The organism is uncultured Halopseudomonas sp., assembly GCF_963977355.1.
In the GTDB taxonomy this organism is placed as follows: Bacteria; Pseudomonadota; Gammaproteobacteria; order Pseudomonadales; family Pseudomonadaceae; genus Halopseudomonas.
On sequence record NZ_CAXBOV010000024.1, the window covers coordinates 1 to 57671 of the forward strand.

The window sequence follows — 57671 nt, forward strand, 5'->3', positions numbered from 1 at the left end:
CCGCAGACCTCCTGCATGCCATGCAGGCGCTCTCCCAGCTGAGCTATAGCCCCGTCTCTAGGACGGGGCGCATATTATGATTCGAGCCCCGGCCTGTCAACAGAATTTTACGCAAAACAGATACTTAAAGCTCGGAGCAGGCACCTTTAGCCTAGAGCCCCGCCAGCATCTTTTCCCACGCCTTGGCTTCCTTCTTGGACGTGCCACCCAGAAGCTCCAGGGCCTGACGCAGACGAAAACGTGTGAGATCCGGACCCAGGTGAGCCATTGCATCCAGAACCGACACTGAAGCAGCCTGTCCTGTGATGGCCGGGAACAGCAATGGCATCAGATCACGCAGCTTGAGTTGCAACAGCTCGGCAATCTGCTGAATGCTTGCGGTGATGTTTTCCTTGTCCCACTGGCGCGTGGCTTCCAGCTTCCAAAGCAAAAGCTGCAAAGCCTGTCGTACTTCATCGGCGGATAGCTTCTTGTGCTCAAACAGCACGGGATCGGGACTGACCTTTCCAGCCATGAAAAAGCCGGCCAGCGGTACCAGATCGCTGAAGGTCTCAACCCGACTTTGCACCAGCGGAATCATCGGCTTGAGATACTCAGGATTCAGTGCCCAGGTCTGCACTGCCTCGGCAAAAGCCTCAACTGATAGTTCACGTATCCACTGGCCATTGAGCCACGCAAGCTTTTCCACGTCGAAAATCGGCCCACCTAGGGACACTCGCTGAATATCAAAATGCGCGACCATCTCATCCAGGGAGAACTTCTCGCTCTCATCCGGCATCGACCAGCCCATACGGCCAAGATAGTTGAGCAGTGCCTGGGGCAAATAGCCCATCCGCTCATAGAAAGTGATACTGGTTGGGTTTTTGCGCTTGGACAACTTGCTCTTGTCCGGATTACGCAGCAGAGGCATGTGACACAACTGGGGCATATCCCAATCGAAATATTGATATAGCAACATGTGCTTGGGTGCCGAATTGATCCACTCTTCGCCACGCAGCACATGGGTGATACCCATAAGATGATCGTCGACCACGTTCGCCAGGTGATACGTAGGTAGGCCATCGGCCTTCATCAATACCTGCATGTCGACCTGTTCCCAGGGAATCTCGACCTCACCGCGCAACATATCCTGCACGGTGCAGATACCCGTATCCGGAACCTTCATGCGCACCACATGGGGCTCGCCGCTGGCCACACGCTCGTTCACTTCGGCCTCGGGAAGGTGCAGACAGTGGCCGTCGTAACCGGGCGTCTGCTTGTTGGCCGTCTGCTCGGCACGCAGGGCATCCAGGCGCTCACTGCTGCAGAAACAGCGGAACGCATGCCCTGCACTGATCAACTTCTCGCTATGCTCCACGTAGATGGCACTGCGCTCGCTCTGACGATACGGGCCATGCGGTCCACCGACGTCCGGACCCTCGTCCCATTCGAGCCCCAACCAACGTAAAGAATCAAGAATCTGCTGCTCCGATTCGGCGCTGGAGCGAACCTGATCCGTGTCCTCGATGCGCAAAATGAATTGGCCACCGTGCTGGCGTGCGAAGCACTGGTTGAACAGGGCTATGTAGGCAGTACCCACATGGGGATCACCGGTGGGGGAAGGCGCAATACGGGTACGGACAGTCATGAATTCTCTCGTAATATTGATTCGCGGGCGGCTCTATCGTCAGGGCCAGGCTGACCAGAATCAGGGTTGCAAGTCAGCCTGCTCGGCTGCGGATAATATCAGCGGCTCGGCCCCTGCCTCTACTTCCTGGCTAAGGTATTTCTCCAGACTGTCGATCATGAAGTCGATGAAAGCCTTGACCTTCATGGCCTGAAAGCGGCGCGACGGATAGAGGGCGTACAACTCGGTTGATGGTAAAACCACGTGTTCAAGTACGCGGCATAGCTGACCCTGCTCAACATAGGGCTCAGCGATGAAAGCGGGTACGTTGATGATACCCGCGCCGGCAATCGCCACTTCCCGGGCGAAGGTAATGTTATTCGCGGTCAGTACCGGCGTTATCTGAACACTCACATGGGGCTCGTTGAAATGCCATTTGCGTCCGCCATCCATCAAAGTGTTGATGCAGCGATGTTGAGAAAGTTCTTCAGGTCGCTTGGGCATCCCGTACTGGGCAATGTAATCGGGGCTGGCAAACAGCTGGCGAGGACTGGTCATCATCGGCCGGGCGACCAGACTCGAGTCCTGCAGCCGTCCGCGGTGGATCACCACGTCGATACCTTCCTCGACCGGGTCTATGGTGCGGGTAGTCAGCTCGACTTCCACCTGAATCGCAGGGTAGCAACGCATGAACTCACCCACCACGCGGCCCAGAAACAGTTGCCCGAACTCGATGGGCGAACTGACCCTCAACAGACCCGTCGGCTCGCTCTGCAGTTGCATGATCGCCTGTTCCGCCTCAGCGAACTCCTGCATGATCTGCCGGCAACGCTCGTAATAAGCCTGACCTACTTCGGTCAAGCGCAACTTGCGAGTAGTTCTATTGAGCAACCTTACACCCAGGCGCTCCTCTAGCTGGGCGATGCGACGGCTGACCGTCGACTTCTGCATATTCAGAGTCAACGCGGCGCTAGTGAAGCTATGGCATTCCACTACGCGAGTAAAAATAAGTGCGTCATCCAATCCCATCTTCAACTGTTCCTGTAGTGCAACAAAGTGTCCAGATTCTACCCCCTCTCTAGCCAGGTGCAACAGTGCTAGAGTGCAGGCCAAGAATAAAAATGAGGGAAAACCATGTCAGCCCGAGTGCGCACGCGTCTGTTGCTCTTCTTTCTAGTAGCGGGCCTTATTGGTGGCGCCTTCTTCGCTAACTGGTGGTTTGTCGGGCGGCATTACCAGAGTACCGACAATGCCTATATTCATGCCGAAATCGCCCGTGTCAGTAGCCAGTTGGATGCCCAGGTAACCGAAGTACTGGTTGGCGATAACCAACTGGTTGAAGCCGGTGAACTGCTGGTGCGGCTAGACCCGCGGGATTTCGAGATCGCGCTTGCCCATGCGCGAGCCAATCTCGCCACCCGTCAGGCAGAGCAGCGCGAAGCCCAGTCTAGACTGGCGCAGCAGGACAGCCTGATCGCCTCGGCACAGGCCGATATAGAAGCGCGCCAGGCAGAGCAGAAACGCATACAGCTGGATATCGACCGTATCACTCCCCTGCGCCAATCGGGCTTTGCTTCAGAAGAACAGCTGAGCAACTTCAGGGCACAACGCGATGTAGCCAGGGCACAGGTCCGCAGAGCGATCGCTGATGCGCAGACCCAGACCCTGACCAAGGACAGTCTTAACGCGGATATTGCCCGCCTGGACGCCATGGTGGCGGCCGCCGAAGCGGATATCGGTGGTGCAGAACTGGATCTGCAGCGCACCGAAATCCGTGCACCCATCGCAGGGCGCGTCGGCCAGCGTAGTGTGCGTGTGGGCCTCAATGCCCAGCGGGGCGCCCATCTACTTGCTCTGGTGCCACAACAGGCGTTATGGGTTCAGGCCAACTTCAAGGAAACCCAGATCGAAGGCATACGCGCCGGCCAGGAAGCCATACTGACATTCGATGCCTTTCCCGGCCAGGAAGTCCCCGGCCAGATAGACAGCCTGTTCCCGGCAACCGGCGCCCAGTTCAGTCTGTTGCCACCCGATAACGCCACCGGCAATTTCACCAAAGTAGTGCAGCGTATTCCGGTCAAGATTCTGATCGACGATGCGCACCCGCTCAGTGCCTATCTGCGACCTGGCATGTCCGCCGAGGTGAAGGTGTCACTGCGTGACTGAAGTCGCCACAGAGCGCGCTATACCACCACCCGGACGACGAGACTGGATCGCCATTCTCAGCGCTATTCTGGGCGCTTTCATGGCGATTCTGGACATCCAGATCATCAATTCCTCCCTGCGCGACATTCAGGGCGCCTTGTCGGCCACCATCGAGGAAGGATCATGGATCTCCACCTCCTATCTGGTGGCGGAAATCATCATCATTCCGCTGGCCGCCTGGCTGACCATGGTGATGTCCGCGCGGCGCTTTGCAGTGGTCATCTCTTCCTGCTTCGTCCTTGCATCCCTGCTGTGCTCACTGGCTTGGAGCCTGGAGAGCATGGTGGTGTTCCGGGTTCTGCAGGGCCTGGCTGGTGGCGCACTGATTCCCTTTGCATTCATGCTGGTTCTGACCAAATTGCCACCGCCCGACCGTCCCAAGGGCATGGCCATGTTCGCCGTTACTGCAACCTTCGCCCCTTCGATCGGACCCACGATTGGCGGCTGGCTGACCCAGAATTACGGCTGGGAATACATTTTCTATATCAATATTGTGCCTGGCCTGGTGATGATTGCAGGACTGCTTTACGGGCTGGAGAAGTCCGCCCCGCGCTGGGAGCTTCTCAAGCAAGGCGACTACCTGGGCATTCTGACTATGGCCCTGGGTCTGGGCTGCCTGCAGGTGTTTCTCGAGGAAGGTCATCGTAAGGACTGGCTCGAATCGAACCTGATGCTAACGTTGGCAATCATCGCCTTCATGAGCCTGGTCACCTTCGTGATTCTGCAGCTCTCGCGACCCAATCCGCTGATCAACCTGCGCCTATTCAAGGACCGTAACTTCCTGTTTGGCAGTCTCGCCAATATCGGCCTTGGGGTGGGTCTCTATGGCACGGTGTTCGTGTTACCCGTGTATCTGGCCCAGATCCAGGATTACAACGCACTGCAGATAGGTCAGGTCCTGATGTGGATGGGACTCCCGCAGCTGCTGATTATCCCGCTGGTGCCTATTCTGATGAAGCATGTCGACGCGCGCCTGATCTGCGCAACGGGCTTTTCTCTATTTGCCTTCGCCAGTTTTTTCAGTGGCTCTCTGAGTCTGGATTTTGCTGGTGAACAATTCATCGGCATCCAGATTTTCCGCGCTATCGGCCAACCCATGGTATTGGTGCCGATGTCCATTCTGGCTACGGCCATGATCCCTCCGTCCCAGGCTGGCTCAGCTTCCAGTCTGTACAACATTCTGCGAAACTTGGGTGGAGCCATAGGCATTGCGGCACTGGCGACCATTCTCGACAGCCGCGCCAAGTACTATTTCGACTTCCTGCGTGAGTCGATCGTGCCCGGCAATCCTGCTGTGCAGGAGCGACTGGATCTGCTGACCAACCAGTTGGGCGACCCGCAGGCAGCCTTTATGGTCCTCAACAATCAGGTGCATCAACAGGCGCAGATCATGGCCTATAACGATGCATTTCACCTGATCGGTATCATGCTGGCCTGTTCCATGGTCTTTGTGCTGATGGTGCGTCCCATACCCCAGGCCCCACAGAATCCCGACTGAGTATTGTAATTTTTTTTGATCGCCCTATGGCATTACCCCTATACAGGCGCTAGCATCTGACAACAGATGTAAAAAATATGCTACATAGCCTCGCAAAAAGGGTATTCCATGGCTCAGACGAACCATACCTCCTCGTATTACGCCGCTTCCGCCAATCCGACGCCGGAACGCCCACCCCTGCAGGGCAGCCACGAAACCGATGTCTGCATTATCGGAGCGGGATACACCGGCGTGTCGACGGCCCTTTTCCTGCTCGAGCACGGCTTCAAGGTGACCATACTGGAGGCAGCCCGTGTCGGTTTTGGAGCCTCCGGTCGCAATGGCGGCCAGATCGTCAACAGCTATAGCCGCGACATTGACGTCATCGAGCGCAGCGTCGGAGCCCAACAGGCCAGGCTACTGGGCGACATGGCCTTTGAAGGGGCCCGCATCATTCGTGAGCGGGTAGCCCGATACAATATTCAGTGCGACCTGAAAGATGGCGGCGTGTTCGCTGCCGTTACTGCAAAACAGATGCAGCACCTGGAAGCCCAGAAGGCTCTCTGGGAACGCTACGGTCATACGCAGCTGGAGATGATGGATACCCAGCGCATACGCGAGGTGGTCGATACTGAGGCCTATGTGGGCGGCATGCTCGACATGAGCGGCGGCCATATCCATCCGCTGAACCTGGTTCTCGGTGAAGCCGCGGCCGTCGAGTCACTTGGGGGTGTCATCCATGAGCAGTCCCAGGTAATCCGCGTCGACAAGGGCGCCAGAACCGTGGTGCATACAGAACAGGGACAGGTGACCGCCGACTTTGTGGTTGTCGCCGGCAATGCCTATCTAGGTGGACTGATTCCGCAACTGGAAGCCAAGTCCATGCCCTGCGGCACCCAGGTGATTACAACCGAGCCGCTTGGTGACGCCTTGGCTCAATCGCTGCTTCCCCAGGACTACTGCGTGGAAGACTGCAACTATCTGCTCGACTACTACCGGCTCTCCGCCGACAAGCGATTGATCTTCGGCGGCGGCGTCGTATACGGCGCGCGTGACCCAGCCAATGTAGAGGCCCTGGTGCGGCCGAACATGCTCAAAACCTTCCCGCAGCTCAAGGACGTCAAGATCGACTATGCCTGGACCGGCAATTTTCTGCTGACGCTCTCACGGCTGCCGCAGGTAGGGCGTCTGGATAACAACATCTACTACTCACAGGGCTGTAGCGGGCACGGCGTTACCTACACCCACCTTGCGGGCAAGATCCTGGCCGAGGCCATCCACGGTCAGTCTGAGCGTTTTGATGCCTTTGCCACCCTGCCCCACTACCCTTTCCCGGGTGGCAGACTGTTTCGTGTGCCCTTTACCGCGATGGGAGCCTTGTACTACAAGATGCGCGACCGGATGGGCTGGTAAGCGCAACAAGGCTAGGCAGCCACTGTCAGACAGGAACTCCATCACATTTCGCAGCCCACACGGGAACTTCAATCGAGTTGAGGGATCAATTCCACGTTGGCTGCTCAGATTAAAGAGTATGCTTCAATCGAGGACCGGCATTCGGTCCTTTCGGGCAACCGTTTCGCGCAAGCTAAAACGCAAGTCCAATGATAATAACGAGGATCAAGCTATGACTTTTACCGCATCTACCAGACGTTTCCTCTCGATCATGCTGACTGCATTGTTCCTGCTCACCACCGTGACCAGCGTGCACGCCAAGGGCTCCATGATTGGTACCCACGATGTCATCAATCAAGAGCAGGCAAGCGTTGACCGTGAAGCGCTCAAGGGCATGTTGTCCGATGAAGCCGTGCAGGAAAAAATCGCTTCCATGGGTGTTTCCCCCGAGCAGGTAGAGCAGCGCATTAACAGCCTCACCGCTGATGAACTGGCCTATTTCAACGCCCAGCTCGACGAAGGTCCAGCCGGCGCCGGCGGTGGTATCCTCGGCATAATCGTTCTATTCCTGGTTATCTTTATCATTACCGACATGCTGTGCGCTACTAACGTGTACAAGTTCGTCAACTGCATCAATCGCTGATCCAGTGTCCCGCTTCAGGCACTTGATCGTACTGCTCGGGCTGACAGCATTGCTGTCAGCCTGCGCAGGGCGACCCATTACCATACCCCCACCCGAAGCCTTCGCTGACGTCGCCGCGACACGCCAACTACAGCAAGTACCCTTTTATTCCCAGGATGCCTATCAGTGCGGTCCTGCGGCGCTCGCCATGGTGCTCAACCATCGCGGCAAACAGGCAACACCCGAAGCACTCAAGGACAGGGTTTACATACCCGAGCGCAAAGGCACCCTACAGGTCGAACTGGTTGCAGCCGCTCGCGAGCGCGACCTGCTGGTCTACCCCCTGGCCGGTAAACTTGAAGATCTGATAACCGAAATAGATGCGGGCAACCCGGTACTGGTCATGCAGAATCTGGCCTTTGACTGGCTGCCCCAATGGCACTACGCAGTAGTAATAGGCTACGACCTCAACAAGCGTGAAATGATCGTGCATAGCGGGCTCAACGAAGCGCAGCGTGAACCCTTCAAGGTATTCATGCGAACCTGGCAAAGAGCCGACCGCTGGGCGCTTGTGATGATGCCGCCAGGCCAGCTACCCGCGACCGCAGAACCCCTGCACTATCTGCTCGCTGCCAGCGACCTGGAACAAACCGGCAGGCTCGACAGCGCCGCCACGGCCTACCAGACCGCAATGCAGCGCTGGCCCGATCAAGCGACCGCACGTTTCGGTCTCGGCAACGTAGCCTGGGCCCAGGGTCGCAAGCAGGAAGCCGTTGAACATTTTCGTGTGCTGGTCACTGACTTTCCGGAGCTCGAGGCTGGCTGGAACAACCTCGCTTTCACTCTGGAAGCCACCGGTTGTGAAGCGGCGGCAGAGGCAGTCAGGGCCTGTTCCACCTCCGCCAGCAACGACGAATCAGAATCACCCACCTCAGCAAACGGCCAATGTCTTATACCCGCTTGTAATTGAATGGCAGGCTGCAAAAATGGCGCAAATAGATGCAGCCTTACCAATCTGCCAGTTACCCTCCTAATATAAGAAAGACCGTTTAAAATAAATTCAAGCAAACTCCTTTCATATCAATAAAGCTCGATATTTTTGGGCATTAAGTATTGACTCTAAACGTATCCGTCAAGGACGCTATTCGAGAAATGCGGATTGCTTCTCATATACAGCTCGACCTGCCAGCATAAATTGCCATTTTTTTGAGCTTCTTAATAAAGAAATAATATCAATACATATCAATGACTTATAAAAATTAAACATAACTCTTCTGAAGCACGAAAACCCTTCATCCCAATCATCGTACAAAAAAGCCAATTTTATGGCGCTGTTTTTTGTGCGTCATATTATTTGTCAATAAAGCAAAATAGTTCACACTTTATCGCCTTGCTACCCCTCTTTTGCAAGACTAGGATACACCCCGTTCAACACTCTCATGCGCAACTTATTGCACAGGGAAAGTGCGCAGAAAGTTGCGCAATACAGAATTGTACGGCAACTTTCTGCTCACTTTAATAGCCATTAAAATTTCTTAAAAACAGGTTATTTCTACCCGATACTCAGCCAAGGATTCGTGCTGTCAGGTAGAACGAAGAGTCAAGGAACGACGATCTCAGCATGCTGGCGAACCGATACATCGATCTGGCCAAGACGCCTATCACCACCACGGAATTCTGTGGCGAGGACGTGCGCTATTCCGCCGAGTTTGAAGTGCTCGAACTTGAACTTGCCAAAGCCGATTCCCTGCATGAAGCAGCAGGTCCCGACTGGGCCCTGATACGCGAGGGCAGCGAGAACCTGCTCAAACAGCATTCCAAGGATCTACGCGCCGCAGTATGGCTAACCTGGAGCCTGTTCCAGAGTGATTCTTACGGCGGACTACAAGCAGGGGTAAGCGCCCTGTTATACCTCTGCAAGCATCACTGGCAAACGCTCCATCCGCGCAAGCCTCGTACCCGTTTGGCAGCATTTGGATGGTTGATGCCACGGCTGGAACGAGCCGTAGAAAACAGCGCGGATACTCAGGAAAACATAGAACCTGCAACGATCAGCGCCTTTGCCAGCCAACTGAGAGAACTCAACCAGTGCCTCTTGGCACATATGGCATCCGAGGCACCTGATCTGTTGCCCCTATGCCGCCGGCTTGACGAACTCGCAACTCGGGATGCGAAGCCCAAACCCGCTTCAGCCCCAAACGCACAGAAAACTACTACTGCCACTGTAACGCCGATTCACACGCAGGCCAGTAACGTAAATATCTCACCAATAGACGTCAGCAATACCCGGGAAGCCAACAAGGTGCTGCGCACACTGCAGAACCAGGCTCGGCCCCTGTGCGACTGGTGGCTCAGCCAGTCCGCTACCGACCCACGCGCTATTCGCCTATCCCGAACCCTGCTCTGGTTACAAATTGACGCTCTACCCGAACACGACTTGCATCAGCAGACGCCATTACGCGGACTTCCATCCGATCGACTCGCCGCCTATGCCGAGCGGCTCGGCCAGAGCCTGAACCATGGGCAGCGCAGCGAATTACTGCGCGAACTGGAAACAAGCGTGGGCAAATCCCCCTTCTGGCTGGACGGCCAGCGCCTGGTATGGGAGTGCCTGGAAGCACTGGGCGCAAAAAGCGCGCAGCGCGAACTGGAAGCGCAGGTCAGCTCTCTTCTGTTACGACTGCCTGGCCTTGAGCAACTGCGCTTCCACGATGGATCCCCCTTTGCCGACGACCGAACGCAAGCCTGGCTGGCCGCGTCGAGCTCGACTATGGCTGACAGCCCCAGCAGTTCCGCGACTAGCGCTCCAGGGAATCAACAGGCTCCCTGGGAAGAAGCACTGAACCTCGCTTGCGACCTTATGCGCAAAGAGAACCTCAAAGCGGCAGTAGCTCTGCTCAAACAAGGCATGCAGACCGCCAGCAATGAGCGTGAACGCTTCCAATGGCAATTTTCTCAAGCTCGGTTATGTCACATCGGCAAGCATTTCGAACTGGCTGCGTATCAACTTGAGGCGCTGCATCAGAATTTGCACGACGCCCGACTGGACCGCTGGGAACCAGAGCTGGCTGTCAGCATTCTGCAACTGCTAGCCGACAGCTATCAACGACTGCCACGTACACAGGCCGCAACCGAGCGTCGGCAGGACATTTACCAGCGGCTTTGCCGCCTCGATCTCGAAGCAGCACTCGACCAGACCCACGGGTCTTAAACCTCAATGGAGAACACCATGGCCAAAGAAGGCTCAGTAGCCCCCAAGGAACGTGTAAACGTCACTTTCACCCCAACCCACGGGGGATCCCAGGAAGAGGTCGAGTTGCCACTGAAACTCATGGTTCTTGGTGACTTCACCCAACGTCCTGACGACCGCACTATTGAACAGCGCAAGCCTATCGCTATCGACAAAGGCAGTTTTGATGACGTTTTGGCCAAGCAGGAGCTGAGTCTCGGCTTCACCGTTCCCAGTCGGCTACAGGACGACACCAACAACGATGCGTCACTGAGCGTCGACCTGAAAATCAATTCCATGAAGGACTTCAGCCCCACCAGTCTGGTGGAACAGGTACCGGAGCTGCAGAAACTGATGGAGCTGCGCGACGCCCTCGTGGCGCTCAAGGGCCCACTTGGAAACGCTCCTGCCTTTCGCAAGGCAATCGAAAGCGTCCTCAGTGATGACGCTTCCCGCGACCTGGTTCTGGCTGAGCTGGACCTGACCGCCCAGCCCACGACTGACAACTGATCTTTCCGACAAGGACGTTCAAATGAATACTCAAGCAGCAGCTGAAGCCAGCCATCAAGCCGAAGACACCAGCATCCTCGACCGTATCATCGCGGAAACCCGCCTGACGCCCGATGATGAAGCTTATGGAATTGCCAGGCGCGGGGTTTCAGCATTTATTGCTGAACTACTCAAGCCGCAAAATGAGAAGGAGCCGGTCAAAAAGGCGATGGTTGACCGGATGATTGCCGAGATCGACGCCAAGCTCAGCAAGCAAATGGACGAAATTTTGCACCAACCGGAGTTCCAGGCCCTGGAATCAGCTTGGCGAGGTCTGCAAATACTGGTTGATCGCACCGATTTTCGCGAAAACATCAAACTCGAAATGATCAACGCTTCCAAACAGGATTTGCTTGAGGATTTCGAGGACAGCCCGGAAGTCGTTCAGTCGGGCCTGTACAAGCATGTCTACACTGCCGAATATGGCCAGTTCGGTGGTCAGCCGGTCGGCGCGCTGATTGCCAATTACTTTTTCGACCCCTCCTCCCAGGACATGAAAACCCTGCAACATGTGGCGAGCGTAGCAAGCATGTCCCACGCTCCGTTCATAGCAGCTGCCGGCCCCAAATTCTTCGGATTGGAAAGCTTCACCGGCCTGCCCGACATCAAGGATCTGAAGGATCACTTTGAAGGACCGCAATTTGCCAAATGGCAGGGCTTTCGTGAGCGCGAAGATGCCCGCTATGTGGGCCTGACTCTACCGCGTTTCCTCCTGCGTAACCCTTACGATCCCGAAGACAATCCAGTACGCAGCTTTGTCTACAAGGAAAACGTCGCCGGCAGCCATGAGCATTATCTGTGGGGCAACACCGCGTTCACCTTTGCGACGCGTTTGACCGATAGCTTCGCTCGCTTCCGATGGTGCCCAAACATCATTGGACCGCAAAGCGGCGGCGCGGTGGACGATCTGCCCCTGCACCATTTCGAGAGCATGGGCGAAATCGAAACCAAGATTCCAACCGAAGTGCTGGTCTCCGACCGCCGCGAGTACGAGCTGGCCGAGGAAGGCTTTATCGCGCTGACTATGCGCAAGGGCAGTGACAACGCCGCATTCTTCTCTGCCAACAGTACCCAGAAGGCCAAGTTTTTCGGAAACAGTGAAGAGGGCAAGGCAGCAGAACTGAATTTCCGCTTGGGGACACAGCTCCCCTACATGTTCATCGTCAACCGCCTGGCCCATTACCTTAAGGTGCTGCAGCGCGAGCAGATCGGCTCATGGAAGGAACGCACCGATCTGGAGCTGGAACTGAACAAGTGGATACGCCAGTACGTGGCTGACCAGGACAACCCCAACCCAGAGGTTCGTGGGCGCCGTCCACTGCGGGCAGCGCAGGTCAACGTTACCGACATTGAGGGCCAGCCGGGCATGTATAGAGTCAACCTCAGCGTGCGCCCACACTTCAAGTACATGGGGGCGGATTTCACCCTGTCGCTGGTCGGCAAGATGGAAAAGGAATAACCCATGAGCTACGGCAGCCTTTTCGAGCGCCTGGCCGGCGACACCACCCGGCGTAACGGTTGGAGCCATGACCAGGCTGTTGTGGCCTCGATCGCAGCGCACCTGGCCAAGATGCTGAGCACACGTGCGGGCAGTGTCCAGGCTCTACCGGACTATGGTCTACCCGACCTGAATGATATGCGTCTGTCACTGCACGATTCGCAGCAGCAGGCGCGTATCGCGATCGAAAATTTTATCGATCGATACGAACCCAGAATGAGCCAGGTACGGGTAGTCGCGCTACCCCGTGAACACGACCCGCTAAACCTATCATTTGCGCTTGAGGGTGTGGTCGACATGAACGGCCAGCGACACGCCGTCAGCTTCATCGCGCGGCTTAGCGGTAGTGGTCAAGTACAGGTTCGCTAGACGTTCTGGCGGGCTGACCAGACACCACCAGAAAACACATATATCAGATCGCCGTATCAAGGCGACACGCATTCGTGCACAGGGAAGAGCTGTAGATGTCCTTCAATCATTACTACCAGAGCGAACTTTCAGCGCTGCGTCAAATGGGCAAACGCTTTGCCGAACGCAGCCCCGCACTGGCCCCGTTTCTCGGACAAAGCGGTCGTGATCCAGACGTTGAACGGCTGCTGGAAGGCTTTGCGTTTCTTACCGGGCGATTGCGGCAGAAGCTCGATGATGAGTTACCTGAACTCACTCACTCGCTGATGTATCTGCTGTGGCCTAACTACATGCGGCCATTACCCGCATTCAGCATTCTGCAATTCGAATCATTGGACAATGCCGGTGCGGCTGTCGTCGTGCCGCGAGGCACACCGGTTGAGTCACGGCCGGTGAAGGGTGTGGCCTGTCGCTTCAGGACCACATCGAACATTGAGCTAACCGCGCTGAACATCCGTCAGGTTGACTATTCGGTCAAGGGCCACGGCGCGATGCTCAGTGTACAAGTGGGCATCAATGGCGGCGCACGTCTGGCTGACATCAAACTCGAACGACTACGTCTACACCTTGCGGGGGAGCGTTACATCAGTCAGGCACTGTACCTGAGCATGATGCGCCACCTGGAAGACATCCAGATAGTGCTGCTCGATACCCAGGGCAAACCACTCAAAGATAGTTTCGGTAAGGACGTCACGCCCCTGAAGATAAGCCCAGACCAGCTGCAACCAACCGGTTTTGCCGAAGATGAAGCGCTGGTCCCCTACCCGGTCAACACTTTCCGCGGATACCGCTATCTGCAGGAATACTTCGCCTTTCAAGAGAAATTCCTGTTTGTCGATCTACATGGCCTCAGCGTATTGCACGGACTGCAGGAGGACCTGCTCAAACGGGCTGCAGGCTTCGAGCTTCGCTTCGACCTGCGTCAGACCAGTGCTCAGCGCATTCGCCCCAATGTTGACAACATCCGTCTGCACTGCACGCCGATCGTCAACCTGTTCTCCCATGATGCCACACCGATCCGGCTGGACGGCAGGCAGGACAAATACATGCTGCGTCCGGCCGAATACGACACCGCCCAGTGCGGAGTATTCTCCGTAGACCGGGTCACCGGCTGGAAACCAGGCGGCATGGGTTATGAGGAATACGTGCCCTTCGAATCCTTTGAGCACGACGCCAGCTTCGACTTTCCCGAGGCTCGTCCCTACTACAGCCTGCGCCAGACCCCTTCGCTGATGAACGACGGCGTGGATACCTACCTGAGCTTCGGGCAGCGCAGCCTGGAAATTCACGAAACCCTGTCGGTAGAACTGACTTGTACGAATCAGAATCTGCCTCTGGAACTTGCCCTGGGCGACATTTGCCGCGCCAGCGAAGGGACGCCCGAATTCCTGCGCTTTCGCAACATCAGTGCGGTCACCCCCAACTACGCGCCGCCCCTGCACCATGATTTTCTCTGGAAGTTGATCAGCAACATGTCGCTCAACTACCTGTCTCTGGCCAATGTCGAGGCTCTCAAGGTCATCCTCGAAACCTACGACCTGCCCAGGCACTACGACCAGCACGCCGCGAAGGTCAGCCGCCGTCTGCTCAATGGACTCAAGGCGATCCAGCACAATCCGGTGGACCGGCTCTATCGCGGACTGCCGGTTCGCGGCGTGCGAACCGAGCTAAGTATGGACAGCGATGGCTATCTGGGCGAAGGCGATCTGTTTCTGTTCGCCTCAATACTCAATGAATTCTTCTCCCTCTACGCCAGCCTCAATTCCTATCACGAACTGGAAGTCAAAAGTACCAACGGAGAGCTTTACCAATGGACACCACGCATGGGGCAAAAGCCCCTGCTCTAAACGAGCTGAGCCGCGGCATTCGCGAGTACAGCCTGTTTCAGGGTGTGCTGCTGGTGCTCGACTGCTTGCGCAAGGAGCATCCGGATCTCGATGACATCCGTCTGTATCAGATGATCGAATTCCAGGCCAACCCGAGCATGGGTTTCCCCGGTAGCGATATCGAGCGGGTGGAGTATTTTCGCGAGAACGGCAAGCTACGTGCGCGGCTACGGGTCAATCTGATCAGCCTCTTTGGCGCTGGCTCGCCTTTGCCAGCGTTCTATGGCGAACAAGCCCTGGGAGATACTGCCGAGGGCAACCCCACCCGGGACTTTCTCGACCTCTTCAATGATCGGTTGCAGCGCCTCCTGCTGCCCATCTGGCAGAAATATCGCTACTACTCGCGCTTTGCCGGTGGCGCACGTGACCCCTTTTCATCACAGCTGTTTTCCCTGATCGGCCTGGGTGACGACGCTATCCGGGACGAGCACGAGCTGAACTGGAAACGGCTACTTCCCTATTTGGGTCTGCTCAGTCTGCGTGTGCAGTCGGCAGCCCTGATTGAGTCGGTACTGCGTTATTACTTCGTCCATGCCTCAATGCACATCGAACAGTGCGTTGAGCGTCAGGTGACCATCCATGAGGATCAGCGCAACCGGCTCGGGCTGGCCAACAGCGCCCTGGGCGAGAGCCTGGTGCTGGGCCATGAAGTACGCGACCGCAGCGGCAAATTTCGCGTACACATCCAACAATTGAGCTGGGAGCGTTTTCACGAATTTTTACCCTCAGGCACCGGCTACGGATCACTGTGCGCCCTGATACGTTTCGCCCTGCGCGACCCACTGGACTACGACATTCGTTTGCAGTTGCGTTCGGACGCCATTCGAGAGCCCCGGCTGGATGCCGCGACACCCTGTCTGCTCGGCTGGACCAGCTGGCTCGGCTGCGGTAATGCCGACGCTGCGGTCACCCTGAGCAGCCAACCCCATCAAGGATCGATAACCCCATGATCAACATTGATCTGCAACAACTGGTGCAGGCACTTGACCCGGCCACCCGTCAGGACCTGGAAACCGCGGCCCAGCGCTGCGTCACTCGCAGCGGCACTCAGGTACTTGTAGAAGATTTGATGCTTTGCCTGCTAGAGCGTACAGACAGTCTGCTCAATCGGGCCCTGTCTGATGCCGAGTTGGAACCCGGCGATCTAGCCGAAGCCTTGCAGCCACTCCAGGAAGACAGCGCCTCACGCAATCCGGCTTTTTCACTGGAGCTAGTGCAATGGTTGCAGAACGCGCTACTGGTAGCCAATCTCGAGCTCGGACGGACACATGTCGATCAAGCGGCCCTAATCCTTGCCCTGCTGCGTGATCCCTCCCGTTACGCCGGCAGCCATCTTTATCCCTTTCTAACGGCGCTTAACGCCGAGCGGCTCCTGGGCTTTGCCCGAGATACCAGGGCGCAGACTCAGAGTGCGCAATCACCTGCAGGTCCCGCCTCGGCGCTCGAAAGCTTTACCCACAACCTGACCCAACGGGCAAGAGAGGGAAAGCTGGATCCGGTCCTGTGCCGTGATGTGGCTATCCGCCAGATGGTTGATATTCTCGCACGCCGGCGCAAGAACAACCCGATCGTGGTAGGCGAAGCCGGGGTCGGCAAGACCGCGATCGTCGAAGGTCTGGCGCTGCGTATCGTCGCTGGCCAGGTACCGCAAACACTACAGGGCGTGGAGTTGCGCTGCCTGGATTTGGGCCTGCTGCAAGCCGGGGCCAGCATAAAGGGCGAATTTGAAAAGCGCCTGCAAGGGGTGATCAACGAAGTCAAAGCCTCGGTCACACCAATCATTCTGTTCATCGACGAAGCTCACACCTTGATCGGTGCTGGAGGCCAGGCAGGCGGCGGCGACGCGGCAAATCTGCTCAAGCCCGCCTTGGCACGCGGTGAACTCCGCACGATCGCCGCTACCACCTGGAGCGAATTCAAGCGCTACTTCGAGAAAGATCCGGCCCTGGCCCGACGCTTTCAGCCCGTGCAATTGCAAGAGCCCACCGTGGACGAGGCCGTGACCATCCTGCGTGGCCTGACCTGTGGGTATGAAAAAAGCCATGGTGTCTACGTGCGCGACGATGCGGTTGTCGCCGCGGCCGAGCTATCGGCCCGTTACATCACCGGACGCCAGCTCCCCGACAAGGCAGTGGATGTGCTGGATACCGCATGCGCGCGGGTAAGAATAAGCCTTGCCGCCGCACCGGAAAAACTGGACACGCTGCGCAATCAGATCGCCGAGCAAGAACGCCAGCAGCAGGCACTATTGCGGGACTACCAATCGGGCCTGGCTGTCGAGACAGCAATGCTAGATGAACTGGAGACCATGCTGGTTCAGGCGCGCGCCGAAGAACAGGGATTACAGGATCGCTGGGATTTGCAACGCCGACTAGCCGAGAAACTGCTGGAGATACGAGGCCTGTGTGCAGAAGCTCGGCTCGATGGGACGAAAGCCAAAGCTACCCTGGAAGAGTTGCAAGGTCAGCTCAAGGCCACACAACGCGAACTACATCAGGCCCAAGCTGAAGAGAGACTGGTCAGCCACGAGGTATGTCCGCGGCTAATCGCCGAGGTCATCAGCCACTGGACAGGCATCCCTTTGAGCCAACTGGCCCGCGAGCACAACGCTAGCGTCGCCCGGTTCGCTGAGAACCTGGGAGCCAGGCTGCTTGGTCAGGACCAGGCTATCGAGGCCCTGGACCGTGCCATGCGTGCCACTGCGGCAGGCCTTAACCGCAGGGATGCGCCAGTGGGTGTATTTCTGCTGGTCGGCCCCAGCGGGGTAGGCAAGACCGAAACAGCCCTCGCCCTGGCTGACCTGCTGTATGGCGGCGAGCGCTTCCTCACTACCATCAATATGTCCGAGTTCCAGGAAAAACATAGTGTTTCGCGTCTGATCGGCGCGCCACCGGGCTACGTCGGCTTTGGTGAAGGCGGTATGTTGACCGAGGCAGTGCGCCAGAAGCCCTACTCAGTGGTACTCCTGGACGAGGTGGAAAAATCCGACCCCGACGTAATGAATGTGTTTTATCAGATCTTCGATAAGGGGATCGCTAATGACGGAGAGGGTCGGGAAATCAATTTCCGTAACACGCTTATCCTGATGACTTCCAACCTGGCCAGCGAGCAAATCTTGAGCCTGTGCCATAACGGTCAGCGCCCCCCGGCAGAACAGCTCGAGCAGGCGATCCAGCCGACGCTTAGTCGACATTTCAAGCCAGCTCTGCTCGCACGCATGCACGTAGTGCCCTATTACCCTGTCGCCATTGGCGTAATGCGCGAGTTGATAACTCTGAAACTCGCACGCTTCGCTCAGCGCCTGCACGATCGGGATGTGGAATTCACCCACTGCACTGCACTGGTCGAGCATTTCGCGGATCGCTGTATCCAAGGCGAAACCGGTGCACGCCTGATTGATCGGCTGATTGACCAACAGTTGCAACCTTTGGCGGTAGATAGACTGCTATCCGCGATCGCGAGTGGAGAACGACTGGAGCGCGCCCATGCCACGCTCAATGGCGAAGGAGTCGTGACCTGTGAATTTGCCTGATAGCTCGCCTGTGTTTACGCAGATGCCCGACCCGCTAAGGTATGCCCAGGCGTTGTTTGAGCGTTACGCCCTGCTGGCCGGCATGACCAATCGCGACCGTCTGTTGAGCGGCCTTGTGGAAGCGGTAGCACTGCTTAGCGAATCCCAACTCAGCCAGCTCTACCTGCTGGACGATACCCATACGCGTCTTACCCTCTGCGCTGAGTACTGTGAGGGTGAGCTGCAGCCCCTGAGATCTGCCAGTGTACCCAGCGACTACACCGATGCTCACCTGCTGCAATACTGCCTGTGCCAGGACCAGACGCTCAGTCTGGCGTCATTGGAAAGTAGCCTGTTCGTCACCGACTTTCTGCCAACAGCAAGCAAAGCCTGGCGGAGCCTGCTGTGCCTGCCGTTGAAAAACGATCAAGGCCATGTGATCGGCTTGCTGCTCTGGGCCAGTCAACGCATAGGGGAGATGAAACATTACAGCGACTCCCTGGGCCACCTCGGCAATTTTGTCGTGACCCAGCTGCAGATGTTGCAAAACCTGCGCTCACGCCCGATTGACGAACCTCAAGCCAGCCTTGCCACCAAGGCAATTCCCCGCGGCTACGGGTTGATCGGTGACAGTCCGCCCATGCGCTCTGTCTATCAGCTGATTGGCAAGGTATTGCATACCCCGGTCAGTGTCCTGGTGACCGGCGAAACCGGTACAGGTAAGGAATTGGTTGCACGGGCCATTCATGATTGCGGGTCCCGGCGCAGCCAGAACTTTGTGGTGCAAAACTGCGCATCAATACCCGACAACCTGCTCGAGTCCGAGCTGTTCGGCTATCGCAAGGGTGCTTTCAGTGGCGCCGATACCGATCGGCCAGGCCTGTTCGATGCGGCTGACGGCGGCACGCTGTTTCTCGACGAGATCGGTGATATGCCGTTATCTCTGCAGGCAAAATTGTTGCGCGTACTCCAGGAGGGCGAGGTACGGCCGCTGGGGAGCATGAAGACCCACAAGGTGAATGTGCGGATTATTGCCGCCACGCATTGCGACCTCAGAAGCAGAGCCGAACGCGGCTTGTTCCGCGAAGACCTGTTTTACCGCCTGGCCAGTTTTCCAATCGAACTGCCACCACTACGTGATCGAGGCAATGACATTCTGCATCTGGCCCGTCATTTCTCCGCCAACGCCTGCGCCTTTCTTGATCGACCTGCCTACCGCTGGACCGACCCCGCCCTGGAGCAACTGGCCGCCTATACGTTTCCGGGTAACGTCCGCGAATTGAAAGGGCTGGTCGAACGGGCAGTGCTGCTCTGTGAAGGAAATGAGTTGCTTGCCGAACACTTCAATCTCGATATCAGCCCCACCAGTAACGTCCGATTAACCCTGCGCGAGCGGATGGAAAGGGTTGAGCGCAACCTGTTGGTCGATTGCCTGCGCAAGAACCTCGGCAACCAGACAAGCGCAGCTAACGAGCTCGGACTGCCACGTCGCACCCTGTTGTATCGCATGCAACGCCTGAACATCAGTCCTGCCGAGCTGAAGCTCGCGAGGGAAAAGCTGCATGCCCAGTCTGCTACCTGATCACCCAAACCTGGCAGTAACCGCCATACCGTACCCGAGGAAAACCATATGAAGTACGCAACGCTGTGGTCCACCGCCCTGCTCATGCTCGCCATAAATCTGGGCGGCTGTTCAGCGAATCATAAATTCAATGATGACGAGTACCGCCCCCTGGGTGAACCCAAAGCAACGCGTGACGAATGAACGCAAGGAGCACTGCAGCATGGAACTGATAATGGATCTGGTCGGTCAGCCGCAATTCGTCACCAACTCGCCTGTGAGTAAGACGTTCAGGCAAGCTGGCGGCATGATTGGCCGGTCAGAGGAATGCGATTGGGTCATCCCCGATCGCAAGCGTGTGGTCTCCAGCCGCCACGCGGAGGTGAGCTTTCAGGAAGGCTCGTTCTATCTGACCGATACCAGCAGCAACGGCATCCTGCTCAAGGCTACCAATACACCGCTCCCCAAGGGTAAACCACAGCGCATCGAACATGGCGCTCTGTATTCCTTTGGCGAATTCGATATCCGCGCACGGATTATCCAGGACCCGGCTGTATTCAGTCAGGACTTCGGCAAGCCGCAGCACGCTGGCAGCATCATTCCTGATGACGCCTTTCTCGACCTTGACCCACTTGCCGCCCTTGATCAGCAGGAGCAGCTCTATGCCCAATCAGAGGAGCTGGATCTGCTGAATGACCATAGCGGTCGAGAGAGCTCACAACCCGAGGATCATGCACGCGTCGATATGGTCAACCTGACCGTGCCGGAACTGATAGAGCCTCCCAAGCCCCCTACTCGACCTCGCCCAGCCCCGGCATCGATTCCCGAGCACATGGCCGACACATTCTGGACTCAGTTCAGTGAAGCGCTGGGTATTCCGCTGGACGATATGGACGAAGCCCAGCGCCAGGCAATGGCGCTGCGCTGCGCCCGGCTGCTGCGTCAGAGCGTAGGGAGTTTGCAGCAGAGTTTGCGTAACCGTAACGAGCTCAAGACAGAACTCAAGCTGGCCAACACGAGCACTGAGAGCGCCAGCAATAATCCACTGTCGTTCAGCGCTAGCGCCAATCAGGCTCTGAACGCGATGTTGCGCCCCGGCGTAGCCCGGCAGATGCCGCCGGAGCAAGCGGTCAACCGGGCTTATCGCGACTTGCAGGCTCATCAGGTTGCACTAGTTGCGGCTAGCCGGGCAGCGGTCAAGGGCATTCTCGAACACCTTTCCCCGGAGCAGTTGACCCTGCGGTTTGAGCGCGAAAGTAAATCCCGCATAAGCACAGCAGGTGGTCGATGGCGTGCCTATACCAAGCTGTACCAGTCCCTGCAACGTGAAAACGACTGGAGTCAAACACTGTTCACCCGTGATTTCGTAACAGCCTACGAAGAACAGATTCGCCTGATCGCGACTCTCAACACCGACCTTCAAGGATGATCCACATGACACCCTCTAGCGTAGTAGCGCTCGGTATCTGCCTGCTTGCCTTGGCAGGTTGCTCGACCCTCTCCCCGTACTCGGATCTGACCAAACTCGATCTGACCCTTGAGGGCAGCGCCGAACTCAACCCGGACCTCAGTGGCCGACCTTCACCCATTGTGTTGCGCTTAATGGCGCTCAAGCACCCTGTCGCCTTCGAGAACTCAGACTTCTTCTCCCTTTATCAGCGCCCCCGCGAGGCCCTGGCCCCGGACCTGCTTACTGTGGAGGAGCTGGAGCTACGTCCGGGCGAAATCCGTGAACTGAAACTCTCTGTGGAAGAAGGCACACGTTATGTCGGCGTCGTAGCGGCCTACCGAAATCTGCCAGAAACCAGTTGGCGGTTTGTAATACCAGTCGAAGAACAAGAGGCCACACAGATAGCGCTCTCTCTGGACGACAAGGGTATCCGGGAACTCCCTGCAGCAGAGCATGACAAGCGCAAGGACAGGGACTGAACCATGGGTAATCAGAAAGTTGTCTGGCAGGAAGGAATGCTCCTGCGCCCGCAGCATTTTCAGCAGAGTGATCGTTACCACGATCATCAACTCAAGGCTCGCACCTGCCGCTTGAACCGCTTTGGTTGGGGATTTTTCCATCTGGAAATCGATACCCAATTTCTTGGCATGGGTAAGCTGGTCATCAGTGAGGCTAGCGGCGTTCTGCCCGATGGCAGCCTGTTCGAGATCGGCAACGGGCGAGAGCCGCTGGCCATGGACGTGCCCCCCAATACCAGTAATACCCCTGTCTATCTGGCGTTACCTCTGGTCACTGGCAATCACGTCGAAACCCGGCGCATGGAACAACGCGACGTGCTCGCCCGCTTCACCGCCCAGGAGATTCAGGTGGCCGACTCCAATGCCGGAGACAGCAGCAGCGGCCAGGTAAGCTGCGGACTGCCCGACTTTCGACTTCTGTTAGGCGAGCAGCACAACGAGAACGCTTATGTGAAGCTCAGGGTCTGTAATGTGCTGGACACCACACCCGACGGCGTGACCAGTCTGGATCCGGAGTATGTGCCCGCCTGGCTATATTTTCATTCCAGCGCCTTTCTCCAATCGTGTCTAACCGAGGTGATCAGCATGCTAGCTCACCGCGGCGACATCCTGGCAGAACGTATCCGCGCCACCGGCAAAGTTAACGGTGCCGAAGTCGGCGACTTCATGATGCTGCAATTGATTAACCGCTTCGAACCGATACTCCGGCACCTTCAGAGCGTTGACCAGCTACACCCAGAGCACGTGTATCGCGAATTTCTTGGCTTGCTCGGTGAACTCTCGACCTTTGCCAGCGAGAGCAAACGCCCTCGCCTGGATAGCCGCTACCAGCATAACGATCTGGGCCAGAGTTTCCGGAAGTTGATGGAAGCCATACGCGAGGTTCTATCCATGGTGTTGGAACAGCACGCCGTGGAGCTTGCCCTTCAACAACGCCAATATGGCATCCAGGTCGCACCGTTGCAGGATCACAAACTGCTCGGCAGTGCATCCTTCGTGCTGGCGGCGAGCGCCGATTGCGATTCTGAAGAGCTGCGCCGCCGACTGCCCTCGCATCTGAAAATCGGACCGGTAGAACGCATACGCCAACTGGTCAACCTGCATCTGCCGGGTATCAAGGTCAAGCCGCTGCCGGTCGCACCGCGCCAGATCCCCTTCCATTCGGGCAAAACCTATTTCGCATTGGATCTCAGTGCCGAAGAGCTATCCCAACTGGAGCGCTCAGGCGGTTTCGCCTTCCACGTGTCCGGGGACTTCTCCGGGCTTGAGCTAACTTTCTGGGCCATCAGGAGTTGAACGCATGATCAGGGAAATGGAATACAGCCAGGACGACCACACTGTCATCCTTAATCGCCATGGAAGCGCACCGGCCCAGAGCTCGCTTACTGACTTCGCCCCCCCTCCCCAGACGCTCGACAAGCTCGAAGAGCGTATGGTGTATGCCGCTCGCCTGCGGCCTACCGAGGACGTGAACCTGGGGATCAACCCACTGGTTTCAGTTGCCTCAGCGCTGCTTTCGGAGATTGTGCGGCTACAACAGAGCTACGAGCACGAGGATCTTTACATCCTCAAGGATCGCCTGACGTCCGAAATCAAGCGCTTCGAGCACCGCGCCCTGCAAGAGGGCGCCGAAAGCAGCCAGGTCATGGCCGCACGTTACGTGCTTTGCACCGCACTGGATGAAGCCGTGGTCACCACCCCCTGGGGCAATGAAAGTCAGTGGTCGCAGATGAGCATGCTCAGCAGCTTTCACAACGGGACGTTCGGCGGCGAGAAGTTTTTTCAGCTGCTGGAGCGACTGTCTCGAGACCCAGTGAAGCACCTGCCCATGCTTGAGCTTATGTACATCTGCATGTCCCTGGGGTTCGAGGGCAAATACCGCGTACTACCGAGGGGCATGCTGGAACTGGAGAGTATTCGCGACAGCCTGTATCGCCAGATTCGACAGCTCAGGGGTGACGTGCCTCGGGATATCTCGCCCCACTGGGAAGGCCTGCGTGAAAACCGACGTCGCCTGGTGCGCATTATCCCCTGGTGGCTGATCACGCTTTTTACCCTGATCTGCCTCGGTGTGATCTACGGGGTATTCACCTGGATGCTCAATGAAGAGCGCGCAAGTGCCATCGCCCCGTTCGAAGAAAGTCTGCGAACAAACCAGAGCATCGACAGAACAGCACCAGCGGCTGATTCCAATGCCTTGTCAGGGATGAACTGAAATGAAGAACTTTTTTATCAATGTAGGGCGGTTTTTCCGGCGCAACTGGGTATGGAGCCTGTGTCTGGTCCTTGTTTTGGCCTTGCTGGTCTGGTTTGTCGGTCCTTTGCTTGCGGTTAATGATCACCGATTCTGGGCGTCATCGAGCAGCCGCCTGCTGACCATCAGTCTGCTGTTTCTGACCTGGGGTCTGACGATGGTATTTGTCAGTTGGCGCGCCAATGTACGCAAGAAAGCCGACGAAGAGGACGAAGATTATCAAGAACGCCAGCAACGTGAGGAGCTGTTGATCGAGGAACATCTCGCGCTGCACAGCCGCTTCCGCGATGCGCTGCGCACCCTGCGGCGATCCAGCCTTTATAGCGGACACAGCGACCGCCGCCGGCGGGAGCTTCCCTGGTACCTCGTGCTGGGTCCGGAGGGCGCAGGTAAAACCAGCCTGTTAGACTTTTCCGGCCTGGAATTCCCCCTCAACAAGGGCGACAAGCAGCGCCTCACCCGGGATGTCAGCAGTACACATTATGCCGATTGGTACTTTGCCGAGCATGCAATTCTGATCGACACCGCTGGCCGCTATCTTACCCATGATAACCCCCAGGTGGACGCTGCCGGCTGGCAGAGCCTGCTGGGATTGCTCCGCAAGCGTCGTCCGCGACCTCTCAACGGCATCCTCATCACCATTCCGGCTGGCATGTTGATGCAAGGTTCGGAACTGGAGCTGGAGACCCTGGCCCGCCAGACCCGTCAGCGACTGCACGATATCAACCAGCGTCTGGGTGCCGATGTCCCGGTCTACCTGGTCATCAGTAAAGCCGACGAACTGGCAGGCTTTAATGAGTTCTTCGATCAGATGTCGCGGGAGGAAAGCGATCAGGTTCTCGGTGTCAGCTTCCGTAAGGGCCAGAACAGCACGGACGTGCAGGTCGTACGCCAGGAATTCGAAGAGCTGATGCATCGCCTTAACAGCCAGGTAGTGATGCGCATGCATCAGGAGCGCGACACCCAGCGCCGTGGGCGCATTCTTGATTTCCCGCTGCGCCTCGGCCAGATCGAAGAGCGGCTGGGTTTGTTCATCGAGCTGGCCTTCTCCGGTAATCGCTACCAGAGAGCCAGCCAGCTACGCGGCTTCTACCTTACCAGCGCGCCCCAGGTCGTCGATAGTACGCGAGTTCAGCACGGATCCCTGGGGCAGGCACCGAGCAAGGCTCGTGGCAGCTTACCCGCATTCCATGCCAGCCACGGACGCTTCATCCACAACCTGCTTAGCCGCGTCATTTTTCCGGAGTCGGACCTGGCCGGCCTTGATCAGCGAGAGGTGCGCCGTATCAATTGGGGACAACGGACCTTGTATACCGCCGCACTGGGCTGCCTGATCATACTCGGCGTGGTATGGGGCAACAGCTTTTCCAGCAACCATAAGGGACTAGAGCGTTTGCAGAATATTGGTCAGGCCCTGAACAGCCACAAAAGTCTGCTCGGTGAGGAAGACGACGCACTGGGTATCCTGCAGGCCCTGGATATCAGCTATGCCGCTAACAAGATATTCCCACCCCAGGACCAGGTCGCATGGACCCGACGCGGAGGGTTGTATCAGGGTGAGATAGTCGCTCCAGCTTTGCATGCCGCCTATCGCGAGGATCTGGAGCGTTTGCTCTTGAACCGTGTCGGCCTGCAACTGGAACAACAGATTATCGACAATCTCGCCAACCGCGAGAGTCTGCTGGGAAGTCTGCGCGCCTACCTGATGCTGAATATGGAAGATCGCCGGGATCCCGTATTTCTGCAGGACTGGATGGCTCGGGACTGGTCGCTTCGCTACAGTGGTAATACCGAAGCACAGCAAGGCCTCAATCAACATTTTGCCCGGCTGCTCAGCGACGATTTCACAGCCTATGCGCTGGATGACAACCTGGTAGCCAATGCGCGGGCAGAACTGCGCAGCGAGTCGCTTGCAACTGTGGTCTACCGCATGATGCGAGAACAGGCTGCCAGCCTGCCCGATTATCGGCTAGCTCAGCACATGGGACCCCAGGCTTCCCTGCTGACCAGCAATGACAACATCATTCCCGGCTTCTTCACCCGTGATGGCTACAGTCAGACATTCATGGCCGAGGGAGGCGAGTTGGTTCGCGAAATCCTGAGGGACAACTGGGTACTCGGGGAGAGCGATGAGCTAAGCGTGGCTGACCTCAACCGCCTGATGGTCGAAATGGAACAACTGTACTTCGAAGATTATGCCGAGCGCTGGTCCGACGCTCTCTCCCGTTTACATATCCAGTCTCTGGGTAGCGCAGACGACGGCGCTAAACAACTGACCGGCCTTACTGCAGCAAGCTCACCTTTACTGATGCTGCTCACTCAGGTGCGCGAAAACACCCTGCTCGCGGGTATGCTGGACTCTGATGTATCGGCCAAGGATCTGACCGGCGCAGCTCAGTCTGCCGGAGTGTCGTTGGGACGCAAAGGCCGCCTGGCGGCCATGGCCGCCGAGGAAGTGCAGTCGGCGGCGGCGCAAAGTCTGCCAGCCAACGCACGCAAGAACCTACAGCGTCAGTTCGAGCCATTGCATCGTTTACTCGATGAACAGGGCGCACCCGGTCCTGAACTGACCAGTACGATGCAGGCACTGGACGGACTGAAACAGCAGCTGACCACGCTGGCTCAGGCCAGCGTACCTGAACAGGCCGCTTTCAAGATGGCCAAGGCGCGGATGGAAGGTCGCCGCGACGCTATCAACCAGCTGCGCGTCAGCTCCAGTAACCTGCCCCAACCCATCGGGGCCTGGATGGAAAACCTGGCCGAAGATAGCTGGATGCTGGTATTGGGTGACGCCTACACCTATCTCAATCAGCGCTATCGCAGTGAACTCTTTAACTCCTACAGCAACTCCCTTGGCGAACGCTATCCGTTCGTAACCGAGAGCGAAAGCGATGTGGTATTGGCGGATTTCCGCGAATTCTTCAGAGAACAAGGCACAGCTGACGCGTTTTTCGATAGCTACCTGAAAGCCTTCGTAACCGACAATAGCGGTGCATTCAGTCTGCGCTGGGTGGATGGACGCGCCCTACCCCTCTCGCGTGAGTTCCTGGCCCAGATGGACAAGTTGCAAACCATTCGCCGCAGCTTCTTTGCCGAGAACCCCAACGAGCCACAGATTCTTTTCAAGCTCGAGCCGCACTCCCTTGACTCCAGCCTGGGGCGTGCCAGCTTCCGGTTCGGGGCCCAGAGCATGGAATATCGTCACGGCCCGATCATCCAGACATCGTTCCGCTGGCCAGCAGACAACGGCGAGGGCCGAACCAGTCTGACCGTGGAAGATCTGGGTGGGCGGCGCGTCGGTATCGAGCAGAATACTGGGCCCTGGTCGCTGTTCCGCCTGCTCGACATGATGGAGGTCGCACATCATTCAGATCGAGATGTATTGATGCTCAAAGCTAATCTCGGCGGCTTGCGGGCCAATTATCTGCTGCACAGCCAGCGTTCGCCGAACCCCTTCGACCTGAGTCTGCTGCGCAACTTTAGTCTCCCGGCCCGCCTTTGATGACTCAGATAAAGACTTACTGGCAGAGCGCGGCGCGTACCGATCGGGGCAAAGTACGCGCACGTAACGAGGATGCCGTGCTAGCGCTCCCCGAGCGGGGTCTCTGGCTCGTCGCTGATGGCATGGGCGGGCACCAGAACGGCGCGCTCGCCAGTCGCCTGATTGTGGAAGAAATCGTCGAGCTGCCCATGTGTGGCGGCCTTGATGATCGACTGCTGGATATCCGCGACTGCCTGTATCGAGTCAACCGTCTACTTGGCCATGAGATCACCATGACCGCGGACAGGCCTGACAGCATCATGGGCAGCACAGTGGTGATCTTGCTCGCTCAGGGTGAGCGCGCGATCTGCGTCTGGGCCGGGGACAGCCGTTGCTATCTCTGGCGTAGTGGCAAGCTGTATCAGTTGTCGCGGGACCACTGTCTGATGCAGGAGTTGATTCATGAACAGCAAATAAGCCCCGACGAGGCCGCCAGCCATCCCTCAGCCAGGGCACTGACCCGGGCGGTGGGTGCCAGCGACGATCTGATGCTGGATATCGTCGACTTCACCATCTACCCCGGAGACACGCTGATGCTATGCAGTGATGGGCTCTATCAGGATCTGTCCCGCGACGATATCAGCCAAGCTCTCAGCCTGGAGTCGACCGAGCGCGCGTTGCAAAGGTTATTTCGTCAGGCCCTCGGCGGCGCCGCCCGCGACAATATCAGTGCCATCGTAATCCGCCCATGAGAACTTCGGAGCCCCTATGATCGAGTCCGCTCAACAGCCCTCTTCCGTCCTCACCCGATTGGCCGAAAGCCATAAGAACCCGGCAGCGAATGACAAGGCCATGCGTGCACGCGAATTGCCCGACCTACTCTGCAAACGCTACAAGATCGAACGCCTGCTCGGGGTCGGCGGAATGGGAGCCGTCTATCGCGCACAGGATCTGCTGCGCGAACAATACGGCGATCCCGATCCCTACGTTGCAATCAAGACGCTTAATGAAGAGTTTGCCGAGTATCCCGATGCCAATGCGTTGTTGTACACCGAATTTGCCCTGACCAGCCGGTTGCGCCATAGCAATGTGATCCGTCTGTACGCCTTCGATATCGACCCGGACAGCCAGCGCGCATTCATTACCATGGAGCAACTGAAAGGCCCCACACTGGACCAGCTACTTGAGCAGCATCCCGATGGCCTACCCTGGCTGGAGTTTCGCAGCATTGCACTACCGCTGCTGGAGGCTCTGGTCTGCGCCCATGACATGGGTGTGCTGCATGGCGACCTAAAACCCAGCAACGTGATACTCGCCCGCGACGGACTCAGGTTATTCGACTTCGGCCTTGGCCAACCGGTCAAAGGTCTTCTCAACAGCTTGCCTCGCCTGAGCCGCAAGCGGATTGCCGCCTGGACTCCTCGCTACGCCGCACTGGAATTACTCAACGGTGAACCCCTGACTACCAGTTCGGACATTTATGGTATGGCCTGCATACTCTACGAACTGTCCAGCGGGCTGCACCCTTACAGCCGCCTGACCGCCAAACAGGCGAAGGTCATGGAACAGGACAAGACCCTGCAGAAACCAGCGAAACTGCCAGCCCATTGCTGGCCAGCGCTGCGCACTGCTCTGGCCTTCGACAAAGAGGACCGGGAGATCGATGCTCAGGTCCTGCTGGACGCCTTTGCCGCGCCACAACCGGGTTTGCTCAAACGCATCATCAGGCGTCGCTCAGCTTAGAGTGATCAGCGTCTACGGCTGAATGTGGCGACCACTGATGTTGATTCAATGTTCCATTCAGGCACGATATCCGGCCATGGCCAGACCCGATTGCCGTCACGATCACTACCCCGCGACCTACCTCCCCCGTCATCCTCGCGAACGCGGGGATCCAAGAGGTCTCTCCTCCGGCGCGAACTCTTGTGTATACCTGAGCCTCAGAATGGATTCCCGCGTGCGCGGGAATGACGGGATAGGGGGAGCGCGGGAATGAGGAGGGAGGGAGTTAAGGCGGTGACTTGCTCGGGGACTCTGCAACTACCAGGTGAGTCGGGAGGGAATGAAGAGGTAGGTGGACTCAGGAATGGCAGGGAGCGGTGTCGGCCGCTCCCGTCATGTGTCTGGCCTAGTGGCCGCCCTCTTCGCGCATCATGGTCAGAATCTGGCGCTCCATGGCGGCATATTCGGGGTGGCTGCGCAGATCTTCTCGAGTGTTCACAGTACCGCTGGCTTTGAAGGGTGGATGAAGAATGGTCTTTACCCTCCCCGGATGACGCGAGAGAAACACAATCTGGTCGCCCAGCAGCAGCGCTTCCTCCACATCATGGGTCACCATCACCACGGTCATGCGTTCCTTGCGGATCACATCCAGCAGCAGCTCCTGCATCTGCCAGCGCGTCTCCGCATCCAGTGCGCCGAAGGGTTCATCCATCAGCAGCACCTTGGGTGTATTGGCCAAGGCCCGCGCCAGGGCGACACGTTGGCGCATACCCCCCGACAACTGGTGCGGATAAACATCAGCAAAGGCGCTGAGCCCTACCCGCTCCAGAAAGTAATCCACGGTACCTTCCTGCATGGCCAATACATCGCCATTCACCCGCAGGCCATAGGCAACGTTGTCACGCACCTTGAGCCATGGAAACGAGGTATAGCCCTGAAAGACCATACCCCGATCCCGATGCGGACCACGCACCGGTTCATCACCAAGGCTTACCTGCCCGCTGGATGGCCGCTCCAGCCCGGCCATCATCCGTAGCACAGTGGACTTGCCGCAACCGGACGGCCCAAGAAGAACGCACACCTCGCGTACCGGCACATCAAAGCTGACCCCTTCCACAGCCACCACCTGGCGACCATGGTCGGAGAACACCTTGCCTAGTTCGCGTACCTGCAAACCCTGATGACCTGCTTCAAGCTGCATGGCCGTTGCGCTCATTCTGCCTCCAGAGCCGCCTTCAGCGGAGCCAACTCCACACCCGTGGTCCAGTCGTGCTTGCCGTCAGCCAGCCCGAACTTCTGCCACCAGGCGTTAGTGGTATCCAAGTGCTCGACAATCTGGCCATTGGTCATGCCCAGGGGCAGCTCGCCCTCGGTCACGCCCATAAATCGACCAGCCTGCTCCTTGTCGAATACCATGATGCCGCCCTTGTAGATATCGCCATCAGAACCGATCACCATTTCCACATCGCTGACATCAAACTGGATAGCCTCGGCAATAATGCGGTTACCTTCCTCGGGATTGGCCTTCCAGAAATCCACCGCCTTGAAGTACGCGTCCATCGCCAGATTGGCTGCCTCGGGACGTTCACTCAAAAATGCCGAGCTCATGTACATGCCATCACCCAGCAGGGCCGTGCTGATCCAATCGCCCTGGCTGGAATCAGCCACTACGCGCGCACCGGGCATGTTTGCGAGCAACTGGCTACCAAAGGGTTCCCAGAGTTCAACAGCGCTGACGCTGCCACCCAGCATGGCACCAACGGCTTCATCCATGATCACGTTAACGAATTCCACCTGGTCGATGGCCACGCCGTTCTGTTCCAGCCAGATACCCATAAAGATTTGCGTGAGGCCACCCTCCATAACGGCGATCTTCTTGCCTACCAGATCCTGTGCATTCTCGATGCCCGGCGCGAGGATGATCTTGTCCGTGCCATAGGAAGGGTTGGTGTAGGTCACCAGCTTCACCGGTACATCCTTGTCCACCGCAATCGGGCCGTATTCGACCGTGCTCGAGGTGATGTCCAGTTGCCCGGCGCTCATCAGCGCGAAGCTCTCGTAGGGGTCCTCGATAATGCTGATATTCAGATCCAGGTCAGGTACCAGGTTCTTCTCCTTGGCGATAAACCAGAAGCCATACCCCGGCCAGGAGAACAGTGACACATTGACCTGCTCCTTTGCCTGAACCACCCCCGCCGCACACATCAGCGCCGCGCCCAGTACACAGCCCTTGGCTGCCCTGCTCAAGTCACTCAATTGCATGGTCGTTCTCCTAGTTGAAAAAATCCTAACCCAAAACCAAGATGGATCCCCGCCTTCGCGGGGATGACGGCGGGATAGCCGAGGCCCTCCCTGCTAATTCCCCCGCTGCCGCAAATACGGAAACATCAACCAGTGCAACCCGCGAAAGGCCAGATCACACAACAGCCCCAGCACCCCAATCACCACAATGCCCGCCATGATGTCGTCCACGTGCACAAAGCGCCGGGCGCGCATCATCATCGCGCCGATGCCATCGGTGGCCGCGACGATTTCGGCGATCACCAGATATGTCCAGCTCACCGCCAGCATCTGCCGGCAGGTATCGACAATTCCGGGCATCGCTGCCGGCATCACCACCGTCCAGAGAATCACCCGCCGTGGCGCTCCCAGGGTCTTGGAGGTCTCGATAAAGTCGGTCGGCACCTGCCGCACCACATCGCTGATCAGGGTGATCAGAAACCACACCACACCCAGAATCAGCAGCATCACCTTTTGTTCGTCACCGGTGCCCAGCCACATCAGCAGCAAGGGAATAAAGGCCGGTGCGGGCAGATAACGGAAGGCGGACACCAGCGGATTGAAGAACGCCGACACCACCGGAAAGGCCCCCATCAACACCCCAAGCGGCAGCGCAATGGCCAGCGCCACCGCAAAGCTGATACCGATACGCCGCAGACTGCTCCACACATCGGCAATGAATCCCTTCTCGAAAAACAATTCGCGCAGCGCCTCCAGAACCTGCAACGGCCCTGGGAACAGAGGGCTTGCCTGGCCATCAGCCGTAGCCGCTACATGCCACAACAGCACAAAACTCACCCACGCCAGCACCCCCAGTGCCAGTTTCAGGCCGGGGGTCACCGGCTGCTTGAAATCGAAATGCTCACCTACCGCAGCCAGAAACTCCCGCATCAAATCCTCCTCAGAATGCCGTCAGAAACGACAGGGCATTCACGCCCACCGCCTGACCATCACGCACGCTTTCGCGAACATCTACAGTGCCGTACTCCTCCGCCAGCACTCGCTCTACCCGGTGCTGGTGAAAGCTCTTGAGCTGTCCCCACACGCCCAGCTGCTGCGGGCACTCGCCCTTGTAGATCTCCTGATGAAAAGCCGGTAGTCGGTACCAGGCCATATTCGGCTTGGTGTGATGGGCGTTGTGATAGGAGAAATTCAGCGCCAGCAGATTCACCCACGGCAAGCGCTCGGAGAGCAGGTTGCTGTAGGTATTGGTCTCTTCGTACTCGCGGTTACCCTTGTACGGCGGCTTCTGGTCCGGCGTATCCAGGGTGTAGAAGATCTCGTAATTGTGCTGAAAACTGTCCATAAAGCGCAGGAACGTCAGGAACAGGCAGTACGCCAACGCATATCCCAACGCAGCCCAAGGGGCGAACCAGAGCACCAGGGCAAACAGGGTGAATCGAATCAGCGTCACGCGAATTACCCGACCGCGTTGGGCACGTTTGCTCTCGTAGATGAAGGGCGCAGCGATCAGCATCGCATGCATCAGCAACTCCACCGCCGGGATGTAACACCACTCCAGCGCGCGCACCGCCTTATGCAGACGCGGCCGCGCCAGCAACCAGGCGCGATAGTCGAAGGCCACCGGCTCGCAGTTATCCACATGATGGCGCATGTGCTTGTAACGCATGTCCTCATAGGTGCCGTAATGCGATCCGGTAATCACATTCATGCAGCGGCCGAGCACCGTGTTGTGCTCCACCTTGCGGCACAGTGCATTGTGGCCGCAGTCGTGAAGCAGATAGGCCGCAATCACCATGCCGTGGGCCACCGCCAAAATGCCCAGCGGTACACTCCACCAGGCCTGCAACAACAGCAGCGCCCAGCCACCGATATAGGTCAGCAGCACATAACCGATAGCCAGCGTGTTGGGCACCATGCCCTCGTCCCGCCAGATACTCTTGTAAACCTGCATTGCCAATGCCTCCTGTTGAAATGTGGGGTGATTACCGCTCCAAAAACCGATCCCGCTGCCGCAACGCAACCCACCGATTCATCTCCCACAAGTCCGCGATCGGCATGCCGGTAAACGGCAGTTTGTGCAGATAGCCATCCGGGCCGAACTCGGGGGTCATGGTGGTGTTCTTGTAGCCCTGGCGGGCCTGGGCGTTCCAGATCGCATCCCAGCAGCGCTCGTGAGACGCCAGTGCCTCTGCATACTCCGGCGCCCGCGGATGCGGCACCTGCGGTCCCTGGTCGTAGCCCACCCGGCTATGAATGTGATGGGCCTGCTCGGCCACCTCGATGATGGTATCCATCTCGCTGTCCATCAGCCGCTCGCAGACCACCACCCAATGGCTGAAATCACAGGTAATGCGCAACTGCGGCAATGCGCGCAGCACGTCGCGAGTCACCCAGGGATTGAAGAAGGAGCGACCGCGATGGGTCTCGAAGCTGCACAGCACGCCATGCTTTTCAGCCAGGGCATGGGCGCGGCGGAAGAAATCGATCTGCACGTCCAGCGGCCAGGCGTCGCAGCCGCCCATCACATTGCAGAAGCGCGGCTTGAGCAGCAGACTGCGCTCGATCTTGGCCTCAAGCGACGCCAGATGGTCTTCAGGGGTAGCGTGGCGGTCCGGTACGTAACTGCCTGTGGTGCAGATCTCGGCCACATAATCCAGACCATGGGTTGCCAGTACGCTGGCAAATGCATCCAGTTCTGCATCGTCATGGGGCGCAGGCGCCTCAATCCCGGCAAACCCGGCATCGACCGCAAGCAAGGCTGCTGCCTCAACAGAGCCCTCGTGCCCCCACAAGGTCTTGAATAAATCCAACTGCATAGCGCCTCCCCCGGCAAATTCATCGACCAGTATCAAAGCAATCGCCATGCCATATAGGTGCAACTTTGCATAGGTTACTGTTTTACATGCCAATCGGCATGTATACAGAAACAGAGAGGTCGCGACATCGAGGGAATCCTGCACCAGCTCGGAGCAGCCCGCACCACAACGTACCCGATGATTGCACGCCGCAGCACAATCAAGCCTAATACGGGAAACAGATCAGCAGGCTCGCAGGATGACCAAGCGCTACACCCTATCCCACCGCACCAAGGCCGCTGAGGCGATCTTCGTCATCGACAGCTTCTGGGCGCACATCTTTGCCGACACTGGTGTGAGCGATCTCAACTACTGCGATCTGTTCACCCAGATGTGGCTCAAACGCAAGGGACCGCCGCCTGCCAAAACGGATCTATACGCGCTGATGCCGAATATCAGCCGCCGCACCGCCGTCAAATATGTACAGAACGCCATAGACCGCGGGATGCTCGCCGAACAGGAATGCAACACCGACCGCCGCCTGCGCCTGGTCACCCTCACCCCCGCCGCAGCCAGCAAGGTAGAGCGCTTTCTGGATCATACGTGCAGTAGTTTCAGTGAGGTGGGGAAATAAAGCGCAGACAAGGCGAGCTTTAACTGTTTTGACACCAAACACGCACCATGTAATTATTTTGAATAAATATTAATGGTTTTGGTGGCAATCATGGGTGATCTGGTTGGTTATGCGTGGATTCAGCAAACGTTCGGCATCGAGCTTTGCCAGCCGCTGGTGACGGTCAGCACCATTGGGCCATCGAGAAAAACGATCGAAACAGACAGCGCCACCAGCGAGACGTATCAGAGTCACTACAAGCCTGAAGACACCTTATCGGGCCATCTAACCTTTGCACTTAAACGCGAGCCATTGAGTCTTGAGCTACTGTCTCGCTTGTTCAACCTGCTCGACCCGGCTCAGTTGATCGCCTGGATTCACGCCGAACCAACCGGTCAGTATGCTCGCAGAGCCTGCTTTCTCTACGAGTGGCTGACGGACAGAGAGCTCGATCACCCGGGAGTGACTCAGGGAAATTACGTCAGCCTTCTCGACGACAAGAGGTACCTGCTAGCCTCCTCGGTAACAAAAAACCCCAGGTGGCGCATCAACGATAACCTGCCCGGGGATAGGTATTTTTGTCCAATAGTTCGCAAAACTGATCCAATAAAAAGCATCGAGTCATACGACATCGCTTCGGCCATCGACGACCTCGGAGCCGAATTTGGTCAGGAAATTCTTTTGAAAAGCGCTGTGTGGCTGACCATCAGAGAGAGCAGATCAAGTTTTGCCATTGAGCACGAACAAAATGAAACAGATCGCATCAGGCGCTTTGCCAGCGTAATGGAAGATCAATGCGGGAGACTGGATGATCCATTTTTGCCCGCAACCCTTGTCAGTCTGCAAAAAGAGATTCTGGGTCCGAATTCGCTATCTTATGGCGTGCGCCGGTCCCCGGTCATGGTCGGGGAGACACGGGCATACGACAACATCATTCACTATCTTGCGCCACATTGGGATGACCTCCCTCGCATGCTGCAGGGCCTGGCGGCTTTTGAGCACAAGACACGAGGGCAGAGCCCCCTGCTACGCGCTGCTGTCCTCTCCTTCGGGTTTGTGTACATACACCCCATGTCGGATGGCAACGGCAGGATATCCCGGTTCTTCATCAACGACTGCCTGCGTCGCGACGGAGCGCTTGCGTACCCCTATATCCTGCCTGCCTCTGTGGTCATGCAGGACAAGTCATTCCGGCCGCTCAACTATGATCAGGCACTGGAGGTATTCTCCAGACCACTGATGCGAGCCATCAGAAATGACATACATTCTGATCCCGGAAATACCATGTACGGAGCCGACGGTATTCCTTACGACATTCAGTTTTCCAGATACGTTGAAACCAACAGCGCTTGGCGATACATCGACCTGACCCGACAGACAGAGTATCTGGGAAAGGTGATAAAACAGACCATTGAATCTGAAATGCGGGCAGAAGCAAAAACCCTGAAGTCCCATGCCACCGTCCGACTCGAGATCAAAAGCATCATAGAAGGGCCTGATGCTGTAATAGATCGGATAATCCGTTCGATCCGTCAATCAAACGGAGTGGTTTCGAATAAGCTCAGGAAAGAATATCCGCTACTGGAAGATGTCGAGATCGCCAGCAGCGTCATCGAGGCAGTCAAACGTCACATGCCATGGTAGTAGCGGTCGCCCGACCGCGAAGCAGAATGCACGGCGGCCCAGCCCATTCGCGACGGGGCCGTCGCTCCCACAAAAATCCTACCCTTTGGGGTTAAATCCCCCCAATAGCCTCAACCAGCTTGGCCGTCTCACGCTCCATCAGCACCTCATCCCCGCGGCTTTCGACGTTCAGGCGAATCACCGGCTCGGTATTCGAGGCACGTAGATTGAAACGCCAATCCGCATAGCAGATGCTGACCCCATCGGTATGATCCACGTCCAGCGCAGCCGGCGCGTAGCGTTCTTCGATGGCCTTGAGCACAGTAGGCGCATCACTGACCGTCAGGTTGATCTCGCCGGAAGACGGGAACCGCGCAATGCGCTCGTCCACCAGTTCGGACATCGGCTTACCCTTCACGCACAGCAGCTCCGCCACCAGCAACCACGGGATCATGCCGCTATCGCAATAGGCGAAATTACGGAAATAATGGTGCGCGCTCATTTCGCCGCCGTAGGCTGCATCTTCTTCACGCATGCGCTGCTTGATAAAGGCATGCCCGGCTTTGGTCTGTACCGCCACCCCACCGTTTTCCTCAACCTGCTCCACGGTATTCCAGACCAGACGCGGATCGTGCACGATCTTGGCGCCCGCCTCTTTCTGCAGGAAGGCTTCTGCCAGCAGACCAACAATGTAGTAGCCCTCGATAAACCGGCCCTGCTCATCAAACAGGAAGCACCGGTCGAAATCACCGTCCCAGGCAATACCCATATCAGCACCGTGCTTGAGCACTGCGTCGCTGGTCAGACTGCGGTTCTCGATCAGGATCGGGTTGGGAATACCATTAGGGAAAGTGCCGTCCGGCTCGTGGCAGATCTTGATCAGCTCCACCGGAATGTTCAGCTTCTTGAAGGCCGCTTCCACGGCATCAATTGCCGGGCCTGCAGCGCCATTACCAGCGTTAACCAGCAGCTTCAGCGGGGTAAAGTTGGCCGGTTCGATGTAGCCCATCAGATGTTCAACGTAATCAGCACGGGTATCCACATGCTTGTAGCTGCCACGCTTGTCATCCGGTACAGACGGATCACGACCATCAACCAAGTCGAACGTCATGCCTTCAGCCAGGGTGCGGATCTCCTTCAAGCCCGTATCGGCGGAAATAGGCCGCGAGCCCTCGCGTACCAGTTTCAAGCCATTGTAATCGATCGGATTGTGCGATGCCGTCACCTCGATCCCGCCATCGACGCCCAGGTGGAAGGTAGCGAAATATACCTCTTCCGTGCCGGCCAGACCCAGATCCAGCACATCGACGCCCTCGTCACGCAGGCCATTGGTCAATGCCGTTTTCAGAGCCTCGGAGCTCTCACGCACATCACCGCCCAGGACGATCTGCTTGGGCTTGAGCCACTGGGCAAAAGCGCGGGCGATACGATAGGAGACGTTTTCATCCAGTTGCGTGCCAAGTTGGCCACGGATGTCATAGGCTTTGAAACAGGTGATCTCAGACATAAAATTCCATATAAGATTGATTAATCCATCGCGCCGCAACGACGCTCCCAGCAGGGCGCAAGTGTAACACTGCCAAACCCCGGTAATGCTGTACCCCAAAGTCAAAATGGATTCCCGCCTTCGCCCTCCTCCCCGTCATCCTCGCGAATGCGGGGATCCAAGCGGTATCTCAAACTGCACACTGACCCAGCAACAATCCATGAGGCCTAATGGATTCCCGCCTGCGCGGGAATGACGGGGGTGGGGCTGGACTTCCGAGTGCGCCCGCCACCTCGTCATCCTCGCGAACGCGGAGATCCAAGCGGTGCCTCAGACTGCACACTGACCCCTCGACAATCCATGAGGCCTTGAGGATTCCCGACTGCGCGGGAATGCCGCGGTTGAGGTTCCCGTGTTCCCCTGCCACCTCGTCATCCTCGCGAATGCGGGGATCCATTCTGACTTTGGGTTACCCCCGCAATATCCGCCTCACCAACCCCGCCGTAGAGCCATCGGTCTCACCACACTCGGCCCCACGTAATCGCGCCAGCGTATCCACCGCAATTTTCTTGCCCATCTCAACCCCCCACTGATCGAACGGGTTGATCTGCCATATCACCGACTGTACGAATACCTTGTGCTCATAAAGCGCAATCAGCGCACCCATACTCCGTGGCGTTAATTCATCCAGCAGTAGCGTCGTACTCGGCTGGTTGCCACGGTAGCGCTTGTTCGCCGTCAGGCTCTCGGGATCGGTCAGTGCCGCATCACCCAATGCCAGCAAGCGTGATTGCGCAAGGCAATTTGCCAGAGCCAGCTCGTGTTGGGCCGCCAGCTCAGGCGCCGCGTCATCATCCCGCTTTTCCTGGTAACGACGGGTCGGCATGATGAAATCGCAGGTCACCGCTTCGGTCCCCTGGTGCAGCAGTTGGTAAAACGCATGCTGCGCATTCGGCCCCACGTTGCCCCACAGGATCGGACAGGTTGCCCAGGTCACCGTCTCGCCACTGCGCGTCACGCTCTTGCCGTTGGATTCCATCTCCAACTGTTCGAGATAATGCGGTAGCTCCTTCATCCGCCCGTCATAGGGCAGAATCGCATGGGCGTTAATCCCCAGGATGTTGGTATTCCACACCCCTACCATACCCATCAGCACCGGCAAGTTATCCAGCCAGGGCGTATTCCGAAAATGCTCATCCATCTCATGGGCGCCGGCGAGCAGTTCGCGGAAGCCATCCATGCCGATACCTAATGCAATCGGCAGGCCAATCGCCGACCAAAGGGAGTAACGGCCGCCCACCCAATCCCAAAGGCGCATCTGATTCTGCTGGGCCACGCCCCATTCAGTCATCTTATCGACAGCAGAAGATACGCCCAGAAAATGACAATCCAACAATCCCTGGCGATTACCCAGTTGCCGTTGCAACCAATGTCGCGCCGTCTCTGCATTGCTCAGGGTATCGATAGTAGAGAAGGACTTGGACGAGATAACAAATAGCGTCGAATGCGCACTCACCCGCCCAAGCAACTGTGAAATCTGGCTGCCATCCATTGTCGATGCAAAGTGTACCCGCAGAGGAGAAGCGGTGGATTTGCGCGAATCAGCCAATGCTTCGGTCATCATCAGGGGGCCGAGATCAGATCCCCCCACCCCGATGTTTATCACATCGGTAATGACTTCCCCCGTAGCACCGCGCCACTGCCCTGCCCTGATCTGGTTCACGATGGCTTCCATGCGGTCGAGTTCGGTATGCACCCGCGCAACCACATCTACCCCATCTACCTGGCAACGGGCCTGAGCCGGCAAGCGCAGCGCCCAGTGCATCGCCGCGCGGCCCTCGCTGCAGTTGACGTGCTCGCCAGCAAACAGTCGCGCTATCCAGCCATCCAAATCCTGTTCGCGCGCCACATCCACAAGATGTTGCAGGGTTTCTTCATTTATACGTTGCTTGGACAGATCCAGCACCAGAGGTCCACATTCCCGGGTAAGACGCTCAAAGCGCTGCGAGTCCGCGGCAAATAGGTCAGCCAGGTGCCTTTCACGCAAATTGTCGCCATGCGCCAATAAAGCCTGCCAGCCCGCGGAGGCAGGCACACCCTTGGGAATACCAACACTCATCAGCGCCGCCCTATGCCGTAGTACTCGAAACCGCTTTCCTTCATGAACGAAGGATCCCAGACGTTACGACCATCCAACAGAACCGGTGTATTCATTACTGCCTTGAGCAGCGCGAGATCGGGACTCCAATACACCTTCCACTCGGTCACCAGCATCAATGCATCAGCCCCGTCGGCTGCCGCATAGGGGTCATCATGCAGCACCAGGTCATCGCGCTCGCCCGCCCACTCGGCCAACGCAGGCAGCGCGCGCGGGTCATGCACGTGCACTTCAACACCCTGGGCCCAGAGCGCCTCAAGCAGTTTGAGAGAGGGGGCATTATCAATACGGGTAGAAGTCGGCTTGAAGGCCACGCCCCACATCGCCACCTTGCGCCCGCGCAGATGCGTACCGTAGCGATCCCAGAGCTTGCGAAACAGCACCTCTTTTTGCCGCTCATTAATATGCAGCACCTCATCCAGCAGCTGCGGCTGCATACCACTGTGCTGCAGAGTGCTCGCCAGGCTCATCACGTCGCGGGAAAAGCTCTGGCCGCCAAAACCACAACCAGGATAAAGGTAGGCATCACCAATACGCTTGTCAGCGCCCATACCCTGGCGCACCCGGTCGATATCCACTGCCAGATTATCCGCCAGGTTGGCCATATCATTCATATAGCTGATGCGGGTCGCCAGCATGCCGTTGATCGCCAACTTGGTGAATTCCGCCTCCCGAGGCAGCATCAGCATTACTGCATCCCGGCGGCGATTGAACGGCCGCAGCAACTCATAAACCAACCGCTGCGCCCACTCCTCATGGGTACCCAGCAACCAGTGGTCGGCACGCATAAAACCTTCGAGCGCAACGCCCTCGGTCAGCAGATCAGGCAGACTGACAGCCGCACAGGTATTGTCAGTATTAGTGCAACGCCGTTCCAGACTGACCTGCAGCGCTTCAGTACTTCCTACCGGAAACGTCGACTGATTAACCACCAACCAGTCCCGCTTCGGCAGCAAGGGCAGCTCGTCCATTATCGAGTGCGCCCTGTCGAGGGCATCGGGGCTCAAGGCGAGCCATAACACGGTGCTTTTATTACCAGGCGGCTCATTCAAACCGGCAAATTGCAAACGCTGAGCGTCCATCTGCATAACAATCAGATCAGACAGACCTGGCTCCTGGTATGGACACTCCCCAAGACGCAGACGCTCAGCTAGCGCCGGTTCAGACACATGCAGGCACACCCGATTGCCGCTGGAAGCGAGCGCCGCTGCACTTACCAGGGCGCAAAGAGTATCGCCATATACATCAAGATCCATGCTCAGTACCTGTCGTTAACAAAACGCACTAACTCGCGCATCGCCTGCCTCGAAATAGCGCAGCCAGAGGTCACAATATAGCCCGTGCCTTGCCCTGGCGCCTCTCGCCAACCAACAAAGCATAACCATCTCCCCCTGCAACCTACTCATAACCAATGAAACAGAAGCAAAAAAAATCACCCTAATACGCGACCTTAGCCAAGTCATCCAAATTTCATCTTAACTCGGCACCCTTAGTCGGCGTAGAATGTGCATTGCTTTGCGCAACACCACAATCCGGCAGCCCGTTTTCAGGAAATTGACACTAAATCCTGTGGCGGTAGCGTGCCTGAAGCTCCATTTTGGCGCATAGCAGTAGCTTGACCGCACCATGTGTGGCCACTACATTCAAGAAGCTTAAAGGCGATACACCCGCCGCAACGCAGAGTCCAATCGTTACATGTTCAAATCCATCCTTGTCGTATGCGTCGGCAATATCTGCCGCAGTCCCATGGCAGAGGCCATGTTGCTGGATCAGTGCAGCGCAAAAGGCATTACCGTGGCCTCCGCCGGAGTGGGCGCACTGGTCGGCAAGCCGATGGACGCCACCGCGCTGGAAATCCTCAAGGAAAACGGCCTGGACCACCCCACCCACCAGGCTCGCCAGCTCACCCGCGAGATGGTTCACCAGTGCGACTTGATCCTCACCATGGAGCCGCGCCATGTGCACAATATCCTGCGTATCGCACCCGAAGCCCGCGGCAAGACCTTTCTGCTCGGCAAATGGCAATCCGAAAAAGCCATACCCGATCCCTATCGCCAGCAAAGACCCGCCTTCGAACATGTATACAAACTGATCAGCGAAGGCACCGCCAGCTGGTCAAAGCACCTGTAAATCCATTTAATTTTGAATGACTGCCAAAAGGCCTCCATGCAAAACAATACACCCCCGGTTCAAGACCAACGCGACGACGATGAAATTGACCTGCTCACCCTTCTGGGCGCACTAATAGATGGCAAATGGATCATCATCGGCTTCACTGTCCTGTTGGCGATCATCGGCGTGGCCTACGCCCTGCTGGCCACACCCATCTACCAGGCCAATGCCCTGCTGCAGATCGAAGAAAAAACGCCCAGCATGACCGGCCTGAGTGAAATATCAGAAATGTTCGGCAGCACCCCCGTAGCCGTCACTGAAATCGAACTGCTCAAGTCCCGCACCGTCATCGGCCAGGCGGTAGAGAACCTCAAGCTCGATATCGTGGCTGAGCCCAAGTACTTCCCCGGCATTGGCAGCTGGGCAGCCCGCCACTATGACCCCTATGAAGCAGGCGAAGTCGCAGAGCCCTGGCTAGGCCTGGATTCATTTGCCTGGGGCGGTGAAGAGCTGGCGATCTTCCAGCTGGAAGTACCACCCGGCTACCTGGGCGAAACACTGACTCTCACCGCGCAGGACACTGGCACCTTCACCCTTCACGACCAGGACGGCGTACTGCTCATAGAAGGCAACACTCTGGAGCAGATCGACCGCGACGGCTTCAAGATCCAGGTGCAGGCCCTGGCAGCCCGGCCAGGCACCGAATTCCTGGTCACCAAGCACCGCATGCTCAACAGCATTCTGGAGTATCAGGAAGAACTGGGCGCAAGCGAAAAAGGCAAGGACTCCGGCATCATCAGCCTGAACATGCAGCATGAAAGCCCGGCACAGGCCACACGTATCCTCGACGAAGTAAGCCAGCTGTACGTACTGCAGAACGTAGCCCGTAACTCGGCAGAAGCAGCCCAGAGCCTGGAGTTCATCCGTGAACAGCTCCCGGTTGTACGTCAGGAGCTTGAACGTTACGAAGAGGCCTTGAACGAATACCAGATCAGCACCCAGTCCGTAGATATCACCATCGAGACGCAGGCGATACTCGACCAGATCGTCGAGCTGGACACCATGATCTCCGAGCTCAACCTGCGCCGCGCCGAGATGGAACGCCGCTTCACCCGTGAGCACCCCAACTACCAGGCCATGCTGCAACAGATGCAGCAGTTGGAGCGCCAGAAAGCAGCGTTAGAAGCCCGAGTGGGCGACCTCCCCTCCACCCAGCAGGAACTGCTGCGACTCAAGCGTGACGTAGCTGTGACTACCGAGATCTACACCGCCCTGCTCAACAGCTCGCAGGAGCTGGACGTGCTGCGCGCCGGCACAGTCGGTAACGTACGCATCATTGATGAAGCGGCAGCCAACGTGGAAGAGCCCGTCAAGCCGAAGAAGGCTCTGATCGCTGTTGTCGCCACTCTGCTAGGCGGCTTTATCGGCGTCGCCCTGGTGCTGTTGCGCCATGCCATGAACCGCGGCGTAGAAGACCCCGACGTGATCGAAAACCTGGGCCTGCCAGTATACGCAGCGGTACCCTTCAGCAAGGATCAGGAAGTGCTCGAGAAGCACACCAAAGGCCGTCACCGTGATGCCTACAGCGGTTCGCTGCTGCTCGCTGTAAGCAACCCGGCTGACCTGTCGGTAGAGTCCCTGCGCAGCCTGCGTACCAGCCTGCACTTTGCCCGCCTGGAGGCCAAGAACAACATCCTGATGATCTCGGGCCCAAGTCCATCGGTGGGCAAATCCTTCGTGTCCGTTAACCTAGCTGCCATCGTAGCCCAAGCCGGCCAGAAGGTATTGCTGATCGACGGTGACATGCGCAAGGGCTACCTGAACAAGATGTTCCGCATGGCACCAGAAAACGGCCTGTCTGAACTGCTCTCAGCCCGCATTACCAGCAACGACGCAATCCACAGCACAGAGGTCGAGAACCTGTTCGTTATCCCCCGTGGCCAGATCCCGCCAAACCCGTCGGAACTGCTGATGCATGCCAATTTCAGTAGCTTCCTGGATAACGTCAAGGATGAATACGACATGATCATCATTGACACCCCGCCAATCCTGGCAGTGACCGATGCCGCGATCGTCGGGCGCCATGTGGGCATGTCGCTGATTGTAACTCGCTTCGGCCTCAACTCGGCCAAGGAAATCGAGGTGACCAAGCGCCGCTTTGAGCAAAACGATATCCAGCTCAAGGGCGCCATCTTCAACGCCGTGGAAAAGAAAGCCAGCGCCTATGGCTACGGCAATTATGGTTATTACAATTACGAGTACAAATCAGACAAAAGCTAAAGCCAGACAGAGCGCATGTTCAATGGACCATGCGCTCTCCACCCTCGCCGATTAATGACCTTTACAGGCTCACTTTAAAAGCCATGAATCGCAAGTGCCTGCCCAGCTTCTCAATCCCAGTCAGTTTAATCAGTTTAAAAGGACTTAGTCATGACCGAGGCAACCAGCCCCGATGTCGTCTGGCATCAGTACAAGGTCAACAAAGACCAGCGTTCCGATCAGAAGCGCCAACAACCCTGCATCATCTGGTTCACCGGGCTCAGTGGCTCGGGTAAATCCACCCTGGCCAACGCCGTAGAACAGAAACTGTTTGAACTCAACCACCATACCTACCTGCTGGATGGTGATAATGTCCGCCATGGCTTGAACAAGGACCTCGGCTTCAGCGATCAGGACCGCCAGGAAAACATCCGCCGTATCGGCGAGTTGGCGGGGCTTTTTGTTGATTCCGGCCTACTGGTATTGGCCGCGTTTATCTCTCCATTCCGCGCTGAACGCCGACTCGTGCGCGAACTCGTGCAACCAGGCGAGTTCATCGAAGTGCACGTGGCCACGCCGCTCAGTGCATGCGAACAGCGCGATCCCAAGGGCCTGTATAAAAAAGCCCGCGCCGGTGAAATTCGAAACTTCACTGGGATCGACTCGGACTATGAGGCTCCAGAAAACGCAGAGATCATAATCGACACATCCACACAGAGCCTTGAAGACTCTGTCAGTCAGATCATCGGCTATCTCAAGGCAAAGCAGATACTGAAGGAGACCTGATATGGAACCCCGATATGACGTATTCAACGGCGATGCAGACGGTATCTGCGCATTGATTCAATTGAGACTCGCAAACCCGGCGCACAGTTCCCTGGTAACGGGCGTAAAAAGAGATATCGAGCTACTTCAGCAAGTACCTACAGATACCCCCACCATGGTCACCGCGCTCGATATAAGCCTGGACAAAAATCGAGATGCAGTCGACGCCCTGCTGGCAGCGGGCAGCACTGTTTTTTACTGCGATCATCACTACCCAGGGGACTCGTTACCGGACCACCCCAATTTTACCGGTGTGATCGATACCAACGCCACCACCTGCACAAGCCTGCTGATCGATCAGCACCTGAAGGGTCAGTTTCATAACTGGGCTATAACGGCAGCCTTCGGTGACAACCTCAATGCGGTCGCCAGTCAACTGGCCGTTGAGGCGGGCCTGACTGACAAACAGACTGAAGGTCTCAAACAACTCGGCATCTGCATCAATTACAACGGCTATGGCGCCAGCCTACAGGACTTGCACTTTCACCCCGCCGACCTGTACCAGGCGCTCTTGCCATACCCAGACCCCCTTCAACTACTGAAAGACAAACCCGCCGCATGGCAAAAGCTGAGTGACGGGTACCGGGAAGACATGGCCAAGGGCCTTGGTACGCCAGCATTACACCATTGCGACCACGCCATTGTGGTGCAACTGCCGGACGAGCCATGGGCAAGACGCGTCAGCGGCGTACTTGGCAATGATCTTGCTAATCAATATCCGGAACAGGCATGTGCGGTCGTAACCAATGCTCAGGCAGGCTTTTATCTGATCAGTATTCGCGCCCCCCTGAACAATCGCACAGGCGCCGATGAATTGGCACGCCAGTTCCCAACCGGCGGTGGCCGCAAGGCTGCTGCCGGGATCAACAAGTTAACCAGCGATCAGCTGGACACATTTATCCAGGCCATGGTCCGGCAATGGCAGTAACACTGAATGAGGAAACTTTCATGACCCTGACACCACCCCGTCGGACCCACCTGAAACAGCTGGAAGCCGAATCAATCCATATCATCCGTGAAGTAGCCGCCGAGTTCGATAACCCAGTCATGCTTTACTCCATCGGCAAGGACAGCGCGGTGATGCTGCACCTGGCGCTGAAGGCCTTTGCACCCGGCAAACCGCCCTTCCCGCTTCTGCACGTGGACACCACCTGGAAGTTCAAGGAAATGATCAGCTTCCGCGATCAACTGGCAGAAAATCTGGGGCTGAAACTGATCGTACACATAAACCAGGAAGGCCTGGAGCAAGGCGTCGGCCCGTTCACCCATGGCAGTGCGAAACACACCGATGTCATGAAGACCCAGTCACTCAAGCAGGCCTTGAACAAATACGGTTTTGATGCCGCCTTCGGTGGTGCAAGACGGGACGAAGAAAAATCCCGCGCCAAGGAGCGCGTGTATTCCTTCCGCGACAAGTTCCACCGCTGGGACCCAAAGAACCAGCGACCAGAGCTGTGGAACATCTATAACGGCAAGGTCAACAAGGGCGAATCCATTCGCGTCTTCCCCCTGTCCAACTGGACCGAACTGGACATCTGGCAATACATATACAAGGAGAAGATCGATATCGTCCCCCTGTATTTCGCCAAGGAACGCCCCGTATTAGAACAAGACGGCACGCTGATCATGGTGGATGACGATCGTATGCCAATAGGCCCCGATGACAAGGTAGAAATGAAATCAGTTCGCTTCCGCACGCTCGGTTGCTACCCCTTGACCGGCGCAGTGGAATCCACCGCATCTACCCTGCCCGAAATCATCCAGGAAATGCTGCTAACCCGAACGTCTGAGCGCCAGGGGCGAGTCATCGATCACGATGGCGCAGGCTCCATGGAAGAAAAGAAACGTCAGGGTTATTTCTAGAAAGCCAGTACCGTCATTGAGGAATACGTTATGTCACACCAGAGCGATCTGATTGCAACCGATATCGAAGCCTATCTCAACCAGCATGAAAACAAGGACATGTTACGTTTTCTGACCTGCGGCAACGTCGACGACGGCAAGTCCACCCTCATCGGTCGACTTCTATTTGATACCAACCTGATCTATGAAGACACACTTGCAGCTATACACAAGGACAATGAACGAGTAGGCAACGCAGGCGAGGCACTGGATCTAGCTCTGTTGGTCGACGGCCTGCAATCCGAACGTGAACAAGGCATCACCATTGACGTAGCTTACCGCTACTTCTCAACCGAGAAACGCAAGTTCATCATTGCAGATTGCCCCGGCCACGAGCAGTACACCCGTAATATGGCCACCGGCGCATCTACCTGTGACCTGGCCATCATCCTGATTGATGCCCGCCGTGGCGTACAGACACAGACCCGTCGTCACAGCTTTATCGCCTCCCTGCTGGGTATAAAACACATTGTGGTAGCCATCAACAAGATGGACCTGAAGGAGTACTCGCGGGATGTATTCGATAACATCCGCTTTGAATACCAGCAGCTGGCTGACAAACTGGACCTGCACAATGTGCATTTCGCGCCTGTCTCGGCCTTGAACGGTGACAACGTCGTCAACCGCAGCGAGCACATGCCCTGGTACGAGGGCCCGACGCTGATGGAAATCCTGGAAAGCGTTGAGCTGGTGGAAAACGAAAACCTGACCGATCTACGCTTCCCTGTTCAATACGTGAATCGACCCAATCTGGATTTCCGTGGGTTCTGCGGTACATTGGCAAGTGGCGTGCTACGCCAAGGCGACACCGTCATGACGCTGCCCTCTGGAAAGACAAGCAAGGTGAAAAGCATCATCACTTACGAAGGCGAACTACAAGAGGCCTTTCCTGGTGAAGCAATAACGGTAACGCTGGAAGATGAGATAGACGTTTCCCGCGGGGACACGCTGGTAAACCCGGCAACACCTGCTGTTGTTGGGAAAGCCTTTAGTGCACACGTCGTGTGGATGAGTGAAAAACCGCTAATCACAGGAAAGGAATACGGTTTCAAACTCGGGACCAAGGCTACAACGGGATATTTTACAAATATTGGGCATGAAATAGACGTCAATACACTTGATACAATGCCAGGAAAAACTACTCTCAACCTCAACTCAATTGGCCAGGTCGAAGTAGAGCTCACTGAGAATGCTATATTTGACAACTACAATGAGCTACCTCATACAGGAGCGTTCGCCGTCATCGACAGACTAAGCAATGTTACTGTAGGAGCCGGCATGGTAAAAGCACAATCAAAGAAAAAAACAGGCAACTTCACACAAAAAGAATACACCCAAATCGAAATTGAGCTCAACGCGTTTATTACAAAAAACTACCCAGAATGGGAATGTATAAAGATTTAATGGAGGCCAAATGCGGCTTTAAAAGCCGCACCAGAAAACGAAAAAGAAATAATATTCCATGAAAGCCAATAAAGCCAAAACTATTCAGTTCCTAATTATTTGTTATCCCGCAATGGAGCTACTCAACGGATATATATATAAATATGAACCGACAAAAATAATCACCAACATATATGCGATTTTTTTTATAGTCGTAGCCATTTTAACTCTGATCCGAAGCAGCATACCAGCCACATCAGTAAAAAAACTCTTACCACTTTTACTTTTGGTACCGTTATATCTTGCGATACTTACAGCCAGAGACCAGCTTTATTTTAGCGACATCAGCTTGTTTATAAGAAGCATAATCTTTGGAATGATAGCGTATCTCGCAATGACTACCATTGACAGATCCGAGCTAAACAGCTTTGTATACAGGTTTTGCTTATCATGGTGGGCCATAACTACCTGCGCTATATTTTCAAGCGCAGCATTCGATATCGGATTATCCACTTACGAAAAATTCGGCATTGGCAACAAATTCTACTTTCAGGCGAACAATGAGCTTGCAATATTTTATAGCAGCATATCGGCTTACCTCCTCACCGTTAAACCCAGACTCATGGCAAAACTAGCAATAGCTACAATTTCCATACTCTGTTTTCTAGCTATCGGAACAAAAAGCTTTATTATCACTGCAGCAATAATATTAACGAGCTCACTGATAATTAAGTCAAACAACAGGCACAAGTGGAACTCGCTTGCAATAACTCTAGCCCTTTCACCTCTACTTGTATTGATACTTTCGACCCAGATCAATTTAGATAAAATCGCCACAGAACTTATTGAATTACTAACAGCATATAGTAGCGGGGCCATAAAAATAAGCGAAAAGGTAAACCACTTAGGGACTATCTCCGCTTTATTAGGAGAACGAGACATCCTAATTTCTGACGCAATAGAAACCTTGTCTCCCAAAATCGGTTTGATAGAACTATTTTTTGGATTCGGCTTCACGAACTATGCGCAGATATACGGGAATAGCTTGGGACAAAACTTTAGATTTGTTGAAAATGATGTTGTAGATATTTTCTTCTCTTTTGGGCTGATCGGCATTACTGGATACCTCTTGCTAGTAGGGCATGGCATTAAAAGATTTATCACATTACAACCTACGACGAACACTCACGTTACTGCTGCCTCAATTTCATATATAAATGCTATTTTGCTAGGGGCAATATCAGGGCATGGAGTTTTTTTCACATTACCGTGTGTAGTATTGGCAATATTTGCAGCAACAAGCATAAAAAGGAAAAACTATGCATGAATCAATAGCATAGAACCACATATAACAGGTGCGTATGTAGCGGGCAGACCAACAACTCTACAATCCGCACATACCAAAAAACGATAATTAAGCAACAGAAATATCAAATAAGACCGAAGACTTATCAAAAAAACAACCTTAACTTATCCAACATAAACTGTCCTTGATAGATATATCCCACAAATTAGGACCCAGAAAGAGCATAAGACCGCAATTGAATCATCCGACACGTCCTCAAAACCATAAAGCGTAGGCGTTTAAACTGAACATGAAAAAACCCAGCGTTTTAAACATTAATCAAAGCGATCTAATAATCGGCGGATCAGATATATACTGGAAGCAACTCACGTCTCTTTTAGTTGAGAAAGGGCACCACGTAAAAGAATTTTCAAGCTCTGCTTCACCGACTCGTAGCCTTCCAACCGCAATAGATTTCAATAACCCAACGATCACCAATGCTTTAAAATATATTTACAACCGCGAAGCCAAGCAAAAAATATCATACCACTTAGATTCTATTGATGTAGCACATCTGCATATTTATTACGGAAAATTGACGGGATCAATATTAGGATCGATAAGATCGAAACAAGTACCGATAGTCCAAACTTTACATGAATACAAGCTCGTCTGCCCTATCTACACCATGCACCGTAACGACAAAACCTGCTACGCGTGCGTCAACAATAAATTCTATAATTGCCTATTAAACTCCTGCAATAGAGGCAGCCTCAGTAGAAGTTTGCTCACTACAGCTGAATCTTACATTTCGCTCGTAACTGGAAGCCAAAAAAAAATTGATGCATTCATTACGGTAAGTGACTTCCAAAAGTCAGAAATAAGCAAAATGGGATTCCCCGAAGAAAAATTAACGACTATCCATAATTTCATTGACCACTCGCAACATATACCATCAAATTTTACAGGCGAGCATCTACTTTATTTTGGAAGGGTCGAAAGAGTAAAGGGCATAGAGCATCTGATTAGGGCCATGCATCATCTTCGTGGGCACCACGGACTTAAGCTGCTCATCGCAGGCACAGGCAACTATCTTACCGAAGCCCAAAAGCTTGTCGATGAGCTGGGGTTAGGTCGATCAATAAAATTCCTAGGGCGATGCACAAAGATTGAGATCAATAGACTATTGGGGAGCTGTTTTGCAAGCGTTACGCCCTCAATATGGGCGGAAACATTTGGATTGACGCTAATTGAAAGCCTTTGCGAGGAGCGCCCTGTCATCGCCTCGCGAATTGGAGGCATGACAGAAATTATAGAGGAAGGAACCACGGGATACTTTGTATCCCCAGGCGACACTCGGAAACTGGCAGAGCGGATACTTTACCTTTACCAAAATCCGATAATTGCGGAAAGGATGGGCAAGGCGGGCAGAAGATCGGCCATTGAGCGTTTTTCGCCTGAAGCTCATTACAGAAAAATCATGCAAGTATACAAAACGGTTTTATAATATGATTGCCCAGCTAGACAAAACATTTATAAAGTTATCCAAACGCAAGACTTATACTCGTCTTTTATGTTATTTTTTCGAAGGTCGCCCCTTAACAACTAAAGGGCGGTGGATAAACCCCTTCGTTTTTACTACCTTTAAACTTTTTGAAAAAGTGCCTTTTGCCCGCAAGATAGTAAAGCCATTGTACATTGTCGGCACTGGCCGTTCAGGCACTACAATTCTCGGTTTAACATTATCGATCCACAAAGATATTGCTTTCCTCAATGAACCAAAAGCCTATTGGAACCATATCATTGACAATGAAGACCTGATTGGAAGCTACAGTAAGAGGCCTGGCCAATACTATATCAATCCGAACGAAATATCGCTCTCGAAAATTATCCATGCTCACAGAATTCTCGGTAACTTCCTGACATTTTCTAAATCCAAACGTCTGGTTGATAAATATCCAGAATTGATTTTCCGCTTCCACGCTGTCAAAAGAATTCATCCTGATTCAAAATTTCTTTTTCTCTACAGGGATGGGTGGGATACCTGCCACTCAATAGAAACCTGGTCCAAACGCTTAGGCACTGTAGTGGAGGATGAAACACACGACTGGTGGGGGCGCGACAATCAAAAATGGTTTGCTTTACAAGAAATTGTAAAAGATGACCCACAGCTTTCCCCATACTCCGATAAAATCGCAGACTATAGAGATCATAGATGGATGGCAGCTGTCGAGTGGATATTGACAATGAAACAAGGAATTAAACTGCTTCAGGAAAATCCTGACTGTGTGCTAGCTGTAAAGTATGAAGAGTTCGTGGCTGACAAGAATATCCGAGATAACATCCTTGACTTTTGCGACCTTGATAGAGATCAAAATTTTGACGACTACTGTAACGAGACCCTCACCTTACCATCCCCTAAAAAGCCAATTGAATTACCTGATGAAATTAGATCGGAGTTTCACAGGATAATGAAGGAGCTCGGTTATGAGTAGTAAGAACCTTTACATTCTGGGGATTCGAGGTATACCCGCTCAACATGGCGGTTTTGAGACATTTGCGGAGAAACTATCTCCTTATCTCGTCAAGCGCGGGTGGAACGTTGTTGTCTATTGCCAAGAAGACAGTAGAGTGAGGAAGTACGAAAGTTCGTGGGCAGGCGTTAAACGTATACATATACCTGTTACAAACTCTGGAGCTGCTGGTACAATAATTTTCGATTGGAAGGTCGTAGCTGATTCTCTTAAACACGATGGCTTGTTTCTAACATTAGGCTATAACACCGCAATTTTTAACACTCTCCAGCGCTTAAAAGGTCAAACTAATGTGATCAACATGGACGGCATCGAATGGCGTCGCGATAAGTGGGGCCTCATAGCCAAAACCTGGTTCTGGCTCAATGAACGCGTTGGTTGCTGGGTTGGCAATCACTTGGTCGCCGACCATCCAAAAATCAAGGAACATCTTGCTACGCGCGTCAGCCCAGAGAGGATCAGCATGATTCCCTACGGTGGGGATGAGGTCCTTGAGGCTGACCCAAACCTGCTTTCAGTCTACGGTATTGACCCCGGACAATTTTCTGTGATCATTGCTCGCCCTGAACCGGAAAATTCCTTTTTGGAAATGGTCCGGGCATTCAGTTGTAAGAAACGAAATCACACGCTGGTTGTGCTTGGTAACTTTCAACCCACACTCAATGCCTTCCACAAAAGGGTGATGGATGCAGCCAGCGAAGAGGTCATATTCCCGGGCGCCATCTACGAAGCACCCGTTGTTCAGGCCCTACGCTTTTATGCTCGTTTTTATTTGCATGGTCACCGGGTTGGCGGTACCAACCCGTCGTTAGTAGAAGCATTAGGAGCAGGCTGTGCTGTCATTGCCCACGACAATCACTTCAACCGCTGGGTAGCCGGACCTGAGGCTGCGTATTTTACTACCGAGGATGATTGCTCCCTTGTGTTTGACAAATTGCTAACGGACGACTACGCGGTGCTTGCCATGAAAGCTGCCAGTCGTTTGCGATTCAAGGAGCGCTTCACCTGGGAGCAAATCCTAAGTGAATACGAAGAACTTTTACTTAAGTGGTATCCATCCAGATAACGTCAGGGAACTTCATGTCATCACGCATTCTCGTAACCGGCGGGGCAGGATTCATAGGCTCGGCTGTTGTTCGTCACCTTATCCAGAATACTACGCATGTAGTCGGTAACATCGACCAACTGACCTATGCCGGAAACTTAGAGTCTCTTACCTCAATTTCTTCGTCACCCAGCTATCACTTTTATCACGTAGATATCTGCGATGCAGTAGCACTTAGCCGTGTATTTAACGAGTTCCGCCCAACTGCTGTAATGCATTTGGCTGCAGAGTCCCATGTGGACCGTTCGATTGACGGACCCGCTGAGTTCATCCAGACCAATATCGTAGGTACGTACACCCTGCTGGAGGCAACTCGCAATTACTGGAGCAACCTGGACGCTGATAAAAAGTCAGCATTTCGTTTCCATCATATTTCCACAGATGAGGTGTATGGTGACCTGGAGGGCACGGACGATCTGTTCACTGAAGATACTCCTTACGCCCCGAGCTCGCCTTATTCAGCCTCCAAAGCCAGCTCTGACCACTTGGTACGCGCCTGGCAACGTACCTATGGCTTGCCGACCCTGGTGACCAATTGCTCCAATAACTACGGCCCTTATCATTTTCCCGAAAAACTCATTCCGCATGTGATCCTCAATGCTTTGGCGGGCAAGCCGTTGCCCGTGTACGGCGACGGTTCCCAGATCAGGGATTGGCTTTATGTAGAGGATCATGCTCGGGCACTGGTTCAAGTAGTGACTGAAGGCGTCGTTGGGAAAACCTATAATATTGGTGGGCACAACGAAAAGCGCAATATAGAGGTGGTCCAGACCATATGCGACCTTCTTGAGGAACTGGCTCCAAATAAACCCGCCGGTGTTTCCATATATCGAGACCTTATCACCTTTGTAAAAGACAGGCCTGGGCATGACGCGCGCTACGCCATTGATGCGTCCAAGATACAGCGGGAGCTTGGCTGGGTCCCACAGGAAACATTCGAAACGGGGATTCGCAAAACGGTCGCATGGTATCTGGAGAATCGGGACTGGTGGGAACGCGTTCTGAGTGGCGACTACAGGCTTACACGTCTGGGCGAATAAGCCACTCTATTCAAGACTCAATACCAAAAGGATTTATTTATGAAAGGCATCATTCTGGCCGGCGGTTCCGGTACAAGGCTGCATCCCATTACCCGTGGCGTTTCCAAACAGATGCTGCCCATTTACGACAAACCGATGATTTACTACCCCCTGTCAGTGTTGATGCTGGCAGGTATTCAAGATGTACTGATCATCTCTACGCCTGAGGACTTACCCAACTTTCGCAAACTACTGGGTGACGGCTCTGATTTTGGCATACATCTCAGCTACGCAGAACAGCCCTCACCTGATGGTCTCGCTCAGGCATTTCTGATTGGCGAAGAATTCATAGGCGACAGCAATGTCTGCCTGATTCTTGGCGACAATATTTTCTATGGCTATGGATTCAGCGCTATGCTGCGGGAAGCCGCAAGTCGCACCACAGGTGCTACTGTTTTCGGTTATCACGTTAATGACCCTGAACGCTTCGGCGTTGTTGAGTTTGATGCCAATTCAAAAGCCATATCGATTGAAGAGAAGCCCACGAATCCAAAGTCCAATTATGCTGTGACCGGGTTATATTTCTACGACAATGACGTGGTTAACATAGCAAAAAACGTCAAACCTTCGCACCGCGGCGAACTTGAAATTACTGATGTGAACAATGCCTATCTTCAACGCGGCGATCTGCATGTCAGCAACCTTGGCCGTGGATTCGCCTGGCTTGATACCGGCACCCATGAGTCACTGATGGAGGCCGGCCACTTCGTACAGACGATCGAATCCCGCCAGGGTCTCAAGGTCGCCTGCCTTGAAGAAATCGCCTACAACCAGGGTTGGTTGAGCACGGAAAAGCTGGCTGAACAAGCGAAAGCCTTGAGCAAAACGGGATATGGTCAGTATTTGCTGCGACTCCTGGAACAGGAGCAAGGCAGATGAAAGTTATCGAAACCTGCTTGCCCAGTGTTCTGATTATTGAGCCGAAGGTATTCGGTGATCACCGGGGCTTCTTCTGTGAAACCTTTCAGGTAGAGCGCTATGCCGAGGTCGGTATCGCATTACCTTTTGTGCAGGACAATCACTCGCGTTCCGCTCGAGGCGTTTTACGAGGTCTGCATTTTCAACGTACTCGACCTCAGGGCAAACTTGTTCGTGTTAGCAGAGGTTCGGTATACGACGTGGCTGTCGACGTTGATCCGGCGTCACCTACTTGCGGACGGTACGTTGGCATAGAACTTAACGATGAAAACAACAAGCAGCTTTGGGTACCGCCGGGATACGCTCACGGCTTCTGTGTACTGAGCGACGTGGCGGACTTTCAGTATAAATGTACTGATTATTATTTTCCGGACGACGAAGGTGGGCTGTTGTGGAATGATCCGGACGTCCGCATCCCCTGGCCGATAGAGGCGCCCCAATTGTCCGCCAAGGACCAGAATAACCCGACGCTCCAGCGCTTACTGCATAAGGATCTCTGAGTATGCGAGTTTTAATTACCGGGGCTGGTGGGCAGGTGGGTTATGAGCTAGTTCGGCTGGCTCCATATGGCTTTGAAGCTCATGGTTTTAGTTCTAGGGAACTGGATATTACTAGTCCATTTCAGATAAAAAAGTCAGTAGAACAATTGAATCCTGATTTAATCATTAACGCGGCTGCCTACACTGCTGTAGACAAAGCCGAAAACGAACAGGATAGTGCCTATGCAGTCAATCGAGATGGTGTGGCTAATTTAGCCACTATAGCTGAGAGTTTAGGGATTCCATTCTTTCATATTTCCACGGATTACGTATTCGACGGCGGAGCCCAAAATGCTTACAAAGAAGATGATATAACTAATCCCACAGGATTATATGGTCTTAGCAAGCTAGCTGGTGAAGAAATTCTCGCTGCAACCTGTTTTCGACATTTAGTAGTCCGAACTAGCTGGGTTTTCGGCGCTCATGGAAACAACTTTGTTAAAACAATGATTCGCCTTGGGCAAGATCGTGATGCGCTATCAATTGTAGATGACCAGGAAGGAAGCCCCACCTCTGCAGCAAGCATAGCCCAGACACTTTGGCGTCTTGCTTCACATTACCGAGATAAAGGCACGTTACCTTGGGGCATTTATCATTATAGCGGTTGGCCTGCGTGCACTTGGTTTGAATTTGCCACAACGATTTTTGAGCTGGCCCACCCCCTCGGTTTAACTTCCCGAAAACCTCTACTTTCACCTATTAAGACCGTAGACTACCCTACACCCGCAAAGCGCCCAGCATTTTCCACTTTAGACTGCAGCAAATTATTCGACACCTTTGATATCCCACAATCTGATTGGGCTGATGACCTTAATTTAGTCCTTATAGAGTTAAGCAGAACAAAGTAATGTTAAAAAACAAAATAGTTCAGCTTGCTCAATTTGTAAGCGAACCACACACTAGAGAAATGCTTGTAGGTAGCGTGACCGCCTTGTTCATAAAGGTGTTAGCTGCAGGTGGTGTTTTTTTTATGAACGTGGTTATTGCGCGAAAGCTGGGCGCAAATGAAGCGGGTTTATTTTTTCTTGGATTTACTCTTACCTTTATCTTAGCCGCTTTTGCGCGCATGGGCCTGGATAATAGCCTAATCCGCTTTATTTCTAGCACCTCACAACCAGACAAAGTACATGGTATCTATAGAAAGGCTCTTGTTTGGTCAACTGTTTTGAGTCTGCTCACATCTGGACTACTAATTTATCTCGCAAAGCCTATCAGCACCTACATATTCAAACAACCGGGATTTTATGAAGTTTTAATCGTGACCGCTCTAGCAATCCCCTTTTCAGCGATTTATACAATTAATACCTTTGCCCTGCAGGGACTAAAAAAAATCGCTAAGGGAATGATCACACTAAATATTGTTGTCCCTTTCAGCATCCTATTTTGCATCCTGATATTCCCAATTAACACAGCCATCCTTACGGCGTGGATTTACCTAGGCG

General features: G+C 55.1%; 48 protein-coding genes (1 of these 48 running past the window's edge). 38 read left to right on the forward strand and 10 right to left on the reverse strand.

All coding sequences use genetic code 11. The features are described from left to right. Positions 1-151: 151 nt before the first annotated feature. Positions 152-1627, reverse strand: a complete 1476-nt coding sequence (gltX, locus tag AAC076_RS13245) for a glutamate--tRNA ligase (RefSeq protein ID WP_339846441.1) — start codon at positions 1625-1627, stop codon at positions 152-154. Positions 1628-1687: 60 nt separating this feature from the next. Further along, positions 1688-2635, reverse strand: coding sequence for a LysR family transcriptional regulator (locus AAC076_RS13250; protein WP_339846444.1), 948 nt, complete (start codon positions 2633-2635; stop codon positions 1688-1690). A gap of 105 nt (positions 2636-2740) precedes the next feature. Here AAC076_RS13250 and AAC076_RS13255 point away from each other — a divergent pair, with 105 nt between their 5' ends. From AAC076_RS13255 to AAC076_RS13355, 21 genes are all read left to right on the forward strand, one after another. Further along, a complete protein-coding gene (locus AAC076_RS13255; protein WP_339846447.1) occupies positions 2741-3772 on the forward strand; it encodes an HlyD family secretion protein in 1032 nt (343 codons plus the stop codon). Continuing rightward, positions 3765-5309 (forward strand): DHA2 family efflux MFS transporter permease subunit, encoded by a 1545-nt coding sequence (locus AAC076_RS13260; protein ID WP_339846449.1) that lies wholly within the window; start codon positions 3765-3767, stop codon positions 5307-5309. Before AAC076_RS13255 ends, AAC076_RS13260 begins: the two co-directional genes overlap by 8 nt. 108 nt (positions 5310-5417) lie before the next feature. Then, the gene (locus AAC076_RS13265; RefSeq protein WP_339846452.1) at positions 5418-6701 is read left to right on the forward strand and encodes an FAD-binding oxidoreductase; all 1284 of its coding nucleotides are present in this window, start codon (positions 5418-5420) and stop codon (positions 6699-6701) included. A gap of 211 nt (positions 6702-6912) precedes the next feature. Further along, entirely contained in the window at positions 6913-7323 is a 411-nt protein-coding gene (locus AAC076_RS13270) for a PA2779 family protein (protein ID WP_339846454.1), read from the forward strand. 4 nt (positions 7324-7327) lie between these two features. Then, positions 7328-8272, forward strand: coding sequence for a PA2778 family cysteine peptidase (locus tag AAC076_RS13275; protein WP_339846456.1), 945 nt, complete (start codon positions 7328-7330; stop codon positions 8270-8272). 651 nt (positions 8273-8923) lie between these two features. Next, on the forward strand, positions 8924-10513 hold the full coding sequence (gene tssA, locus AAC076_RS13280; protein ID WP_339846459.1) for a type VI secretion system protein TssA: 1590 nt from the start codon (positions 8924-8926) through the stop codon (positions 10511-10513). An 18-nt stretch (positions 10514-10531) separates the two neighbouring features. After that, positions 10532-11041: a type VI secretion system contractile sheath small subunit gene (gene tssB, locus AAC076_RS13285; protein WP_339846461.1), complete on the forward strand. Its 510-nt coding sequence runs from the start codon at positions 10532-10534 to the stop codon at positions 11039-11041. 22 nt (positions 11042-11063) lie between these two features. After that, positions 11064-12539: a type VI secretion system contractile sheath large subunit gene (gene tssC, locus AAC076_RS13290; RefSeq protein WP_339846464.1), complete on the forward strand. Its 1476-nt coding sequence runs from the start codon at positions 11064-11066 to the stop codon at positions 12537-12539. Positions 12540-12542: 3 nt separating this feature from the next. Next, positions 12543-12947, forward strand: coding sequence for a type VI secretion system baseplate subunit TssE (gene tssE, locus AAC076_RS13295; protein ID WP_339846467.1), 405 nt, complete (start codon positions 12543-12545; stop codon positions 12945-12947). A gap of 95 nt (positions 12948-13042) precedes the next feature. Continuing rightward, complete coding sequence (gene tssF, locus AAC076_RS13300; RefSeq protein WP_339846469.1) at positions 13043-14833, forward strand: type VI secretion system baseplate subunit TssF; 1791 nt, start codon at positions 13043-13045, stop codon at positions 14831-14833. Beyond that, positions 14797-15822 carry a type VI secretion system baseplate subunit TssG gene (tssG, locus tag AAC076_RS13305; protein WP_339846472.1) on the forward strand — a complete coding sequence of 342 codons (1026 nt, stop codon included), beginning with the start codon at positions 14797-14799 and terminating at the stop codon, positions 15820-15822. The genes tssF and tssG overlap by 37 nt, the downstream gene beginning before the upstream one ends. Further along, on the forward strand, positions 15819-18404 hold the full coding sequence (gene tssH, locus AAC076_RS13310) for a type VI secretion system ATPase TssH (RefSeq protein ID WP_339846474.1): 2586 nt from the start codon (positions 15819-15821) through the stop codon (positions 18402-18404). Before tssG ends, tssH begins: the two co-directional genes overlap by 4 nt. Positions 18405-18414: 10 nt before the next feature. Continuing rightward, positions 18415-19965 (forward strand): sigma 54-interacting transcriptional regulator, encoded by a 1551-nt coding sequence (locus AAC076_RS13315; protein WP_339846550.1) that lies wholly within the window; start codon positions 18415-18417, stop codon positions 19963-19965. Positions 19966-20013: 48 nt separating this feature from the next. Then, entirely contained in the window at positions 20014-20148 is a 135-nt protein-coding gene (locus AAC076_RS13320; protein ID WP_339846476.1) for a type VI secretion protein, read from the forward strand. Positions 20149-20167: 19 nt separating this feature from the next. Then, positions 20168-21373: a type VI secretion system-associated FHA domain protein TagH gene (tagH, locus tag AAC076_RS13325; protein ID WP_339846478.1), complete on the forward strand. Its 1206-nt coding sequence runs from the start codon at positions 20168-20170 to the stop codon at positions 21371-21373. Positions 21374-21378: 5 nt separating this feature from the next. Beyond that, the gene (gene tssJ, locus AAC076_RS13330) at positions 21379-21873 is read left to right on the forward strand and encodes a type VI secretion system lipoprotein TssJ (RefSeq protein ID WP_339846480.1); all 495 of its coding nucleotides are present in this window, start codon (positions 21379-21381) and stop codon (positions 21871-21873) included. A 3-nt stretch (positions 21874-21876) separates the two neighbouring features. Next, positions 21877-23208: a type VI secretion system baseplate subunit TssK gene (gene tssK / locus AAC076_RS13335; RefSeq protein WP_339846482.1), complete on the forward strand. Its 1332-nt coding sequence runs from the start codon at positions 21877-21879 to the stop codon at positions 23206-23208. 4 nt (positions 23209-23212) lie between these two features. Continuing rightward, positions 23213-24127 (forward strand): type IVB secretion system protein IcmH/DotU, encoded by a 915-nt coding sequence (gene icmH, locus AAC076_RS13340; RefSeq protein WP_339846484.1) that lies wholly within the window; start codon positions 23213-23215, stop codon positions 24125-24127. Between the two features lies 1 nt (position 24128). Next, entirely contained in the window at positions 24129-27668 is a 3540-nt protein-coding gene (gene tssM / locus AAC076_RS13345; protein ID WP_339846487.1) for a type VI secretion system membrane subunit TssM, read from the forward strand. Continuing rightward, positions 27668-28399: a PP2C family serine/threonine-protein phosphatase gene (locus tag AAC076_RS13350; protein ID WP_339846489.1), complete on the forward strand. Its 732-nt coding sequence runs from the start codon at positions 27668-27670 to the stop codon at positions 28397-28399. Before tssM ends, AAC076_RS13350 begins: the two co-directional genes overlap by 1 nt. Before the next feature lie 16 nt (positions 28400-28415). Further along, positions 28416-29390: a serine/threonine-protein kinase gene (locus tag AAC076_RS13355; RefSeq protein WP_339846492.1), complete on the forward strand. Its 975-nt coding sequence runs from the start codon at positions 28416-28418 to the stop codon at positions 29388-29390. A gap of 385 nt (positions 29391-29775) precedes the next feature. Here the strand turns inward: AAC076_RS13355 and AAC076_RS13360 are convergent, their stop codons facing one another. From AAC076_RS13360 to AAC076_RS13380, 5 genes are all read right to left on the reverse strand, one after another. After that, positions 29776-30585, reverse strand: a complete 810-nt coding sequence (locus AAC076_RS13360; RefSeq protein ID WP_339846494.1) for an ABC transporter ATP-binding protein — start codon at positions 30583-30585, stop codon at positions 29776-29778. Next, on the reverse strand, positions 30582-31631 hold the full coding sequence (locus AAC076_RS13365) for an ABC transporter substrate-binding protein (protein WP_339846497.1): 1050 nt from the start codon (positions 31629-31631) through the stop codon (positions 30582-30584). The genes AAC076_RS13360 and AAC076_RS13365 overlap by 4 nt, the downstream gene beginning before the upstream one ends. 93 nt (positions 31632-31724) lie before the next feature. Then, entirely contained in the window at positions 31725-32540 is an 816-nt protein-coding gene (locus AAC076_RS13370; protein WP_339846500.1) for an ABC transporter permease, read from the reverse strand. Positions 32541-32550: 10 nt separating this feature from the next. Then, positions 32551-33564: a fatty acid desaturase gene (locus AAC076_RS13375; RefSeq protein WP_339846501.1), complete on the reverse strand. Its 1014-nt coding sequence runs from the start codon at positions 33562-33564 to the stop codon at positions 32551-32553. Positions 33565-33595: 31 nt separating this feature from the next. Continuing rightward, positions 33596-34429: a TIM barrel protein gene (locus AAC076_RS13380; RefSeq protein ID WP_339846503.1), complete on the reverse strand. Its 834-nt coding sequence runs from the start codon at positions 34427-34429 to the stop codon at positions 33596-33598. A 238-nt stretch (positions 34430-34667) separates the two neighbouring features. On the opposite strand from AAC076_RS13380, the gene AAC076_RS13385 reads away from it, so the two are divergent. Beyond that, positions 34668-35042: a hypothetical protein gene (locus AAC076_RS13385; protein ID WP_339846505.1), complete on the forward strand. Its 375-nt coding sequence runs from the start codon at positions 34668-34670 to the stop codon at positions 35040-35042. A gap of 90 nt (positions 35043-35132) precedes the next feature. Then, the gene (locus AAC076_RS13390) at positions 35133-36665 is read left to right on the forward strand and encodes a Fic family protein (protein ID WP_339846506.1); all 1533 of its coding nucleotides are present in this window, start codon (positions 35133-35135) and stop codon (positions 36663-36665) included. A 91-nt stretch (positions 36666-36756) separates the two neighbouring features. Here the strand turns inward: AAC076_RS13390 and AAC076_RS13395 are convergent, their stop codons facing one another. From AAC076_RS13395 to AAC076_RS13405, 3 genes are all read right to left on the reverse strand, one after another. Then, the gene (locus AAC076_RS13395) at positions 36757-38151 is read right to left on the reverse strand and encodes a phosphomannomutase CpsG (protein ID WP_339846508.1); all 1395 of its coding nucleotides are present in this window, start codon (positions 38149-38151) and stop codon (positions 36757-36759) included. A 448-nt stretch (positions 38152-38599) separates the two neighbouring features. Beyond that, positions 38600-40249: a glucose-6-phosphate isomerase gene (gene pgi, locus AAC076_RS13400; protein ID WP_339846510.1), complete on the reverse strand. Its 1650-nt coding sequence runs from the start codon at positions 40247-40249 to the stop codon at positions 38600-38602. Next, positions 40249-41544, reverse strand: coding sequence for a nucleotide sugar dehydrogenase (locus tag AAC076_RS13405; protein ID WP_339846513.1), 1296 nt, complete (start codon positions 41542-41544; stop codon positions 40249-40251). The genes pgi and AAC076_RS13405 overlap by 1 nt, the downstream gene beginning before the upstream one ends. A gap of 439 nt (positions 41545-41983) precedes the next feature. Here AAC076_RS13405 and AAC076_RS13410 point away from each other — a divergent pair, with 439 nt between their 5' ends. From AAC076_RS13410 to AAC076_RS13480, 15 genes are all read left to right on the forward strand, one after another. Next, positions 41984-42418 (forward strand): low molecular weight protein-tyrosine-phosphatase, encoded by a 435-nt coding sequence (locus tag AAC076_RS13410; protein ID WP_339846514.1) that lies wholly within the window; start codon positions 41984-41986, stop codon positions 42416-42418. 36 nt (positions 42419-42454) lie between these two features. Continuing rightward, positions 42455-44680, forward strand: a complete 2226-nt coding sequence (locus AAC076_RS13415; RefSeq protein WP_339846516.1) for a polysaccharide biosynthesis tyrosine autokinase — start codon at positions 42455-42457, stop codon at positions 44678-44680. A 150-nt stretch (positions 44681-44830) separates the two neighbouring features. Beyond that, entirely contained in the window at positions 44831-45445 is a 615-nt protein-coding gene (gene cysC / locus AAC076_RS13420; protein WP_339846518.1) for an adenylyl-sulfate kinase, read from the forward strand. A gap of 1 nt (position 45446) precedes the next feature. Next, on the forward strand, positions 45447-46412 hold the full coding sequence (locus tag AAC076_RS13425; RefSeq protein ID WP_339846520.1) for a DHH family phosphoesterase: 966 nt from the start codon (positions 45447-45449) through the stop codon (positions 46410-46412). A gap of 20 nt (positions 46413-46432) precedes the next feature. Next, positions 46433-47347 (forward strand): sulfate adenylyltransferase subunit CysD, encoded by a 915-nt coding sequence (gene cysD, locus AAC076_RS13430; protein ID WP_339846522.1) that lies wholly within the window; start codon positions 46433-46435, stop codon positions 47345-47347. 30 nt (positions 47348-47377) lie between these two features. Next, entirely contained in the window at positions 47378-48790 is a 1413-nt protein-coding gene (gene cysN, locus AAC076_RS13435) for a sulfate adenylyltransferase subunit CysN (protein WP_339846524.1), read from the forward strand. Between the two features lie 58 nt (positions 48791-48848). After that, positions 48849-50096 (forward strand): hypothetical protein, encoded by a 1248-nt coding sequence (locus AAC076_RS13440; RefSeq protein WP_339846526.1) that lies wholly within the window; start codon positions 48849-48851, stop codon positions 50094-50096. Between the two features lie 268 nt (positions 50097-50364). Continuing rightward, positions 50365-51561 carry a glycosyltransferase family 4 protein gene (locus AAC076_RS13445; RefSeq protein WP_339846528.1) on the forward strand — a complete coding sequence of 399 codons (1197 nt, stop codon included), beginning with the start codon at positions 50365-50367 and terminating at the stop codon, positions 51559-51561. Between the two features lies 1 nt (position 51562). After that, on the forward strand, positions 51563-52549 hold the full coding sequence (locus tag AAC076_RS13450) for a sulfotransferase (protein WP_339846529.1): 987 nt from the start codon (positions 51563-51565) through the stop codon (positions 52547-52549). Continuing rightward, positions 52542-53654 carry a DUF1972 domain-containing protein gene (locus AAC076_RS13455; protein ID WP_339846530.1) on the forward strand — a complete coding sequence of 371 codons (1113 nt, stop codon included), beginning with the start codon at positions 52542-52544 and terminating at the stop codon, positions 53652-53654. Before AAC076_RS13450 ends, AAC076_RS13455 begins: the two co-directional genes overlap by 8 nt. Positions 53655-53668: 14 nt before the next feature. Next, positions 53669-54733: a dTDP-glucose 4,6-dehydratase gene (gene rfbB, locus AAC076_RS13460; protein ID WP_339846532.1), complete on the forward strand. Its 1065-nt coding sequence runs from the start codon at positions 53669-53671 to the stop codon at positions 54731-54733. 39 nt (positions 54734-54772) lie between these two features. Next, entirely contained in the window at positions 54773-55651 is an 879-nt protein-coding gene (rfbA, locus tag AAC076_RS13465; protein WP_339846533.1) for a glucose-1-phosphate thymidylyltransferase RfbA, read from the forward strand. Further along, complete coding sequence (rfbC, locus tag AAC076_RS13470; protein ID WP_339846534.1) at positions 55648-56190, forward strand: dTDP-4-dehydrorhamnose 3,5-epimerase; 543 nt, start codon at positions 55648-55650, stop codon at positions 56188-56190. Before rfbA ends, rfbC begins: the two co-directional genes overlap by 4 nt. Before the next feature lie 2 nt (positions 56191-56192). Then, the gene (rfbD, locus tag AAC076_RS13475; protein ID WP_339846536.1) at positions 56193-57077 is read left to right on the forward strand and encodes a dTDP-4-dehydrorhamnose reductase; all 885 of its coding nucleotides are present in this window, start codon (positions 56193-56195) and stop codon (positions 57075-57077) included. Then, on the forward strand, positions 57077-57671 hold the beginning of the coding sequence (locus AAC076_RS13480) for a flippase (protein WP_339846538.1). Its footprint extends 719 nt past the window's final position; only the first 595 of its 1314 coding nucleotides appear in the window; its start codon is at positions 57077-57079; its stop codon lies off the right edge, out of view. The genes rfbD and AAC076_RS13480 overlap by 1 nt, the downstream gene beginning before the upstream one ends.

Bases quoted from the DNA above. Each gene is read 5' to 3' on its own strand.
- tssA (WP_339846459.1), top strand. From the start codon at position 8,924: ATGCTGGCGAACCGATACATCGATCTGGCCAAGACGCCTATCACCACC.
- AAC076_RS13395 (WP_339846508.1), bottom strand. From the start codon at position 38,151: ATGTCTGAGATCACCTGTTTCAAAGCCTATGACATCCGTGGCCAACTT.
- AAC076_RS13380 (WP_339846503.1), bottom strand. From the start codon at position 34,429: ATGCAGTTGGATTTATTCAAGACCTTGTGGGGGCACGAGGGCTCTGTT.
- AAC076_RS13355 (WP_339846492.1), top strand. From the start codon at position 28,416: ATGATCGAGTCCGCTCAACAGCCCTCTTCCGTCCTCACCCGATTGGCC.
- AAC076_RS13365 (WP_339846497.1), bottom strand. From the start codon at position 31,631: ATGCAATTGAGTGACTTGAGCAGGGCAGCCAAGGGCTGTGTACTGGGC.
- cysD (WP_339846522.1), top strand. From the start codon at position 46,433: ATGACCCTGACACCACCCCGTCGGACCCACCTGAAACAGCTGGAAGCC.
- tssK (WP_339846482.1), top strand. From the start codon at position 21,877: ATGGGTAATCAGAAAGTTGTCTGGCAGGAAGGAATGCTCCTGCGCCCG.
- AAC076_RS13405 (WP_339846513.1), bottom strand. From the start codon at position 41,544: ATGGATCTTGATGTATATGGCGATACTCTTTGCGCCCTGGTAAGTGCA.
- AAC076_RS13370 (WP_339846500.1), bottom strand. From the start codon at position 32,540: ATGCGGGAGTTTCTGGCTGCGGTAGGTGAGCATTTCGATTTCAAGCAG.
- AAC076_RS13390 (WP_339846506.1), top strand. From the start codon at position 35,133: ATGGGTGATCTGGTTGGTTATGCGTGGATTCAGCAAACGTTCGGCATC.
- AAC076_RS13320 (WP_339846476.1), top strand. From the start codon at position 20,014: ATGAAGTACGCAACGCTGTGGTCCACCGCCCTGCTCATGCTCGCCATA.
- icmH (WP_339846484.1), top strand. From the start codon at position 23,213: ATGATCAGGGAAATGGAATACAGCCAGGACGACCACACTGTCATCCTT.
- AAC076_RS13270 (WP_339846454.1), top strand. From the start codon at position 6,913: ATGACTTTTACCGCATCTACCAGACGTTTCCTCTCGATCATGCTGACT.
- cysN (WP_339846524.1), top strand. From the start codon at position 47,378: ATGTCACACCAGAGCGATCTGATTGCAACCGATATCGAAGCCTATCTC.
- tssE (WP_339846467.1), top strand. From the start codon at position 12,543: ATGAGCTACGGCAGCCTTTTCGAGCGCCTGGCCGGCGACACCACCCGG.
- rfbA (WP_339846533.1), top strand. From the start codon at position 54,773: ATGAAAGGCATCATTCTGGCCGGCGGTTCCGGTACAAGGCTGCATCCC.
- rfbC (WP_339846534.1), top strand. From the start codon at position 55,648: ATGAAAGTTATCGAAACCTGCTTGCCCAGTGTTCTGATTATTGAGCCG.
- gltX (WP_339846441.1), bottom strand. From the start codon at position 1,627: ATGACTGTCCGTACCCGTATTGCGCCTTCCCCCACCGGTGATCCCCAT.
- AAC076_RS13445 (WP_339846528.1), top strand. From the start codon at position 50,365: ATGAAAAAACCCAGCGTTTTAAACATTAATCAAAGCGATCTAATAATC.
- AAC076_RS13450 (WP_339846529.1), top strand. From the start codon at position 51,563: ATGATTGCCCAGCTAGACAAAACATTTATAAAGTTATCCAAACGCAAG.
- tssM (WP_339846487.1), top strand. From the start codon at position 24,129: ATGAAGAACTTTTTTATCAATGTAGGGCGGTTTTTCCGGCGCAACTGG.
- AAC076_RS13255 (WP_339846447.1), top strand. From the start codon at position 2,741: ATGTCAGCCCGAGTGCGCACGCGTCTGTTGCTCTTCTTTCTAGTAGCG.
- tssG (WP_339846472.1), top strand. From the start codon at position 14,797: ATGGACACCACGCATGGGGCAAAAGCCCCTGCTCTAAACGAGCTGAGC.
- tssJ (WP_339846480.1), top strand. From the start codon at position 21,379: ATGACACCCTCTAGCGTAGTAGCGCTCGGTATCTGCCTGCTTGCCTTG.
- AAC076_RS13360 (WP_339846494.1), bottom strand. From the start codon at position 30,585: ATGAGCGCAACGGCCATGCAGCTTGAAGCAGGTCATCAGGGTTTGCAG.
- AAC076_RS13350 (WP_339846489.1), top strand. From the start codon at position 27,668: ATGACTCAGATAAAGACTTACTGGCAGAGCGCGGCGCGTACCGATCGG.
- AAC076_RS13410 (WP_339846514.1), top strand. From the start codon at position 41,984: ATGTTCAAATCCATCCTTGTCGTATGCGTCGGCAATATCTGCCGCAGT.
- tssC (WP_339846464.1), top strand. From the start codon at position 11,064: ATGAATACTCAAGCAGCAGCTGAAGCCAGCCATCAAGCCGAAGACACC.
- tssB (WP_339846461.1), top strand. From the start codon at position 10,532: ATGGCCAAAGAAGGCTCAGTAGCCCCCAAGGAACGTGTAAACGTCACT.
- tagH (WP_339846478.1), top strand. From the start codon at position 20,168: ATGGAACTGATAATGGATCTGGTCGGTCAGCCGCAATTCGTCACCAAC.
- AAC076_RS13415 (WP_339846516.1), top strand. From the start codon at position 42,455: ATGCAAAACAATACACCCCCGGTTCAAGACCAACGCGACGACGATGAA.
- rfbD (WP_339846536.1), top strand. From the start codon at position 56,193: ATGCGAGTTTTAATTACCGGGGCTGGTGGGCAGGTGGGTTATGAGCTA.
- AAC076_RS13385 (WP_339846505.1), top strand. From the start codon at position 34,668: ATGACCAAGCGCTACACCCTATCCCACCGCACCAAGGCCGCTGAGGCG.
- rfbB (WP_339846532.1), top strand. From the start codon at position 53,669: ATGTCATCACGCATTCTCGTAACCGGCGGGGCAGGATTCATAGGCTCG.
- AAC076_RS13425 (WP_339846520.1), top strand. From the start codon at position 45,447: ATGGAACCCCGATATGACGTATTCAACGGCGATGCAGACGGTATCTGC.
- AAC076_RS13455 (WP_339846530.1), top strand. From the start codon at position 52,542: ATGAGTAGTAAGAACCTTTACATTCTGGGGATTCGAGGTATACCCGCT.
- AAC076_RS13440 (WP_339846526.1), top strand. From the start codon at position 48,849: ATGAAAGCCAATAAAGCCAAAACTATTCAGTTCCTAATTATTTGTTAT.
- AAC076_RS13265 (WP_339846452.1), top strand. From the start codon at position 5,418: ATGGCTCAGACGAACCATACCTCCTCGTATTACGCCGCTTCCGCCAAT.
- AAC076_RS13375 (WP_339846501.1), bottom strand. From the start codon at position 33,564: ATGCAGGTTTACAAGAGTATCTGGCGGGACGAGGGCATGGTGCCCAAC.
- tssH (WP_339846474.1), top strand. From the start codon at position 15,819: ATGATCAACATTGATCTGCAACAACTGGTGCAGGCACTTGACCCGGCC.
- pgi (WP_339846510.1), bottom strand. From the start codon at position 40,249: ATGAGTGTTGGTATTCCCAAGGGTGTGCCTGCCTCCGCGGGCTGGCAG.
- tssF (WP_339846469.1), top strand. From the start codon at position 13,043: ATGTCCTTCAATCATTACTACCAGAGCGAACTTTCAGCGCTGCGTCAA.
- AAC076_RS13250 (WP_339846444.1), bottom strand. From the start codon at position 2,635: ATGGGATTGGATGACGCACTTATTTTTACTCGCGTAGTGGAATGCCAT.
- cysC (WP_339846518.1), top strand. From the start codon at position 44,831: ATGACCGAGGCAACCAGCCCCGATGTCGTCTGGCATCAGTACAAGGTC.